Source organism: Nocardia sp. NPDC005746, from assembly GCF_040630785.1.
Taxonomy (GTDB): Bacteria; Actinomycetota; Actinomycetes; order Mycobacteriales; family Mycobacteriaceae; genus Nocardia.
Window position 1 is genome coordinate 56,842 of the sequence record NZ_JBEXYE010000004.1, and the last position, 57,671, is coordinate 114,512.

A 57,671-nucleotide genomic window follows, 5' to 3' on the forward strand; every position below is an offset into this window, starting at 1 on the left:
CAGCCCGGAGCCGTCGGCGTCGAAGACCTCGAACACCCGGACTTCGGGGTGATAGCCGATCAGATCCGGGCGCTCCTGGAAGGTGACGCCGTACACCTCACCGGCCGCGAAGAAGACGCCGTCCCACAGCACACGTTCGAGCTCGAAATAGGGACGCAGCGCCTCGGCGTCGACCGAGAATTGTTCCGCGCGAATCCTTTCCGACCAGAACTGCCAATCCCAGGAGCGAAGCTCCTCGTCGTCGCCCGCCGCGCGCATGGCCGCGGTGAGTTCGCCCTGTTCCCGCTCGGCATTGGCCACCGCGGGCGGAACGAGCTGCGCCAGCATCTCTTCCACCGCGTCCACCGTCTTCGCGGTCTGATCCTCGACCACGTACGCCGCATGATCGGAGTACCCCAGTAGCGCTGCCCGCTCGGCCCGCAACGCCGCCATCCGCACCGCCAGCTCGGCATTACCCCCGTCGCCGAAACCGCGCCCCAGTGACGCCGCCATCATGCGTTCCCGCACGTCGCGGTCTGCCAGCTCGGCCAGCACCGGCTGGTTCGACACGTTCTGCAAACTCAACGCCCACGCCCCCGCGTGCCCGAGCGCCGCCGCGTTCTCGGCCGCGGCCGCCACCGCCGCGTCCGCGAGCCCCTCCACCTGTTCCGCGCGATCCAGAATCAGCGCCGCGGCGTTGGTGTTGGCCAGATTGTTCTTCTTGAACAGCGTCGACGCCGACGCGAGTTCGGCATTCAACTCCCGCAACCGGGCCTGCTGCCCCGCGTCCAGCCGCGCCCCCGCCCGCACGAACCGCAGCCGATATCGCTCCAGCAGCCGCACCTGCTCCGCATCCAGACCGAGCTCCTCCCGCCGCTCGTACAGTCCCTCGATCCGCTGGAAGAGCTTCCCGTCCAGCAGAATCGAGTCCTCGTGCGCCGCCAGCCGAGGCGACACCTCGGCCTCGATCGACTCGGTCCGCTCCGTCGAATCCGACGACGCCACATTGAAGAACACCCGCGACACCCGCCCCAGCAACTGCCCCGAGAGCTCCAGCGCCTCAACGGTATTCGCGAAGGTCACCGCCCCCTCCCCCGCCGTGATCCCCGCGACCTCGGCCAGCTGCTCCGCCATTCCCCGCTCGAACGCGGGCAGATAATGCTCGTCCCCGATCTCCGCGAACTCCGGAAGCTCATACGGCAGCACACTGCGCTCAAAGAAGGGATTCCTCGACATACGCGCCACCCTACGTACTCCCCACCCCCACCGCCCATCCGTAAGTAGTCGACCAGCAGAAATACCGGAAACTACGGATTCCTCCCCGGCCCCGACACCCCACTATCGATATCAGCAAGTACTTGGCAACACCGTCACCCCCATTCGGCGGAATCGCCCGACAGATCTCGCCGACGACGTCGAGATCAGGCTCGACGAAGCGCCGCAGTCGTCCGACCAACCGAATGGGGTTGTCACATCCTCAGCTCACCCTCCGTGGTCAGGCTTCCAGTCTGGCTCGGATGGTGGCGAGGCGTTCCTGGAGTTCGGATTCGTCGATGACGCCGCGGACCACCAGCGAGTGCGCCAAGGCGACGAGCTGGTTTTCCGGGTAGGGCAGGTCGGCGTAGATGGTCGACGACAAGGAGTCCTCTTCGTCGCGGCGCTCCTTGAAATCAGGGATATTCGCCGCGCAGGCGGCATTGTCCAGGGCGTCGCATATACCGTCCAGGCTGGTCTTCCAGGGCGGCACCGGGTTGCTGACCCCGTATTTCGCGGACATCCGCGGCCAGACCTGGTTTCGTTCCACAATGCTCCGCAGCGACGAGATTTCTTCCGTGCTCACGATTGCCCGCTCCCTCAGTCGACCGGATGGATGGCCGGACGCGTGTCGGTGATGACGTTGCTCGTCACGCCCACCTTCGGCAGCGCGACACCGATCAAGCAGTCGCGCGTGACGATGTCGGCGAGCTGGTCTTCGTCCCAGCCGTTGGTTCCCTCCGGCCGCATGGGCATTACCATGAACCGGTGCTTCTGGTTGGAGTCCTGCACTCGCACCGAAACACCCTCGGGCAGTTCGAGACCGAATTCCGACAGCACTTGGCGCGGCCAGCGGACCAGGCGCCGCCGGTAGTTGGGCGTGCGATACCACTCGGGGGAATTGCCGAGGATCGGCCGCGGATAGCACGAGCACAAGGCGCAGACGATCACGTTGTGCAGGGTCGGCGTGTCCTCGAGGATCTCGAATGCGGTGAAATCGCTGGGTGTTCCGAAGCCGGTGGGTTCCAGCCAGTCGACGCCGACTTCCCGGCTGGCGGTCATGGGTTCGGCGAGAGCGAGCGCTTTGAATTCGGGGTCGAGCCACGCCCGGGCCACCAGGTGCGCGGCCGGGGTGGGCCCGATCTGCTCGGCGAATTCGGTGAAGCGGCGGTGCTCCTCGGCCGTGAAGATGCCTTTCTCGATGCACAGTTCGCGTAGTGCGATCTCCAGGACTTCGAAGTCGGTTATCTCGTCGACCATCGGCGCGACCGTGCGCGCATGGTCATGGTCATGGTCGTGATCATGGCCGGTCATTCGATCCCTTTCAGCCAACGCTCGGGCAGCTCGGTTTGCAGGGTGTCGGTGCTCGTTCCGGTGTAGCCGTACCACAATTCGGAGAGATTGAACCGAACGACGTAGAACCACTCCGGTTTCGCGTCGGGCCGGTCCCAGGTTTCATCCTCGGCGGCCGGGCTTTCATAAGCGACAGAGGCGATTTCACCTGTGGCGCCGCGGACGTACTCCGGTGTCCGGGTGTAGAACAGCGCCGGCAGTTCGCGCACCATCACGGTATCGCCGACGCGGAACTTCGGTTCACCGGCACGCCCGGCGAACACCTGCGGATCACCCTTGCCAACCGCCTCGATGTGATGCCGGTTCCGTTCGACCCCTGAACCGTCCCCTTCGAACTTGGGGCGAGCCTCGATGGGCCTGCCGTTGAGACCACCCGCATAGCGGTCCTGGACCTCGACCATCCGCTCGCTCAACTCGGTGAGGCCGATGTGGTGCTTCTCGACCAGGACGCGCGCCACGGCCAGCAGCCAGCGAGCGTAATACGGAATCCCCAAGTAGATCGCGCGACCGACGTCGACATTGCCCATCCGGCGCCGCTCCTCCGACAGCCAGATCCCGCGCCAAGCGAGCACCTCGCACATCACATAGGTGTTGTGCTCCCACACCTCGTACTGCTTGTTCTCGTATTTCATCGGCGCATCCGGCTCACCGCCGACGTCATGCACCGTCTTCATATAGGCCGCCAAGTGCTCGTGATCCAGGAGATCGGGAGTCGGCGCGTCCGGAATTTCGGAATACGAAGATTTGAGTCGAGCGACCAAATCCAGCTGGGCTGCCCGTTCCGCTGCAGTGCTCATCACGGCTCCCTTCCTCGGCGGATAGCAAACCAAGGCAGATCCGGGCCGCACCACATCAGGTGTAGAAGGAGGTCAGAGCTGAGACACGAAGACCCAGGTGCGCTTCCGACCTGGACCTAGGGACATCATCCTACGCGGCTCGCTCCCCGCATACCGCGCTCGCTGCGGCCCCCAGGTCTCACGGACCTCCGCCGGCACCGGCCGCGCTTCGGGTCGGAGACACTGTCGGCCGCACCGATTACTTTCTTCGTGCGGCCCCGTCTGCACCCACGACCCCCGGTTACCGCGAGGAAGAAGGACAGCCATGACCACCGGAAAAGATCTCGTACTCACCCACGTCGCCGTACTGGTCGGCGATCAGCAGCAAGCCCTGGAGTTCTACCGCGACGTGATCGGCCTCGAGGTACGCCAGGACATGCCGTTCTTCGGCGACGTCCGCTGGCTCACCGTCGGCCCGGCCACCCAGCCCGGCATCGAGTTCCTGCTCGAAACCCCCACCATGAACCCGAACGAGGCTGCCGTCCAAGCCAATCGCGCCCGCCTGGAAAGCCGCGCCATGGGCACCCTGATCTTCGTCACCGAGGACGTGGACGCGACCTTCAAGCGACTCGAAGCCGCGGGCGTCCCGGTCGAGCAGCCGCTGATCGACCAGCCGTACGGCATGCGCGACTGCGGTTTCGCCGACCCCTGGGGCAACCACCTGCGCTTCTCCCAGCCGCAGGGCTGATCCGTTCGAGGACAACGGGACCCGCGCATTCCCTCCGCCCGGGTCCCGCTGCCGTCCGCTGCCGACTGGCATCGGCTGCGAGGGTCTGGGATTCACATGCTGATCAGGGCTGCGGATACAGCCCTGATCAGGTCATCTATCGGACTTCGTTGGCTTCCCGGCTAATTCGACCGAGCACCCTGATGCCCGTGACTAACCGCTGCCCGAGGCGGAGCCGCTGGGCAGGCGCGGGAATCGCATCGGGGAGTCGGGGATTCCGGCGGCGTTGGTGCCCGCGCCGTCCTTGGCGTACCTGCTCTGGCCCGGTGGGGCGGTCAGGGTGTTGAGGTAGTCCAATCCGCTCGACCAGCCTCCGGCCAGTCCGGCCAGGACCGTGCCCGCGAGTCCGCCGGCACCGGCGAATACACCGATGATCGGCAATCCGGTTACCAGGCAGCCCACCGCGAGAACGGCGCACGTCGCCACCGCGAGTACCGCGCCGACGATGGCTCCGGCCGCCGCGCCCGCGAGCGGGCCCAGTGCCAGTGCCACACCGAAATTGCCCAGACTCTCGTTGGCGGCGAGCTGATTCTCCAGCGGAGACGCGATCGGCTGCGCGCTGGCCAGATCCGGGGCGAGATCCAGGGTTCGACCGCCCGCGGCGATGTCGTGCCGGATGTCGTATCGGATTCCGTTGAGGGCGAAGGCAAGTGGCAGCTGGGTGACGATCTGTCCGGCATCGTCGGAGACGATGATGGATCCGCCATCGGCAGCCGGTGTGAAGGTGCCCGCGTCGATCGTGGTGACGACCTGCTTGTCGGACACCTCGCTCCGGTACCCGACGGCTGGGTTCGCGGGGTCGGCCGATGCCGGTTGCATGGCCGCCGTTGACGCCGTGAGCAACGATCCAGCCGTCACAGTGACGATGGCAGCCTTGCGGATCATCACTGTCCGGCCTCCGGCTGCTCGGGGGTCGGCTTTGCCAGCCCGGGTAGCTGAGACGCGTACTGACTCTGTCCGGGAGCGGCCTGCATGGTGGTGTAGTAGTTCCACATGCCCTGGAGCAGTCCGGGAGCGCCGCCCAACGCCAGACCGACGACCCCGCCCGCCGCGCCCATCATCGTCATCAGCGGCGCCACCGTCAGCACGCAGCCGATGCTGAGGACCAGGCACGATGCCCCGGCAATGGCGAGTCCGGCACCGACACCGATCACAGCGCCGACGATCGTCCCGACCAGCGTGCCGGCGGACAAACCGAAGCCGACCGAGTTGATCAGGTCGTTCATCGCCAGCTGGTTTTCCAAGGGCGAGGCGACCGGGCGCACCGCCGACCCACCGGTATTCGCCGGCAGCTGCGGAGTCAGCCGCACCGTGTGGCCGTCGGCCGAGATCTGCGTGGCGATCGGGTACCGCTGTCCGTCGAGAACGTAGGCCGTGGGCGTCGAATCGACCGTTGCCCCCGACGAGTTGTGCAGCGAGACGGTCCCGGTGTCCGTGTCCCGCACGAACTTTCCGTCCTCGGCGGTCGCGACAACGCTGTCGCCGACGATCGCCCCCTGGTAATGCGTCGAATCCGCGGGGGCAGCGGGCCCCGGCGACGCGGAGGCGTCACCGGACGCGGCGACGCCGGCCGTTGCCATCATGGCAGCGATCACCACCGGGCTCATTCGCCTGTAGAGATTCATCTTGGTCCTCATAATTCCGATTTGATTAGGCGGTTGAGAAAAGGGCGCGACCGCAGACAGAAGAAACTGGGGATGCACAGCGCCTAATCGACTGAACGTTCAGAGTCGCGCCGATGACCTAGATTACATAATGGTCGACGAATTGGGGAGAGTTCGGAAAGATCTGGAGAATCGTTATTATGCGAGAATTCATAGGAACACGAATAGGCGCCGACTGACACATCCGCCAGCCGACACCAATTCAGGAACACGTAATTAAAAGAAGACGCATTTACCTCCCGGAAGAGAGCAGGGATTTCGAGGCCGAGTTCAGTTACCGAGGTGCGACAGGAGCACCTTGCGCACCGCCTGCCAGTCAGCGAGTCGTTCTTCGAGTGACACGCCCCGAAGTGCTTGGGCCCGTGAGCCTTCGAGGATCAGCCGCACGACCCTGAACAAGTCGTCCGAATCGCCGGACTCGTCCGCTACATACGGTCGAACAGATTCGACCATTCGGTCGAATCGTTCGGCGAAATACGCGTGCGCGGGATGGAAAGGATCCTGAGCCTCCGCCTCGAGTGCGTCGAAGTTCTTCGATTCCTGAGCGCGCGAGCTGTAGTAGTCGACGCCCGCGTCAAGGATTGCGAGCAGCCCCTTGCCGTCGACCTGGTCGAACACAGCGGCCGAATCTGCTTTGTCGCGCTCATCGAGCACCGCGACCAGCAAGGTCTGCATGTCGGGGAAGTAGTGCATCAGCCCGGGCGCGGACATGCCGCAGCGGCGCGCGAGCTCGCGGATCGACAAGGCCCGAATCCCGTGTTCGGCGATGGTTTGACGGGCAACGGCCAGAATTTCCAGACGCCGAGCTTCCGGCGTCATCCGTTTGGCCACAATTGCCCTCCTCGTTGCGATGCGGATCTCGTCACCCTTATGCTCACACTATCTTACACGTGTTAGATAGCGGAAGGGAACGGCTTTGATCATTCCGAAGACGTACGAGCACCGGCCGGGCACCGGCTGGTTCGTGCTGGAGGACGGCATGACCGTGGCGGTGGATTCGCCCGAACTCCGCGATGTCGCCGAGGGATTCGCGAACGAGCTGCGGACCGACACCGGCATCCGACTGCTCGTCACGATGGATCCCGCACCCTCGGCGGCGCTCCGAGTGCGGCTCGACGACCTCGGCCTCGACGATCTGCCCCGGTCCCGGGGAGGCCGCGCCGACGGCGCGGTCTCGGCGGACGAGAGACACGGGCTTCGAGTCGACGAGGACGGCGTGGTGGTCTGGGGCCCCGGCCCAGAAGCCGTGTACCGGGGGTTGACGTCCTTTCGCCAACTGGCCGCGGCGACATCGGCCGCTGGGGCGGCCCGCATCCCGACGCTGTCGATCCGCGATGTCCCCGATTACTCGTGGCGGGGGCTGACCCTCGACGTGGCCCGGACATTCCATGACGTGGACACGGTGAAACGGGTCATCGACATGCTCGCGCTCTACAAGTTCAACGTGCTGCACCTGCATTTGACCGACGACCAGGGCTGGAGGTTCGACGTCCCCGGGTGGCCCCGACTACTCACGGTCGGTGCCGCCGGAGCTGCCGAAGACCGTCCGGGGGGCTTCTACTCGCGCGCGGACATCGCCGAGCTCGTCGAATACGCCGCGGACCGCTTCGTGACCGTGGTGCCCGAGGTCGATATGCCGGGCCACAGCGCAGCCGCGATTCGCTCGTATCCTGAGTTGGCGCCAGAGAATCACGGCGGCGCGGTCTATCTCGACCCGGCGGCTGATCGAACATGGTCGTTCGTCGAGGACGTGGTCGCGGTGCTGGCCGACCAGTTCACGACCTCGGCCTTCATTCACATCGGTGGCGACGAGGCGTTCGGCATGCCGGCCGACGATCACATCGCGTTTCTCGAGCGGGCCGCAGCGATTGTCCGAGAGCAGGGCAAGGACGTCATCGGCTGGCAGGAGATGGCTCGCACCGAAGTCTCCGCCAGAGAAACCGTGCAATATTGGATGAGCCTGACCGAAGTGGACGCCATGCTCGGGTCGCAACGGCTGGAAGAACTCATCCCCCCGGAATTCGTCGAGGTGGTGCGAGAGAACTTGGAGCGCGGCCGGACCGATCTCCAGCGAGCACTCGCGTTGGGCGCGAATATCATTGCGTCGCCGACATCCCGCTACTACCTCGACCGCCCGTTCGCGGATTCAGCCCTCGACCCGAGTCACGAACAGGCTCGAAGCCGCCTCGGGATGGCCGCCTATACGCCGACCTCGGTGGAGGATGGGGTGAACTGGGAAATCGAAGACGAGCTCCCCGGCGTCGATCTGGACACCCGGCTGGTCGGGTTCGAGGCTGCCGCATGGTGCGAAACGGTCACTGGACGTGAGGATTTGGAGCTACTGCTCCTTCCGCGATTGGCCGGTGTGGGTGAACGATCCTGGCGCGCCCGCACCAGGCCGGACTGGCTCGATTACAGGCAGCGTCTCGCCGCTCATTCGAGAGTGTGGAATGCCCGGGGATGGAACTGGTTCACCGCGTCATCGGTCCCCTGGATCGACGCTCCGGGCAATAGCTGAGAGGCGATTGTCGAGAAAATCTCGAATTCACCGCCGCCAAACCCCTCTTGTGCAATAATTCACTCACTCAACTCATTTGGTAGTTGAGTTCGTCGAGACGACATGAGCGCGTTCGATTTCGCCCTTTCCGGCGCAACCATTCTGATCGCTGCTCCCGTTGCGTGATGTCACGCGTTTGTCGTCAGTTGTATTCCCGAAAGGGGTTGGTATGTCCACAACTCCCACTGTCGAGCCCCGTGCCCGAGTGTTCATCGCGGTGGTGTTGATCGTGCTGTTCAGCGAGATCGCACCGATCCAGACACTGATGGCCGCAGCCGCTCTGGACAAGATCGCGGCCGCCTTCCCGGGCAGTGGCGCGAATTCCGCGTGGACCATCATCGTGTCCGGTCTCATCGGAGCCGCCGCCGCACCGCTGATCGGCAGGATCGGCGATAGTTGGGGCCGCAAGCGAACGTTCGTGGCATGCGGCGTGCTGTTCGCGGCGGGGTCTCTGGTCTGCGCGCTGGCGGGCGGCTGGGCGGTCTTCCTGTTCGGCCGGTGCCTGCAGTCCTTCGCCGTCGCGGGTGCGGTCGTCGCCTACGGACTGGTCCGGGATCTGCTGCCGCACAACGACCCCGCGCTCGGGTTCGGCGCGATCGCCGCCGGATCCGGGTTCGCCACGGCCGTCGCGCCGCTGGCTGTCTGGCTCAACGGAGCGCACGGCTGGAGCGCGGCATTCTGGCTGTCGCTGGCGTTCACGCTGGTGCTGATCCCGTTGATCGCGCTGGCCGTACCGGGTTCGAAACCCGTTGCGCGCCAGCGCCTCGGTCTTACCGGCGCGGCCCTGGTCACAGTCGGCGCCGCACTGGTGATGGTTTATGTCGACCGGGGGCAGGACTGGGGCTGGACCAGGTCCACGAGCCTGGCCTGGCTGGTCGGCGGGCTGGCGATACTGGCCGTGTTCGTCCTCGTGCAGCCGCGCCTGCACGTGCCGCTGATCGATCCGCTCGTGTTGCGCCGGCCTCGCTTCGGCCTGCTGCTCGCGGTGGGACTGCTCGCCTCGTGCACGATCGGTGTCCAGACCTACGCGATCACCTACATGGCCCGCACGCCCAGCCCGGCCGAGATCGAAAACAGCGTCGTCGCAGGCACACTCGCGAAGATCACACAGGCCACCGGAACGCTCCTGCCGCCCGAGGCGATCGAGGTGAGTTTGGTCCCGGGCTTCAGCTACGGCAGTGGCTTCACCACCCACGAGTACGGCCTGCGTATCGCGCTGCTGCAGGGCATGATCACGATTGCCTTCGGCGTGATCGGCGCGGTCGTGGCGCGTCGGCTCGGCGCCCGGCTCCCGCTGTTGTCGGCCGCGGCGCTGTTCGCCGCGATCGCTCTGGTCGAGGCCGCCGGATCGCACACCTGGGACATTCTCACCCTCACCAACGCGGCCTTCGGGTTGGCGCTCGGCTTCTTCTACACGGCCGCAACGGTTCTCGTCGCCGAGACGGTGCCGCGCGAGCACACCGGTGCGGGCTTCGGCATCTTCGCCCTGGTCCAGGGTGTGGGTACGGCGGTCGGTGTCGCTGTCGTCATCGCCTCCGCGGCAGCGCACCCGATAGCGGCCAGTGTGCGTGTCCCCGGAATGCCACCCCAGCTCAATCCGATTCCCGGGGTGTTCGCCGACCGGGGCTTCGAGTCGGGATTCTGGTTCGCCACGGCGACCGCGTTCGCCGCACTGGTCCTGTCGTTGCTCGTACGCCCCGCCCGAGCCCCACTCGGCACCGGCAGGACCTCCGATTCCGAAAACCGCGACCTCACACCGGAGAAGAAATGAATCACCCCTTGCCCGCCGACTCGCCCGATCTGGAAGCGCATCTGACCGCGCTGCTGGACAAGCTGACGACGCAACAGAAGGTTCGGCTCCTGAGCGGCGAATCGGCCTGGTCGCTGCCCGCCGAGCCCGCCATCGGCTTGCGGTCGATCGTCATGTCGGACGGTCCCTCCGGTGTCCGCGGTGTGTCGATGGACGACCGGGACCCTTCGGCCGGCCTGCCTTCGGCCACCGCGGTCGCCTCGACCTGGGACCTGGAACTCGTGGACCGGCTCGGTGCGCTGATCGCGGCCGAGGCTCGGGCGAAGAAGGTCGATATCGTGCTGGGGCCGACGGTGAATCTGCACCGATCTCCGCGTGGTGGAAGGCATTTCGAGGCGCTCAGTGAGGATCCGTGGCTCTCAGGCCGGATCGGCGCCGCCTATGTCGCGGCGGTGCAGGCGCACGGTGTGGGCGCCACAGCCAAGCACTATGTCGCCAACGACAGTGAAACCGAGCGGCTCACCGTGGACGCACGAGTGGACGAGCGCACCTTGCGCGAGGTGTACCTGGCGCCGTTCGAGCGAATGGTCGTCGAGGCCGGAGCGTGGCTGGTCATGTCCTCGTACAACCAGGTCAACGGCGCCACCATGAGCGCGAATCCGCTGCTGCGCACGCCGCTCAAGGACGAGTGGTGTTTCGACGGCGCGGTCGTCTCGGACTGGACCGCGGTCCGTGACACCGTCGAATCGGCCGCCTCCGGTCAGGATCTGGTCATGCCCGGCCCCGACACCCTGTGGGGTGACGCGCTGGTCGAGGCCATCCGAGCCGGAACGGTCGACCAGGCCGCCGTCGACGACAAGGCGCTGCGGTTGCTGCGGCTGGCCGCCCGGGTCGGGGCGCTGGATTCCGTCGCGCCGGTGGTCGCTCCGCCCGCGCCGTGGCATCGCGATGACATCCGGTCGCTGCTGCGGCGGGTCGCCGCGGATGCCATGGTGCTGGTGCGCAACGACGGAGTCCTGCCGATCGCCGCGGACACCGCACCTCGGCTCGCGGTCATCGGCCACCATGCGCGCCGGGGCCGCAGTCAGGGCGGCGGCTCGGCCATGGTGTTCCCGGAGACGGTGGTCTCGCCGCTGGAAGGCCTGCGCGAGCACTACGGCGCCGACCGCGTCGCCTACACCCCCGGACTGGTGCCCAGCGCTGAACTGGCCCCTTTCGAACGGGGTACCGTTACCGACCCGGTCACCGGAGGACCGGGCATCCGGGTGCGCTATCTGGACCCGCAAGGCACACCGTTCGCCGAGGAGATCTTCCCGACCGGCCGATTCGGCTGGTTCGGCGACGAACGGCTCGCCCGAACCGCGACCCTGCAGATCACCGCCCACTACACCCCGGACCGCACCGGCCATCACCGGCTCGGCGTCGCGGGCATCGGCCGCCACACGTTCCGGATCGACGACCGCGTGCTCAGTGCCGGCCCGATCGTGGCGGACAGCGACGATGTGCTGCAGGCGATTCTGAATCCGCCGTCGCGGGCCTTCGATGTCGAACTCGACGCCGGGCGGACGGTCGAGATCATCCTCGAATTCCAGCCCGATCTGCCCGGCGGCTTCCCGCTCGCGCGGCTCGCACTCGGCACCGAGGACGTATTCGGCACGCCCGCCGAGGAATTGGCGCGGGCCGAAGCCTTGGCCGCGGCCGCCGATATCGCGATCGTGGTCGTCGGCACCACCGAGACCATCGAATCCGAGGGCTTCGACCGGCCCACCCTCGCCCTGCCCGAGGGCCAGGACGAGCTGGTGCGCCGGGTGCTCGCCGCCAACCCCCGCACGGTCGTGGTGGTCAATTCCGGTGGCCCGGTACTGATGCCGTGGCTGTGTGACGTTCCGGCAACCCTGCTCGCCTGGTTCCCGGGCCAGGAATTCGGCGCGGCGCTGGCCGATGTCCTCAGCGGCGACAGCGAACCCGGCGGCCGCATCCCCACCACCTGGCCGGCGGCCGAGGCCGACGTGCCGGTCTGGCAGGTGGAGCCGGTCGACGGGCGACTCGACTACACCGAGGGCGTCCACGTCGGCTACCGGGAGTGGTTGCGCCGCACCGCCGTCGGCGGTCCCGCACCGGCCATCCCGTTCGGGCACGGGCTGGGCTACACCACCTGGGAGATCGCGAAACCGGCTGTCACGACGGCGGACGACGGCCGGGTCACCCTCACCGTCGACGTCACCAACACTGGATCGCGACGTGGAAAACATGTTGTACAGGCGTATCTTTCGCGTACCGCACCGTCGGCGATCGATCGTCCCGCGTGCTGGCTCGCCGGCTATGCGCTGGTGCACGCGGAACCGGGCGCGACGGTCACCGCCCGGATCGGTATCGAACCCCGCTCCCTCGAGCACTGGTCGACCGACGAGCACGCCTGGGTCCGGGAACCCGGCTTGTTCAGCGTCCGAGTCGGCGCCGGGGTGGCCGACCTCGGGGCAGCGGTCGAACTCCCCGCGCCGCGCGTCTGATCCGACCTCGAAGGCAGGCAGACACCGCCGACCACTGGGCAGAATGAATTTCAGTTTTGCCTTCCCGCGAGGTCAGGGCGCTGCTAACCTGGAACCCGTCACTAGAATTCATTTCAGTTCGTTCCCGGAGGTCGTGTGACTGCCTCACTCGAAGCTTCACATCCCCAGAGTTCACAGCTCCCGCCCTCGATGATCGAGAGGATGAGCCTGATCCTCGACACGTTTCCCTACCGCACCAGCCGCCTGACACTCGACGATGTCGCCCGGGCTACCCGGCTGCCTCGCTCCACCGCCCACCGGATCATCGAACAGATGGTCCGGGTCCGGTGGCTCGATCGCACCAGCTCGGGCTACAGCCTGGGACCACGGGCGCTGCGGGTCGGCAGCAACGACGACACCCACGCCCTCAGATCGGCGGCCGCGCCGTTGCTGCACACATTGATGCTGCGCACGGGTATGACAGTGCACCTGGCAACCCTCGACAGAGGGCAGGTGTGTTTCCTCGACAAGATGGGCGGACACTCCGCCAGCAGCGTGCCGTCACGCGTCGGTGCGGCAGCACCCGCGCACGCGACGGCGCTGGGCAAAGCAATGCTGGCCTGGCTCATGCCCGAAGAAGTGGACCGCCGCGTCGCCGGCACGATGACCCGGTCGACCGCGAGCACCATCACCGATATCAACCTGCTGCACAAGCAACTCGGCGCCGTACGCGTCCGAAACGGCATCGCGTTCGAGCGTGGAGAATGCTTCGACGACATCGCCTGCACCGCAGTCGCCATCCGCACCCCGCTCAACAGCACAATCGGTGCAATCTCGTTGACCGGCAAGAGCGACGCGCAGCTCGAGCGAGTCGCGCCACTGGTGCTCGACGCTGCGCGACAGGTGACCACCGCGATCTTTCACTGATGCCCAGTCCGTTCGGCCGGCGATTGAACGCCCTGTTCGACCAGTGGGCGCAACAACACCAGCAGCGTTTGACCAATCACCGGTTGGTTACCGAGCTCGACCGTCGCGGCTTCTCGGTATCCGAACCGTATGTGTCCCAACTCCGGCGCGGTCGCCGCTCCCATCCTTCATCGGCGCTGGCAGCCGCTCTGGCCGACTTCTTCGACGTCGACCCGGACTACTTCGGCGACGGCGCCACGCACTGCGACGCGACCGACAACAACCGCGTCATCGCCGATATCCACGACGACACGCTGCGGCAACTGTTGAGCACGGCCACCGAGCTGTCGTCCGAGTCCCTCGACCACCTGAGCATGCTCGCCGTCCGGTTGCGCCGCGCCGAGAACCTTCCCTGAGCCGCCGGACGGCGGGGTCATCGGGTTTTGACCGGAAGGATCGCGAGGGCGCCGAGTCCGGCGACAAGTGCCACCACCGGGTACAGCGTGCCGTAGCCGTGCGAGGCTGTGACGATCGCCGCGGCCGCCATCGGCGCGAAGGTGCTCGGCAGGGTGGACGCGATATTGATGATGCCGAGATCCTTTGCGGCACTGTCGGCGTCGGGGAGTACCTGGGTGACCAATGCTTGATCGACGGCGAGGAAGGTGCCGAATCCGATCGTCAGCACCACGGTGGATCCGATCAACCCACCCACGGTCGGAGACCAGATCGGGAGCAGCGCCGAGGCGGCGATGATGATGCCGCCGGCGAGCACGATGGGTTTGCGTCGACCGATTCTGTCCGACAGCGGTCCTGCGATGCCGAGGGCCAGCAGGAATCCCGGCAAGCTGACCAGACTCAGAATCGGGGTGAGGTGCGTGGCTTCCGTGAGTGTCAGGCCTATGTAGTCCTGGGCGATATAGAGCTGGTAGGTCAGCACCATGTAGTAGCCGCCGCAGATCAGAAACCGGCCGAGGAACACCCAGAAGAAGTCGGGATGGCGTCTGGGATCGACCCAGAACATGTGCAGCACAGTGGAAACCGAAAACGGGGGTCGGCTGCTGTTTCGATTGTCGGCATCCGGGTTCGCTAACAGGAATCCGAGCGCGAAGACGAGGGTGATGGTGGCGACGACGGTGTATCCCAACGGGATTCGGTCGGCGAAGATCGCCCCGATCACCGGACCGAGGATCGCCGCGATCACCGTTCCCAGACCGGCCAGGGTCGAATAGCGGCCGCGGTGATCCACCGGCACCCGGTCCGGCTGAATCGCGGTGAGGGGGCCACCGAATGTGTTGAAGCCCAGATAGGCGATGCTCGCGGTCATCAGCAGCGTCGCGACCGACGTGGACAACCCGGCCGCGATCAGGCCCAGGAATCCGAGCACCGCGCCCGCCAGCATCCACGGCGTTCGCGCTCCGAACCGCGTCCGCGTGCGGTCGGACCAGACGCCCACCACCGGCTGAGTGAGCACCGAGACGGTCGCGACGACCGCGTTGACCAGTGCGAGCTGCTGCACTTTGTGCTCGGGGTCCATCGACTGCACCTGCAGCGCGGCGAAATACGCGACGGACCCGAAGCACAATTGCGGGCAGACGTGCGCGAACGGCGCGCTGAGGAACAGACGCCGCAGCGCACGGTCGGCGGTCGGGCGCCCCGCGGCCGAGGGAACCTGGGACGGCGGAGGGCTGGCGTCGGTCGAGGTGGCTGGGGCCATCGGGTGTCCTTGGGGCGCTTGACGATAGCGGGCGGGAGGTCCAGGCGATGCGGCCGTTACGCCATGAAGGCGGCGCCGCCGTCCACGCTGATCGTGGTCCCGGTGACGTAGCTCGCGTCCGGTCCGGCCAGGTAGACCACGGCCCGGCCGATGTCGTTCTCGGCATGGCCGAGGCGGGGAATCGACAGGTTGGCGAGGATGCTGTCGAGCTGTCCCGGGTGCTTCTCGAATTCGGCTGCCGCGGCGTCGGATAGGACGAACGGGCAGATGGCGTTCACGGTGATGCCGGATCGGCCCCACTCGCGCGCGGCGGCGCGCGTGATTCCCGCGATCGCGGATTTGGCCGCGATGTAGGTGACGAAGTTGGGAATCGCGGTCACTTCGGAGCCGGAACGAAGGTTGATGATCCTGCCTCCGTCGACGAGGTGCGGATAGCAGGCGCGCATGAAGTACAGGGTGGCCATCGGACCGGTACTCATCGCCAATTCGATGTCCTTGTCGCTGGTTTCGGTCAGCGGCAGCAGTGCGGATGCCATGGCGTTGTTGACAAGAATGTCGACGGTCCCGAACCTGGCGACAACCTCGTCGACGAAGGCGTTGACCTGGGAACTGTCGCGAATGTCGCAGATCTTGGCGAGTGCGGTGTCGTCGCCGAGTTCGGCGACGAGATCGTCGGCCGCTTTGATGTCGGGTATCGCCACGCGGGCTCCCGCATGTGCGAGGGCGAGTGCGATACCCCGGCCCACTCCCCCGGCTGCGCCGGTGACGATGGCGACTTTGCCATTCAATGTCTGCATGCCTGTTTTCTCATTTCTTGTCGAAGCCGGGTATTGCCGGATTTGCGGGGTGGATCAGGGGCGGATATTGCCGAGGACGAGGCCGCTGGTCGGCACGCCTGTGCCCGCGGTGACCAGGACGCTGGTGAGGTCGGGCGGCTGGTTCACCGCCGTTCCCCTGACCAGTCGCACCGCCTCCGCGATGCCGTTCATGCCATGCAGGTACGCCTCGCCCAGCTGGCCGCCGTGAGTGTTCAAGGGCTGTGGGCCGCCGGGGTCGAGGTGGCCGTCGGCGAGCAGATGGCGTGCTTCACCGCGGACGCAGAAGCCGAGTTCCTCGAGCTGCGGCAGCACCAGGGGCGTGAAGTGGTCGTAGAGAATGACCGCTCCCATATCGCGCGGCCCGAGCCCGCTCTGGTTCCACAGCTGCCGCCCGACCACTCCCATCTCGGGAATGCCCGAGATCGAGGGCCGGTAGTAGGAGGTCATCATGAGCTGGTCGTCGCCGGCGCCTTGGGCCGCACCGAGCACGTAGGCCGGTGGATGCCGCAGGTCACGCGCCCGTTCCGCGGACACGACCACCACCGCCTGGGCGCCGTCGGTTTCCTGACAGCAGTCCAGCAAGTGCAACGGTTCGGCGATCCACCGGGACTTCTGGTGGTCCTCGAGGGTGATCGGGCGACCGTGAAACCAGGCCCGCGGGTTCGTTGCCGCGTGTGCGCGATCGATGACCGCGACGCGACCGAAATCCTCACTCGTCGCGCCGTACTCGTGCATATAGCGGCGAGCGAACATCGCCACCCACTGCGCCGGGGTGGACAGCCCATAGGGTGTCATCCACGAGTAACTCGCGCGGTCGGCGCTGGTGTCCATCGGCCTGTCCGCCTGGCCCAAACCGTAACGCTCACCGGAGCGTTCGTTGAACGCACGCCAGCACACGACGACCTCGGCCAGCCCGGCGACGATCGCCGCGACCGCATGGGCGACGGTGCCGCAGGCCGCGCCACCGCCGTGCCCGACTCGGGAAAAGAACGACAGTTCGCCGATACCGACATTGCGCGCGACGTGATTCTCGGACGACGACTCGGCGGTGAATGTCACCATGCCGTCGACATCACCCGGGGTCAGTCCCGCGTCGGCGATGGCGGCCGTGACCGCCTCGCAGGCCAGCCGCAGCTCACTTCGCCCGGACGCCTTGGAGAATTCGGTGGCCCCGATGCCGGCGATCGCCGCCGCACCGGTGATGGATGGGCTCATCATTCGCTCCTTCCGAGCTCGTCACCGAGTTCCTGGAGGACGGCTTCGGGTCCGCCGAAGGTGGCGGCGAGTTGTTTGCCCCAGAGGAAGTGGCGGTGGACGGGGTAGTCGGTGTCGACGCCGATGCCGCCGTGGACGTGCTGGACGCGGTGCACGACGTCGAGTCCGGCCTGCCCGCACCACCATGCGGCGACCAAAGCCGCTCTGTCCGCGTGGTTTTCGTCGGCATCACAGGTGAGGGCCTGCCACAGGGTCAGGCGCATGGCGTCGACGTCGGTCCAGCAGTCGGCCAGCTGGTGCTGCACCGATTGGAACGAGCCGATGGCGCGGCCGAACTGGCGGCGGTCGCGGACATAGTCGGCGGCCAGGCGCAGCGCGCCGTCGGCAACGCCCACCTGCAGTGCGGCCACCGCCAGCCGCGACCAGCGCACCACCTCGGTCACTGTCTGCCTACCGCCGACCCGCAGCGCCGGGGTCGACTCGAGCACCAGATCCTGTGCGCGGTCGAGATCGGTGGTCGGCGCGGGTTCCCAGGTCAGATCGTGGTTCGTCACCAGGTACAGGCCCGGCCCGTCGTCGGCGACGGCGGAGACGAGCACGAAATCGACGCCCTCGGGTGTCGGGACCGCGGCCTTGACACCCGACAATCGCCATGTGCCCGAGCCGCTTCCGCTCTCGGCGGGGATGGCTCGGCACGTCGGTGCGGCTGCGGCGGCGCTCCCGTATTCCTCGAGCGCTACCGTCAGCCGGACGGCGCCGTCGGCCACGCCGGTGAGCACGTCGGCGCAGGCGTGGCGGGCCAGCGCCGAGGCGGCGACGACATGTGGCCAGACCGGAGCGGCCGAGACGGTCCGGCCCTGTTCTTCGAGCAGCACGCAGGCGGCGTCCATGCCCAGTCCGGCTCCGCCGTGCTCGTCGGGAAGGGCCAGCCCCAGCAGTCCGGTACGGCCGAGTTCGGTCCAGACGGCGTCGGAATCGCCGAGCGCCGAGAACACACGGGCGGCCAGCGCCTGAACCTCGAGCAGTTCATCGGTGAGTCGGAAGTCCATCAGCGTTCCTCGATAGTGGCCGGAGAGAAGACCGGCAGGCTCAGTTCGGAGTCGGCGTCGAACCAGCCGAGGGTCAGTGGCATGCCGATGTCGAGGTCGGCGACGGCGACATCGGTGAGATTGGTGATCAGCCGGGTTCCTTCTTCGAGCTCGACGAGCCCCACGATCAGCGGGTAGTCGAAGGCGGGATGACGGGGATGGTGGGCCACGACCCAGGAGTAGAGGGTGGCCCGGCCGGTTGCCTGCACGGCGTCCCAGTCGAAGGACTGGCACCGCGGGCATTGGGGACCGGGTGGGTGCCGAAGTGTTCGGCACACCGCACAGCGTTGCACCAGAAGCTGATGCCGGCGTGCGGCTTCGAACCAGAACCGGTTGTCGAGGTTGATCGCCGGCCGCGGGCGGAGCTCGCGGGATTCTGCCCCAGTGCCGTCAGAGGATTCGTGGTTCATCGCGCACCTCGGGGCAGACCCAGGGCGCCGGTGGCGACCATGTCGCGCAGGACATCGTTGACTCCGCCGCCGAAGGTGTTGACGATGCCCTGCCGGGACAGCTGCTCGACCTGTCCGTGCAACGCGGCCCGGGCCGCCCCCGGGCGGAGCCGTCCACCGGCGCCGAGCACGAAACTCATCGACCGCTGCAGGTCGATATGGGTTTCGGTGCCGTAAACCTTTGCGGCGGCTGCCTTCTCGGGGCTCAGCGTGCCGTCGCCGACCTCGGCGGCGAGCCGGTGGTTCATCAGCCGCATCGCTTCCAGCCGCGCGTGGGTGCGCGCGAATTCGCGTCGTACCCAAGGTTGTTCGGCGGCGCCGCTGTCCTGGGCCCAGGCGAGGGTCTCCTCCCACAGCTGGATCATTCGGCCGCCGAGTGCGGCCAGCGCCACCCGTTCGTGGTTGAGCTGGGTGGTGATCAGCCGCCAGCCGCCATTGACCGCGCCGACGACGTCGGTCGCGGGGACACGGATGCCGGAGTAATAGGTAGCGGTCACGGTCATGCCGCCGACGGTGGTGATCGGGGTCCACGAGTAGCCGGGGTCGGCGCAGGGCACGATCAGGATCGAAATACCCTGATGCTTCGGGGCTTCGGGGTCGGTGCGGCAGGCCAGCCACACGTAGTCGGCGGTGTTGCCGCCGGTGGTGAAGATCTTGGCCCCATCGACCACGAACCCGTCACCGTCGGCTACCGCGCGAGTGCGCAGGGATGCGAGGTCGGTTCCCGCCTCGGATTCGGTGTAGCCGATCGCGAACACGATCTCGCCGCTGAGCATGCCCGGAAGGAACCTGGCCTTCTGCTCCTCGGTGCCGTACTGCATGAGTGCCGGGCCCACGGTATTGATGGTGACCAGGGGGAACGGCACTCCCGCCCGCTGGATTTCGTCATAGAAGATGAATTGCTCCTCGGCGGTCAACCCGCGGCCTCCGTACTCGGGCGGCCACCCGACGCCGAGCCATCCATCCCGGCCGAGCATGCGGGTCACCTCACGGAATCGCGGCCCGCCGGCGCCGGCCTCGGCGACCTCTCGACGTTGCGCCGGGGGCAGGAGTCGGGCGAAATACTCGCGCAGCTCTCTGCGCAGGGCCCGTTGCTGGGTAGTCTCTCGCAGATCCATGGGTCGTCATTCTGCTGTCGAGGCGAGAACGTGCAACCGGCCCTTCTGCTCACCGGGACAACGCATTTGGGGCCGTTCCCCGGCGAGAATCGCGCTATGGATGGGCGTTCGCGGACCATCGGCGAACGCCGGATGGGGCGGCGTCGTCGATGGTCGATCGACGGCGCCGCCCAAGGCGGTGTGTTGTGAAGTTTGCCGGCGGGGGAACCTACCGTCGCGTCTACGAGGTCAAGGATCTGGCGACGCGGGGGGCGCTGATCAAAGTCCCCAGGAGTGGGTCGGTCTCGGCGTGCGGCGCCGAGGCCAGCCATGCGATCACTCGCCCCGACGCGTCCGCGGGCGCCCCGGTGAAGCCGCTCGCCTTGATGTCGGCGGTGCCTCCCCGGGCGGCGCCCGATTCGGTGATCACGAATCCGGGCTCGATATTGAACGCGCGGATCCCGTCGCCGCGGTGCTCGGCGTTGATGGCGCCGGCCAGCCGACCGAAAGCCGCCTTCGCCGCCGAATAGCCCAGCCCCCAACCGCCTTCGCCGGGCGGGGCGGGGGGATCGACGACGGCTGAGCCCGAACACAGGTTGACGATCGTGCCGCCGCCGGAGTCGATCATCGCGGGCAGCAGCGCCTGGGTCAGGCGGATCTGCTCGATGAGGTTGGCTTCCAATGATTCACGCAGGTCATCGAGATCCAATTCGAGGAACCGCGCATGCGGCTTGTGCAGAATGGCGTTGTTGACCACCAGGTTCGGGGCTCCCCAGCAGTCCAGCAGCTCCGCTGCCGCCGCGGTCACCGAGGCCGGATCCGCCAGGTCCATCCGCAGTGGCAACGCACGCGCTTCCAGTGCTTCGATCTCCGCGCGGGTGGTGGCCAGACTGCCCGGCACCCCGAAGCTGATTTCCCCTTCCCGCGTAGTGCGGGCCGGCACGGTCCCTTCGCCCTCCACCACGGTGCGCGCGGTGAAGGCGACATCGAATCCGGAACCTGCCAGCACCAGCGCCGTGGCGCGGCCGATACCTCGGCTGGCGCCGGTCACGAGTGCTGTGGGACGAGACGAAGACATGGTGTGAAGCTCCTCGAGACAAGTGGAGACGAACGTCGTTGGGCGGCAGCTGATCACCGGCTCCGCGGCGGTGCGGGTTCGGCGACGCCTACCCCGTCGGGCCCGGTGCCCGCATCGCCGCCACCGGGCGGGATTCGATGAATGCCACATGCAGGCGGCGTCGCGCGAGCAACCAGCCGGCGGGGGTACTGCGGTAGAGGTCGCGGTAGATGATGTGCCAGACCAAATCGACGTCGCGGCCGTGGCGCCGGGTGAGGTGATGGGCGGTGCACGTGACCCTCCCGACAGCCGTTGCCGGTGTGGGCCCGGGATCGAAGACCGCGCCCACGATCGCATGGAATGTCACCGGCACGGCGGCCACGGCGACCAGTGCCGCGGTCACCGCGTCGATCCCGGCGTGGGCGACGACCGGGTCGAGCGCGGCCGGCGGATTCGGCAGCTCCAGCACCCCGTCACCGGTGAAAAGCGCTGCGGCCCTGGGAATATCGCGCTCGTCGATCGCATCCGCGTAGCGGTGGACGAGGTCCTGCAGGGCGTTTCGGTCGTGCGTGGTCAGCCCGGTCACGACAGACCCAGCCGTTGCGCGCAGGCCGACAGCTCGTCCATCGCCTGGTGCAGATCCGCTGTCGGGGTCGGTGCCAGCAGGAGCCGATCGGCGCCCTGTTCGGCCAGGCGGCCGGAACGGTCGAGATCGATACGGGAGACCAGGTGACCCAGCGACAATTCCAGCTCCGCGGGATCGCGACCGGCCTGGGTCGCTTCGTCGCGCATCAGCTCGACCAGCGCGGCCAACTGGTCACCGGCGACTCCCAGCGGTTGCAGCCCGGCGCCGTAGCGTCCCGCGCGGCGCGCCGCGGCCTTGGTGTGACCGCCCACGTGAATCGGCACACCGCCGGCCCGGACCGGCTTCGGATAGCACATCGCGGACTGGAAGCTGAAGAATTCACCCTTGTGGTCGACGCCGGTCGCGCCGGAATCGGCCCACAGTTTGGCGAGCACTTCCAGTTGCTCGTCGGCCCGTCGCCCGCGGGCCTCGAAGGGGGCTCCGCAGGCCTCGATCTCCTCCTTCATCCACCCCATACCGATACCGACCCGCAGCCGCCCGTTCGACAACCGATCGAGGGTGGCCAGCCGCTTGGCCAGCACCACGGGATGGTGATTGGGCAGCACGAGAACGCCGGTCGCCAAGCCGAGCGTCGTGGTCTGGCCCGCCAGAAATGCCAGAAGTTCCAGGGGATCGGGAATATCGCAGTCATCGGGGAGCTCCATTCTTCCCGACGACGCATACGGATAAACGCTGGAGTAATGGCTCATCACCACGGCGTGCTCGATGGCGACCAGAGATTCGAAGCCACACGCTTCCACATGCTTGGCGAAGCCGGACATCCAAGCAGGATCGGCGCTGGTGCCCGCGGCAGCCGGGGCGATGATCGCGTATTTCATGGACGGCGATGCTACGGAGCTGCGCGGCAACGCAAGTGGGAGCTTTTCGGTGAGCGAGACATCGCCGGCAGGGCCACGATCGACACCGGAGCCGCCCGCGGCACGATCACATCACGCCAGTTCCTCGATACCGCTCAGCAGCTTCCGGCACGCGACGCGCGTGTCCTCCTCGGCCTGCTCGGCGGTGATGTGATGGTTCAGCGCCGCATTGAGCACCCCGTACCAGGCCGCCTCGGTGATGCGCACCAGACGCGCTTGGGCGTCACTGGGGTGTTCGACCCCCAGCAGCTGCGTGATCAAGCCGCTGAACCGGTTGGTCACCACGCCACCGGCCTGGGCGACGGCAGCCAGATTCGACTGCAACATCGCGTGCGCGAGCAACGGTCGCGACAACAACTCCCGGCCGCCCTCGACCAGCAGATCACTGACCGCCTGCACCCGGTCGACGCCGGGCCGAGGCAGCGGGGTCGACTCGGCGAGATGCTTCACCCGGTCCGACAACAGCGCGTTGAACAGGTGCGTCTTGGACGGGAAATACCGATACAACGTGGCAATCGCCACCCCGGCATCCTTCGCCACATCATGCATCTGAACCCGCTCCAGCCCCTTCTCGGCCCCATGATGCGCCGCGGCACGCAGGATCGCCTGACGCCGCGACTCCTGCTCGGGCGAACTCGGCTGAGCCGGAAGCCGATCCTCCGCGATGCGTGGCACAGCGTCCCTCCCTCTGTGATGTCCTGCCGACGTTGTCGTCTCAGCCAAATTTACCCGCCGAGCACAACCGACCGTGCCATCGTGACCCCACCGTCCCCCCTGCCCAGGTCGAGATTCCGGTCAGCGGAAGCGCACGCGAATTCAGAGCACGCGCGGCGCGGTCCGATGAGGAGGAGTCGAAAGATGTTGGCGCGCTACGGAAGTGACCCCCACCGGCGCAAACAAGATCGCAGCTGATACACAGGTCCGCAGCATGACCTGGGTTTAGAAGGTGGGCGCAGAGGGTTTCGAACCCCCGACCGCTGGTGTGTAAAACCAGTTCTGGCGCGGTTGGGGCGAGCTTGAAGCCAGCAGCGAGGATCCGGCCGAGAATCGACACTGGCCAGCGCGATCAAATGATCAGCGCTGTGAACATCCGGGCGTCACCGCCGACAGCTTCAACTACCCGTCCGGTAACCGGCGAGGAAGCCGCCGACTGGCCCAGCGCTTCGGGCCAGACGATTGTTACGGTCTCGCGTGGACTCTATCGCACCTATCGAGACCGGCCCCAAACTGGGCCGGCATCAGGCCATCCCGACAAACGGGGGGCAGATGCTCTCCTCAAGCGGGTGTGCAGGTTCGAATCCTGCCGAGGGCACATTTATCCAGGTCAGAGCGTCGAGCTCGGCCGATCGCCCCGCCGGGGCGGGAAGCCGGAGCCGCCCGATCCCGTCTGCTCGGCCCGGTCCGGGCGACCTGCCAGGCCGCCCGGACCATGTGAGAACGCCGGCCGTGAAGTCACGGCAACCCGTCAACAGTTACTGGGTGCCGGCTCGCCGCGAACCCGGCCGTTGAGCCACGCCAGGACCTCAGGGGCACCCATCACCGCTCCCGACAGATGCTCGGGCGCGGGAACGTGCAGCGTCTGCACCGGAACGCCGGCCGCACACCACCGGTGGTTGGTGTTATCGATCGCTTGGACCGGAATCAGCGGGTCGCCCGGTGAATGCCATTCGAACACCGGTGTTTGCGGCACTTCGCCGAAGAGTTCCAAGCTGTTCTCCCTCAGCACCTCCCGGCCTTCACGGACGTTGAAGCTCGAGGCATCGGTCATCAATGCCCCCGCGCCCTCGCCGACGCCCTCGGCGAGGATCTGATTGGTGCAGTCATTGGCCATGGCATCGCGGATCGCCAAGCCACGCTGGTTGAGGTAGGAGCTGATCGGCAGTTGGCTCGGATATTCGCGCTCGAGTCCGATCGCCGCCGCCATGGCCAGCCCGAAGGCCGGGTGCGGGTCGTAGCCCAACGCCTCGACCATCGTCTCCAGGTTCATCGGGGCACCGCCGATGGCCGCGCCCGCGAGTTTCAGCTCCGGCGCGTACGACGGTTGGAGCGCCGCCGCCGCCCCGGTGGCCATGCCGCCGCCGGAGTAGCCGGCCAACGTAATCGGACTCTGCGGGGAAGCGAGTTCCGGGACCTGTTTCACCGCTCGGACGCCGTCCAGAACGATCCGGCCGCCCAGACGCGACGCGCCGAATGCGAAGTACGGACCGAGATGATCCGGCAGCGCGATGCTCCAGCCCTGCGCCAGTACCGCATTCAGAATCGACGCCGTCACCAAGAGATTCGGATCGTTGGAGTACAACATATGCGACACCGCGCAACGGGTGCCGAGCGCATTGATAAAGTGCTGATACGACATCAACGGCGCGTCGGGCTGGTGACCGATCGGAGTGAGGACCGTGGTGGTAGCCGCGATCGGCTCATCCTGGGAGTTGGTGGATCGGAATTGCACCAGAGTAACGGTGGCGCCGGGAAATACGGCCACCGGCGGCAGTTTCTGCGTGCGGAGCACATCACCGGGCCGATGTGCCGCCAGATCCGCCGGCGCGGCGTAGAACGGATCCGGATCGGGGATCGGATATATCGGATCCGCCGCAGCCGTCGTCGTCATCGACAATCCGAGAACCACACCACCCAGCGCAGCCACAACTTTCGCCGACCCGCTGCGGAGGAAAAAAGGAAACCGAGCAAGCACGTGTCTGACCTCCATGAATAGTTCACGTCGTTCGACAAGCCAGTCCGAGTTCTGACGCGACTATATAGGCCAACTTCCAGCAACACATCAAAATACGCGTTTGTGTCATTGATCAGCCAACAGTTCTGCCCGAGACCGGGATTCACCTGCTCGCCTGCCCGACGCCGGCCACCCGATCAACGAGCCCTCGCGCCTGCGCAACCCGAGGACCCCTAATCTCGTAGGGCGCACAGGTCATTCATAGACATCCCCGAATTGGCAATGCCGACACGAGGGGCAATCCCATAACGACACGCGGTGGGCCGACGTGAGTTCGGCGTTTCATCCACTGATTCACAAAAGCCGTTAACCCTGCGTATAGCCTGGACACCCGATTCGAGATGCCCTGGGTCCCTCACAATCACAGGAAGGATCGGAAAAGGACTGCTTGGATTGGCCGCAGCCTTGACTGGAACCCTCATCATGGTCGGCGGAGACGCCACGAACTCGGTGCTGGGCGCAGAGGGGATCGAACCCCCGACCGCTGGTGTGTAAAACCAGTGCGGCGGGCGTCCGCCCACAGTGCCGCCAGGGCTGGCCCTGGCGGGACTGTCGCGCGACCACCCCGCACCGCCCGGGGCGCAGATGCCGGCCACGCCGAAGAATGTCACCGCGGTCAGGTCGACGACGGTCGTTTCTCCGATGGCGATGCTGTCGAACAGCGCCTTCCGCAACATCGAGGCGGCCCGGACATCGATCTCGCCGCTGACGGTGCAGACGTGGATGTCGTCGGGGGTGGTCATGATCGAGGTGGTCAGCAGAGCAGGGTTGGGGTCTTACCGGGTCCCGAGTCAACGGTGGCCGGCATACCAGAGCGCAGGGAGTGGGAAGCGGCGTGCGGCTTCTGGTTTGGTGTTCATGAGGGACTGGTCGCCGCCGTAGTGCTCGAGGACGCGGTGGTCCATGACTGCGCGCCAGAGTGGAGGAACGACGGCGAGCAGGATCATGGTGGCGTATCCGGCCGGGAGTTGTGGTGCCTGTTCGGAGCTGCGCAGGGTTTGGTAGCGGCGGCCTGGGTTGGCGTGATGGTCGCTGTGGCGTTGGAGGTGGAACAGCAAGATGTTCGTGACGAGGCGATCACTGTTCCAGCTGTCGCGGGGGGAGCACCGTTCGTACTTGCCGTTGGCGCGGCGCGGGCGCAGCAGTCCGTAGTGCTCGATGTAGTTGACGGTTTCCAACAGGCCGGCGCCCAGCATTGCCTGCACTACGAGATACGGAATCAAGCCGGGGCCGAACATGAGGATCAGAGTGCCCCACAGGGCAACGGACATCATCCAGGCCTGCAAGAGCTGATTGTCTAGGCTGAGCCAACGTTTTCGTTTGCGGTGCAGTCGTTCCCGCTCCAGGTTCAGGGCGGAGCGGAAGCCACCCATCGCGCTGCGTGGTAGGAATCCCCACAGGGACTCGCCGAAGCGGGCACTGGCCGGATCTTCGGGCGTCGCCACGCGCACGTGATGGCCGCGATTGTGTTCGACGAAGAAGTGCCCATAACACGATTGTGCCAGTGCAACTTTCGCGAGCCAGCGCTCCAGGTGTTCGGCCCGGTGCCCCAGTTCATGGGCGGCATTGATGCCGATCCCCGACACGAACCCGAGCGTCACAGCCAATCCGAGCTTGTCGGCTACGCTTAGCTCGGGACTTGCCCACAAATATCCTGCCACGAACAGCCCGGTGAACTGCAGCGGCAGAAAAAGAAACGTACACCACCGGTAATACCGGTCCTCGGACAACGACTGGTAGTCCTCGTCGCGTGGATTGCTCCCGTCATCGCCGACCGAGAGATCCAGCAGTGGGATCAGGCCCAGCACGAAAACCGGACCGATCCACCAGAATATGGGGAGCCCGGTGCGGGCTACCAATTGCGACGGAACCACAGCGCACGACGGAGCGATCAGCCCCAGAATCCATAGGTACCGCTTGGGGTCGCGCGCCCTCGAATCCTGAAAAATTGACATGTGTGTGCCTTCTTGATCCAACGGAACAACACTTGGGTCGAAAGTGTGTGCGGTCGAAATCGTTTGGGCCCAAACCTTGATCCAGGCTAGCGGTTTCCACCGCGAATTCTGCTGGAACTGCCAAAAATACGGACTGACCGGGCAAATCAACCTTGTGCTCGAACGCGTGATGCCCGGTAGCCGGATCGGCAAGAGCACCGAATCGCAGCTACCGGGCATCGTGGCCCGAACGTCACAGGTTCAGGGCAGCGCCCAGCAGTTGTTCGGGGCGGGCACGCCGGCGAGCCGATCGGTCACCCACTGCTGTGAGACTGCCAGCGCCGGGAAAAAGGCCATCACATGCGTTCCCACCATGCCGGAGACGGAGGGGATCTCGGCGTTGGCGTCGAGCTGGACAGGCACTCCGTTACCACACCACGCCGCCGCCATCGCCCGCACCGGCGCGTACGGCGCCCCTTCGTCGTTCAAGGCCGAGGCGGTGAGGACCGGTACCGACGGGGAAAGCGTGCCGAGGCGCTGTTCGGCGAAGGCCGATTGCAGCGCGGGGTTCCGATCGATGACCACGGTGATCGGATCGCCGCTGGTAGTCCATTCGGAGGTGCTCGGATGTGCCTGGGCCAAGCCGATCGGGACAGCGCATTTGCCCAGAGATTCGTACAGGATCGCCTTACCGGTGTCATTCAGCTCGGCGTCGAGGATCGGGCGGGTTTCGGGATAGTCGGCGGCAATGCCGTTGAGGATCCACGCGGTGGCAGGTGCCATCAAGGATCGTCCGTCGTTGTACCCGATGAAGTACTCGTCATCGACCACCGGACCGCCTACGTAGGCACCGCGGACATTCAGCTCCGGCGCGTAGCTCGACTGGAGCTCGGCCGCTCCCGCAGAGGCCATCCCGCCCTGGGAGTATCCGTAGAGAGCGACCGGCGTACCGGGGTTGAGGCCGCTGCCGGGTAATTGCACCGCGGCGCGCGCCGCATCCAGCAGGGCGTAGGCCTGTGCCTTGCGATTGAGGTAGTCGTGCACGTCAGGGGTACCGAGCCCGTGATAGTCGGTGACCACCACCGCCATTCCGCGGATGAGCAGGGACGTGATCGCCAGCAGGTCGTATTCGAATGTGATGTCGGCCGGAGGCTGGTATTGCACGATCTGCGTCATCAGTTTCGACGGCGCGCATTGGTCGCCCTGGCCCTTCGTACCTCCCGCATACGCGATCAACGGGCGCTCGCCTGGGCCGGTCCACGGCACAGTCGGCTGCAGGTAGGTGCCCACGACCGCCGTCGGCGCATCGTGGGTATCGCTGCTGACGTACATCAGCCGCGTCGCAGCGGCCGGAACGACGCCCGGCATTCCCGGCGCGGAGAGAGCCACCTGCGCCGGTTCCGCGCGCACGATGGCTCCCGGTACGGGCGGCAGCGGTGGCGGCAGGTAGAAGTCGTCCCCTGCTGCGACGGGTTCTGCCCTGGCGAGTAGCGCCGTGTTCGCGGCACCCCCTCCGATCATGATGAGAGTTCCTGTCAAAGCTGCTGCCAGTCCAAACAGTCGGCTCCGCAATTTCTCTTCCGATCCTTCCTGCGATGTGAGGGACCAGGGCATCGAATCGGGTGTTGAGGCTATAAAGGCTATACGCCGGTTTATCGAATCCTTGTGAACTAGCGGAAGAAACGCCGAATTCTCAACCATCTACGGCGATTCGACGGCGTATCGCTGCGTGGCCGCCGGCGGTGCAGGTGTCGGACGATGTCCCCGAAAGACCACGATGTCGGCAGGCGCCGAGCGCTCGGTGTCGAGTGGGCATGGGACAAGGCCGACCGACGGCCGAAGCCTCCCAAGGACTTCGAGCGGCGAGTCATCCCTATCGGTGAATCGATGACGACCGAGGCCGTGACCTGCTTCTCCAAGAGTGGGCGCAGAGGGTTTCGAACCCCCGACCGCTGGTGTGTAAAACCAGAGCTCTACCACTGAGCTATACGCCCTGATCGCCCGAACATGCCGGGCGACGGGTTATGAATCTAATGTGGCGAGGGCTTTTTCCCAAGCCTGCTGGTCACGGGGCTCGCCGGGGCCGTTCATTTCGGCGAAGCGGATGATGCCGTCCTTGTCGACGACGAAGGTGCCGCGGTTGGGGTAGCCGGATTTGGCGTTGAAGACGCCGTAGGCCTGGGCTACCTCGCCGTGGGGCCAGAAGTCGGAGAGCAGGGGGAAGGTGTAGCCCTGTTCGGCTGCCCAGATCTTGTGGGTGGGCGGAGGGCCTACGGAGATGGCGAGGATTTCCGCGTTGTCGTTCTGGAACTTGGGGAGTTCGTCGCGGACCTTGCACAGTTCGCCCTGGCAGATGCCGGTGAAGGCGAGGGGGTAGAAGACGATGAGGACGTTCTTCTCACCGCGGAAGCTCGACAGGGTGACTTCCTGGTTGTTCTGGTCCTTCAACGTGAAGTCCGGTGCGAGCGTACCGATCTCGAGCGGCATGCGTTCCCCTCCATCCTGATGTGGCGACGCAGCGTGCGACGCGGCGCCGCGTGCGACCCGGCGGATCGGACGAGCCGATCCACCGGGTGCACCCGGTTCACCGAAAACCTTAGTGGAAGGCCTCAGCGCTGCTTGGAGGGTGTCTTGGGCTGGGTGAGCTTGGTGCCCGTCCAGGTGCCCAGGGAGACCGGAGTGGTCGAGGTGAGGCCGGCGGGGGTGGCCGACTCGGCGATCTCACTCGGATCGACATGGCCGGATTGACCGGTCTTGGGTGTGAGCACCCACACGACGCCGTCGTCGGCGAGCGGGGTGATCACATTGAGCAGTTCATCGACCAGGTCGCCGTCACCGTCCCGCCACCAGAGCAGCACGACGTCGACTACCTCATCGGTGTCCTCGTCGAGCAGCTCGGATCCGGTGGCCTCTTCGATGTCGGAGCGAAGCGCGTCGTCGGCGTCTTCGTCCCAGCCCAGTTCCTGAACCACCATGTCGTGTGAAATGCCAAGCTTCTGAGCGTAGTTCTGCGCGTCCGCCGCGGCGACCACGGTGGTGTCCTCCTCAATTCCCGACAATAGGTAGTTGCAAGCGAACATGGTAAAAGCCCCCAGCGCAAGCCGATCGGCCGAAATCGCACCCTAAATGTCGTATGTGAGACCGCCGGGGCTCAGCGGACAGCCCGCTCACACCCCCTCCGACCTGGTCGATCGATCGGGCTCGAGCGGGACCGGCGTTCAGACCGGACAGGCGTTGCGAACCGCGGTCAACGTGTCGTTGACCTTCCGGCTCGCGTCGTTCAACGGCGCAACGGAGGAATTGGCGGTCAGCTTCCGCACCGACGCCGCCAGATCCCGGGCCGCGGACACGTAGTCGGTGAACTTCTGCGCCACCTCCGGCGCCAGGTCCGGCCCCGACGCGGTCACCTGAGCCTCGACCGTCTTGGCCGCGTCCTCGAGCGCCTGGGCCGCGGTGTCGCGCTTGGCGTTCTTGTCGGCCGCGCTCACGTCGTTCGCGTCGTGCGCGTCCACGAACTCGTTGTAACGGTCGACCTGGGTGCCGGTGGTCTTGCGGAACGGACCGCAGTTGTCCGCGGTCGCCTTCACCTTCGCCGCGGCCGCCTTCGAGGAGCTGGCCGCCGCCGCCGAGGTGGCCGCGTCGGCCTTGTACGACGACACCTGAACCTGATTCGCCGTCGGGGTACCCTCGACCGTGTTCGTGCACCCGGCCAGCGCCAGTCCGGCCGCCACCGCCGCGGACGCGCACAGCAATCCGAACCCCCTCGGGTTCAGCAGCTTCACTCGGTTCCTCCCCGATCCAGCCCGGAAGTGATGGAACCAATCGCGAGCGGCGCGGTTCCCAGCGCCACCGTACTGGATTTCCGGCTGACATGATGACCTGGGCCGCATCATCGGCAAGGATGTGAGATGCGCCCCAACCAATCGTTAACGGGTACGCCGCGCACCAACGGCTACCCGGGGTATTGACGCCACACCAGATGTCCCACCCCATGTGTACGAGGAGCAATCGTCTTGACCGACTTGATGCACCCTACGTCGTCGAACTCCACCAACGGGTCACAGGAACCCCAGGGCGGATCGGCACGCAAAAGCCCGGCGGGGGGCCGGGTTCGAGTGATTCGCGAGGGGGTGGCGTCATACCTGCCGGACATCGACCCGGAGGAGACCAGCGAATGGCTCGACTCCTTCGACGAAATGCTGACCCGCGAGGGCCCCGGCCGCGCCCGCTACCTCATGCTGCGCCTGCTGGAGCGCGCCGGTGAACGCCACGTCGCGATCCCCGCGCTGACCTCCACCGACTACGTCAACACCATTCCCACCGAGAACGAGCCGTGGTTCCCCGGCGACGAGGAAGTGGAGCGCCGCTTCCGCGCCTACATCCGCTGGAACGCCGCCATCATGGTGCACCGCGCCCAGCGCCCGGGAATCGGTGTGGGCGGCCACATTTCGACCTACGCGTCCTCGGCGGCGCTCTACGAGGTCGGCTTCAACCACTTCTTCCGCGGCAAGGACCACGCCGGCGGCGGCGACCAGGTGTTCATCCAGGGCCACGCCTCCCCCGGCATCTACGCCCGCGCGTTCCTCGAGGGCCGGTTGTCCGAGGATCAGATGGACGGCTTCCGCCAGGAGTACAGCCACGGCGGGCCCGGCGCGGGCCTCTCGTCGTACCCGCACCCGCGCCTGATGCCGGACTTCTGGGAATTCCCCACGGTCTCCATGGGTCTGGGCCCGATGAACGCCATCTATCAGGCCCGCTTCAATCACTACCTGCACGACCGCGGCCTCAAGGACACCTCCGATCAGCACGTGTGGGCGTTCCTCGGCGACGGCGAGATGGACGAGCCGGAGTCGCGCGGCCTGATCCAGGTGGCCGCCAACGAGGGCCTCGACAACCTGACCTTCGTCATCAACTGCAACCTGCAGCGCCTCGACGGCCCGGTCCGCGGCAACGGCAAGATCATTCAGGAGCTGGAGTCGTTCTTCCGCGGCGCCGGCTGGAACGTCATCAAGGTGGTGTGGGGCCGCGAGTGGGACTCGCTGCTGCAGGCCGACCGCGACGGCGCGCTGGTCAACCTGATGAACACCACCCCCGACGGCGACTACCAGACCTACAAGGCCAATGACGGCGCCTACGTGCGCGAGCACTTCTTCGGCCGCGACCCGCGCACCAAGGAACTGGTGAAGGGCCTGTCGGACTCCGAGGTCTGGAACCTCAAGCGCGGCGGTCACGACTACCGCAAGATCTACGCCGCCTACGCGGCGGCCATGGCGCACAAGGGCCAGCCGACGGTCATCCTCGCCAAGACCATCAAGGGGTACGGCCTGGGCAAGCACTTCGAGGCCCGCAACGCCACCCATCAGATGAAGAAGATGACCCTCGACGATCTGAAGGCGTTCCGCGACGTGCAGCGCATTCCGATCACCGACGCCGAGCTCGAGGCGAATCCGTACCTGCCGCCGTACTACCACCCCGGCATGGACGCCCCCGAGATCCAGTACATGATGGCCCGCCGCGGCCAGCTCGGCGGTTTCGTCCCCGAGCGCCGCACCATGTCCAAGCCCCTGCAACTTCCGGGCGACGAGGCCTACCGTTCGGTCCGCAAGGGTTCGGGCAAGCAGAGCGTGGCCACCACCATGGCCTTCGTGCGCCTGATGAAGGAGCTGTTGCGCGACAAGGAGATCGGCAAGCGCATCGTCCCGATCATCCCCGACGAGGCCCGCACCTTCGGTATGGACTCGTGGTTCCCTTCGTTGAAGATCTACAACCGCAACGGCCAGTTGTACACATCGGTCGACGCGGAATTGATGCTCGCCTACAAAGAGTCGAGCGTCGGCCAGATCCTGCACGAGGGCATCAACGAGGCCGGTTCGACCGCCAGCTTCACCGCGGTCGGCACCTCGTACTCGACGCACGGCGAGCCGATGATCCCGCTCTACATCTTCTATTCGATGTTCGGCTTCCAGCGCACCGGCGACGGCCTGTGGGCGGCCGCGGATCAGATGGCCCGCGGTTTCGTGCTCGGAGCAACCGCCGGGCGAACCACACTGACCGGTGAGGGCCTGCAGCACAACGACGGTCATTCGCTGCTGCTGGCGTCCACCAACCCCGCCTGCGTCGCCTACGACCCGGCCTTCTCCTTCGAGATCGCCCACATCGTGCGCGACGGCATGCGCCGCATGTACGGCGGCGGCGTGGCCACCGGGTACCAGGAGGCGCTGCCGGGCACCGATCCCGAATCGCACTCGGTGCACCACGAGTTCGGCGGCGAGGACATCTTCTACTACATCACCCTCTACAACGAGCCGTATGTACAGCCGGCCGAGCCGGAGAGCATCGACGTCGAGGGCCTGCTGAAGGGCATCTACCTCTATCAGCCCGGTTCGGCGGGAATCCTGCGCGCGAACATCCTGGTCGCGGGCGTCACCATGCCCGACGGCCTGCGCGCCCAGGAGATGCTGGCCCAGGACTGGAACGTGCAGGCCGATGTCTACTCGGTGACCTCGTGGGGCGAGCTCCGCAAGGAGGCGCTGTCCAAGGAGATCGCGAAACTGCGCCACCCCGACCAGGATCAGGGCCTGCCGTACATCACCGAGGTGCTGTCCAAGGCGCAGGGACCGTTCGTGGCGGCCTCGGACTGGATGCGCGCGGTGCCCGATCAGATCCGCCAGTGGGTGCCGGGCGAGTACATCACCCTGGGCACGGACGGTTTCGGTTTCTCCGACACCCGCCCGGCCGCGCGCCGCGTCTTCAATGTGGATGCCGCGTCCATCGTGGTGGCCGCGCTGCAGGGACTGGCCAATCAGGGCCGGATCGCGCAGGCGACGGTGGCCGAGGCGGCCCGCCGGTACGGCGTCGACGACGTGAACGCCGCGCCGAAGGCGGCACCCGGTACCGAAGGCGGCGACGCATAGCCGAACATAAGAACTGTGGAACGTAAACCGCCGAGGCCGCGCCGGATAAACGAAGAGGGCACCTCCTCCCACGAGGTCTATCTTCCGACCGGCGCGCTCTCCCCGAATCGGCAGACGCGCGACCCGCTTCCGGACACCCTCCTGAAACGGGTCAAGCAGTTCTCCGGTCGCCTGTCGACCGAGGCCGTGGCCTCGATGCAGGATCGGTTGCCGTTCTTCGCCAATCTGGACGCCGCCCAGCGGGCCGGGGTGCAGATGCTGGTGCAGACGGCGGTGGTGAACTTCCTGGAATGGCTACAGGACCCGGAGTCCGACATCCGGTTCAGTCTCGATGCCTTCCAGGTGATTCCGGACGATCTGGCGCGGCGGCTGACGCTGCGCCAGACCGTCGACATGGTCCGCGTGGCCATGGAGTTCTTCGAACAGTGGCTGCCGGCGCTGGCCCGCAATGACCGGCAGCTGGTGGCGTTGACCGAGGCGGTGCTGCGCTACGGGCGTGAGCTCGGGTTCGCCGCCGCCTCGGTGTACGCCTCGGCCGCGGAGTCGCGCGGCGCGTGGGACACCCGATTGGAAGCCTTGGTCGTCGACGCCGTGGTGCGCGGCGACAACGGCCCGGAGATGCTCTCCCGCGCGTCCACCCTCAATTGGGATGCGACGGCACCGGCCACGGTCCTCGTCGGCACTCCGCCCAAGGATCAGGTGGCCGTTGTCAGTTCCGTACATGCGGTGGCCGCCCGGCACGGCCGTAACGCGCTCGCCGTGGTGCAGGGTTCGCGGCTGGTAATGGTAGTCAGCGGACATCTCGGGGACCCGATGTATCCGTCGCAGTTCCTGGCGGATCTGCTGGCGGATGCCTTCAGTGAGGGCCCGGTGGTGATCGGCCCGACCATGCGCGCACTGTCCGCGGCGCACGTGAGTTCGGTGGAGGCGATGGCCGGGATGGAGGCCGTGGTGGGCTGGCGGGGAGCCCCCCGACCAGTGCACGCGTCCGAATTGTTGCCCGAACGTGCCCTGCTCGGGGACCGCGCCGCCATCGACGCCCTGAACGAGCTTCTCGTGCTACCGTTGGCCGCCGCCAGCGCCGATTTGTCGGACACGCTGGACGCGTATCTGGATTGCGGTGGAGCCGTCGAAACCTGCGCCCGCCAGCTGTTCGTTCATCCAAACACGGTGCGCTATCGCCTCAAGCGGATCGGCGACATCACAGGTCGGGACCCGATGAATCCGCGCGATGCCTATGTGTTACGTATCGCGGCCACAGTAGGCCGGCTGACACGAACCCGTAACGAATCACCCACTCCTGCCACTGATATGACTCCCGTCACAGAGCCCAAGGATGGGGTGTAACGAGATTCGGGGATCGGGCGATCCGGGCAACCCACATGGTCTTTTGTGGACTCCTCACAAAACTGCCAACGAAGCTTCATTCGCGCCGACATCTCGTGAGAGCCGCCTCACAGTGTTTTCTTAAACCCGTGATCGCATTGCTCACGCCCGGACAGGGCTCACAGACACCCGGCATGCTCACCTCATGGCTGGAGCTTCCCGGCGCCGCGGACCGCGTCGCGCTGTGGGGCAAGGCCGCGGGGCTGGACCTGCTGCGGTTGGGCACGACTGCGACCGCCGAGGAAATCGTCGACACGGCTGTCACCCAGCCGCTCGTCGTCGCGGCCGCCCTGCTGGCTTTCGCCGAAATCCCGCAGGATTCACTGCCCGCCGATACAGTCGTCGCCGGACACTCGGTCGGTGAGTTCGCCGCCGCCGTCGTCGCCGGAGTCATCTCCGCCGACGACGCGGTCACCCTGGCCGCCATCCGCGGTGCGGAGATGGCCAAGGCGTGTGCGCTCGAGCCGACCGGAATGTCCGCGGTGCTCGGCGGTGACGAAGCGGAGGTTCTCGCTCGCCTCGAGGAACTCGGCCTGGTTCCGGCCAACCGCAATGCGGTGGGTCAGATCGTGGCCGCGGGTAAGCTCGAGGCGCTCGAAGCCCTGGCCGCGAACCCGCCCGAAAAGGCCCGCGTCCGTGCTCTGCCGGTCGCCGGCGCCTTCCATACCGCGTTCATGGCACCCGCCCAGGACGCGGTGGCGGAGGCCATCGCCCAGATCGTCCCGAACGAGCCGGTCCGGACCCTGCTGTCGAACTTCGACGGACAGCCGGTCAGCTCGGGCAAGGATGCGATCGACAAGCTCGCTGCTCAGGTCACGCGCCCCGTGCGTTGGGACCTGTGCACCGAAACGATCCGTGCGGCAGGGGTTTCCGCGGTGGCAGAGTTGCCGCCGGCGGGCACCCTGGTCGGCATCGCCAAGCGGGAGCTCAAGGGCACCCCGAACCTGGCGCTGAAGACCCCCGCGGATCTCCCCGCGCTCGCCGAGCTGACTTCAGCAAGCTAGCTTGGCTGGCGGCCCGCTCCCATCAACGGCGATGGAGCAAACCGGGTCGCAAACAATGAATCCCCACCCCTCTACAGAAGATAAGGAGCCACCACAGTGGCCGCTCTGACCCAGGAACAGATCGTCGAAGAGCTCGGTAAGATCATCGAAGAGGTGACCGGTATCGAGCCCTCCGAGGTCACCATCGAGAAGTCCTTCGTCGACGACCTGGACATCGACTCGCTGTCGATGGTCGAGATCGCCGTCCAGACCGAGGACAAGTACGGCGTCAAGATCCCGGACGAGGACCTGGCGAGCCTGAAGACCGTCGGCGACGCGGTGGCGTACATCCAGAAGCTCGAGGCCGAGAACTCCGAGGCTGCCGAGGCCCTCAAGGCCAAGCACCAGGGCGAGTAGGACCGACACCGTGACCACTCCTTCCACCTTGAACGGGAACTTTCCCAACGTCGTCGTAACGAGCATGGCGGCGACCACGTCGATCGCCGGTGACGTCGATGCGACGTGGAAGGGCCTCCTCAATGGCGAGAGCGGCATCGAGACGCTCGAGGACGACTTCATTGCGGAGTACGACCTTCCGGTTCGTATCGGCGGCCACCTGAAGGTGTCGCCGGACACCCTGCTCGAGCGGGTCGAGATCCGCCGCATGGCGTATGTCGAGCGACTGGCCACCGTGCTCGGTCGTGAGGTCTGGAAGAACGCCGGCACCCCCGAGGTCGACCCGCTGCGGCTGGGTGTGGCCATCGGTACCGGTCTCGGCGGCGGCGACGCGCTGATCGATTCGGTGGACAAGCTGAAGAACGGTGGCTACCGCAAGGTTTCGCCGCTGGCCGTTCAGATGGTCATGCCGAACGGTCCGTCCGCCGTGGTCGGCCTCGAGCTCAAGGCCCGCGCGGGAGTGGTCACTCCGGTCTCGGCCTGCTCGTCGGGTTCGGAGGCCATCGCCAACGCCTGGCGGATGATCGTCATGGGTGACGCCGACATGGTGGTCACCGGCGGTGTCGAGGGCTTCATCGACTCGATTCCGATCGCCGCGTTCTCCATGATGCGGGCCATGTCGACTCGCAACGACGATCCGAAGGGCGCCTCGCGTCCCTTCGACAAGGATCGCGACGGCTTCGTCTTCGGCGAAGCGGGCGCGCTCATGGTCCTCGAGACCGAGGAGCACGCCAAGGCTCGTGGCGCCACCATCCACGCCCGCCTCATGGGCGCGGGTATCACCTCCGACGGGTTCCACCTCGTGGCTCCCGATCCGGAGGGCAGCGGTGCGGCTCGCGCCATGCAGCGCGCGATGCAGACCGCGGGTCTGTCCGCTTCGGACATCACCCACGTGAACGCTCACGCGACCGCCACCCCCGTGGGTGACACCGCGGAGGCCAACGCGATTCACAAGGCCGGCGTCAAGCACGCCTCGGTCTACGCACCCAAGTCGGCCCTGGGCCACTCGATCGGCGCCGTCGGCGCACTCGAGTCGATTCTCACGGTGCTCAGCATCCGGGACGGTGTCGTCCCTCCGACGCTGAACCTCGAGAACCAGGATCCGGCGATCGATCTGGACGTCGTGCACGGCACAGCGCGCCATCAGGACATCCAGTACGCGATCAACAACTCCTTCGGTTTCGGTGGGCACAATGTCGCGCTCGCCTTCGGCCGGTACTGACGCGCAGTTTTCACGATCAACCGTCTAGACGAACCGCGCACTTCTAGAACCGGTCAGTAAGACAAGCGGTCCCGGCAGGGGATTTTCGGATCGAGATCCCAACCTTGATCCCCTGCCGGGATTTCGACATTTCGCAGCCGCTCTCAGCGACCGCATTTTCCTCATGAGGAGAGTTTGCGATGACCATCATGGCCCCCGCACACGCGGACACCACGACCGATCCCCGTGACCCGCTGGGTCGGTTGCAGCGCTTCTTCGATCCCGGAACCGTTCTCCCGCTCCACCCCCGCGACAAGTCCGGCGTGCTCGCCGCCATCGGTGAGATCGACGGTGTCCGCACCGTCGCCTACTGCTCCGATGCGACCGTGATGGGCGGCGCCATGGGCGTCGAGGGGTGCAAGCACATCGTCGATGCGATCGATACCGCCATCGACTCCAAGATTCCCGTTGTGGGCCTGTGGCATTCGGGCGGGGCGCGACTGGCGGAGGGCGTCGAGGCCCTGCACGCCGTCGGCCTGGTCTTCGAGGCCATGGTCCGCGCGTCCGGTCAGGTCCCGCAGATCTCCGTGGTGCTCGGCTTCGCCGCCGGTGGCGCGGCCTACGGCCCGGCGCTGACCGACATCGTCATCATGGCTCCGGAAGGCCGGGTCTTCGTGACCGGTCCGGACATCGTGAAGACGGTGACCGGTGAGAGCGTCGACATGGAGACCCTGGGCGGCCCGGTCACCCACGGCAAGAAGTCCGGCGTCTGCCACATCGTCGCCGATGACGAGCAGGACGCGATGCACCGTGCGCGCCGCCTGGTCTCGATGTTCGCCGAGCAGGGCGAATTCGACCTGGCCGCCGCCGCGCACGGCGATGTCGACCTCAAGGCCATGATGCCGGAGTCGGCCAAGCGCGCCTACGACGTCAAGCCGATCATCAACGAGCTGCTCGACAATGTCGACGGCGAAAGCACTTTCGAGGAACTGCAGGGCGGGTACGCCCGGTCCATGGTGGTCGGTCTGGGCCGCCTCGGCGGCCGCACCGTCGGCGTGCTGGCCAACAACCCGATCCGTCTGGGCGGCTGCCTCAACTCCGAAAGCGCCGAGAAGGCTTCGCGTTTCGTGCGCCTGTGCAACGCGTTCGGCATCCCGCTGATCGTCCTCACCGACGTGCCGGGCTACCTGCCGGGCGTCTCGCAGGAGTTCGAGGGCGTGGTGCGCCGCGGCGCGAAGCTGCTGCACGCGTTCGCCGAGGCCCGCGTCCCGCGCGTCACCCTGGTGACCCGCAAGATCTACGGCGGCGCCTACATCGCCATGAACGCCCGCTCGCTGGGTGCGACGGCCGTGTACGCGTGGCCGGGTTCCGAAGTCGCGGTCATGGGCGCCAAGGCCGCCGTCGGCATCCTGCACAAGAAGGCTCTCGCGGCCGCCCCCGAGGAGGAGCGCGAGGCCATGCTGGAGCGGCTCACCGAGGAGCACGAGCGGATCGCGGGCGGCGTCGAGCGCGCCATGGCGATCGGGGTCGTGGACGAGGTCGTCGACCCGGCCAAGACCCGCTCCACCATTGCCGCCGCGCTGGCCGCCGCGCCGTCGCGGCCGCAGCACAACAAGAACATTCCGCTGTAATTCGTTACGCGGCAACGCAAAGCGGGCGGTCTCCTCGGAGACCGCCCGCTTTGCGTTGCGAGGGAACCGATCCGGGTCAGACCGGAGGAATGTTCGCGTTGTGGTGGAAGACGTTGTCCGGATCCCACTCGGCCTTCAGGGCGGTGAGGCGGGAGTACTTCTCGCCGTAGGATTCCTGGAGACGGGCGGGGTCGTCGTCCACGAGGAAGTTGACGTAGCTCGCCGAGGAATTGGCGTACGGGCGCAAGGCATCCCAGAAATCGCGGGTCCACTGCCGTTCCGACGCGAAATCGGCCGGGTCCGGGGTGATGGCGCTGATGTTGATGGCCCAGCAGGGGTTGCGGGAACCGCTGAATGCCGTTGTGTCCTCGTGGGTTTCGCTGTAGCGGCCGCGTAGCGGGAAGATCGGGACCAGGGTCAGCGGGGAGCGGCGCCGCGGGAAGGTGCTGATCAATGTAGCCAGGCAGGCATCCGACAGATCGTCGACGTAGAGGGACTTCTCGTACGCGTGCAGTCCGGGCGGGGCGGACTCGTCGAACATCTGCTGCAGCGCGGTGTACGGGAGCGGGGTGACCAGCTCCCAGGCCGGGGGCGGGGCGGCATCACGCAGCGGCTTGACGATGGCCTCGAGCTCCTCCGGATCAGCGAAACCGGCCACCGCCACCACGAATCCCGGCTGCCCCTGATAGTGCTCGGGCACGAACGGGGCGGGCGGCGCGCTGACCGCCATGATCACACCGCCGTACCCCTTGGGCAGGCCGGCGATGAGTTCACGCCCGGCGGCCAGACCCTCGGCGGCGTGCTCGGGAGTCCAGCACAACATGGCTAGCTGGGCCAGCGCCGGGACGTCGTGCAGGGCGAAGGTGAGGGTGGTGACGATGCCGAAATTGCCTCCGCCGCCACGCAATCCCCACAGCAGTTCGGCGTTCTCACGCGGTGAGGCGACCACGACGCGGCCGTCGGCGGTGACGACCTCGGCGGCGACCAGGTTGTCGCAGGTCAGGCCGCAGCGCATGGTGAGCCAGCCCATGCCGCCGCCCAGGGTCAGGCCGCCGACACCCGTGGTGGAGATGAAGCCGCCGGTGACGCCCAAGCCGTGCGCGGAGGTCGCGGCGTCGGCCTGCGCCCAGGTCGCGCCGCCGCCGATGTGCGCGAGTTCGGCGTCGGTGTCGACGGTGACCGAATCGAGGGCTCGCAGGTCGATCATCATGGCGTTGTCGGCGACCGCGTGGCCCGCGTAGTTGTGGCCGCCGCCGCGCACGGTGATCTCGAGGTTGTACTGCCGCGCGGCCAGCACGGCGGCCGCGACACCCGCCGCGGAGGCGGGGCGGACGATGACGGCGGGGCGGCGGTCGATGCCGCCGTTCCAGACTTGACGGGCCGTGTCGTAGTCGGGGTCGGCGGGCGTGATCACCACCCCGTCGACGGCCGAGCGCAGTCCCTCGATATCGATTTCCGCAGTGGTCATGGTCCGCTCCTCAAAGGTGTCGGTCTGCCTCCGTGGCGAAATTCAGGCTGCGCTGTACGGGTTCCACAGCACATCGGTCATTCGCCCTATTGAACGCCGCCGCTCGGGTGTCCGGAAGTACGCAGGAGACGCGGAACGGGTTCATGGGCCGGAGCGCGCCGAAATGGTCGGCGAGTCGTCCATGGCGCGTGTCCCGCTGGTGCGGCGGGCCGGGTGGCCAATCGCCGGGCGGGGGGCCGATGGCCGGGCGTATGGTGACCTGGCTGGCATTGGGGTGACTGGCGGAGGCGGCGGTATGCGGCTCGATCCGGGGGCGGAATTCTCGGGGTTCACGATCGAGCGAACGCTCGGCACGGGCGGCATGGGGGTCGTGTATCTGGCCCGCAATCCGCCGCTGAACCGGCTGGTCGCGCTGAAGGTGCTCGGTGAGCTGATCGCCGCGGACACCCGCGGGCGGGCCCGTTTCGAACGGGAGGCGGCGCTCGCGGCCCGCCTGGAGCACCCCAACATCGTGGCCGTCTACGACCACGCGGCCTCCGACGCCGACCTGCCGTGGATCAGCATGAAATACGTCGGCGGCGGCGATGTGGCGCAGCGGATGACCGAGCGCGGCGGCCCCCTCTCCGACGACCACGCGGTCCGCATCCTCACCGACGCCGCCCGCGCGCTGGACTACGCCCACCGCCACGGCATCCTGCACCGCGACGTGAAGCCCGGCAACATCCTCCTCGACGACGACCCCGCCCACCCCGGCACGGACCGAAAGCGCGCCGTGCTCACCGATTTCGGCATCGCCCGCGCCCTCGATGACACTCTCACCCTGACCGGCACCGCCGCGACCTTCGCCTACGCCGCCCCCGAACGCTTCCACGGCGCCACCGCCGACCACCGCGCCGACATCTACTCCCTCGGCTGCACCTTCTACGAACTCCTCACCGCCCGTCAGCCGTTCCCGCACACCGACCAGGCCGCCGTCATCGCCGCCCACCTCAACACTCTCCCGCCCCGCCCCACCGACATCCGCCCCGAACTTCCCTCCGGCATCAACGACGTCATAGCCATAGCCCTCGCCAAGAACCCCGCCGACCGCTACCCCACCTGCGCCGCCCTGGCCGAAGCCGCCACCCAGATCCTCACCCGATCCCGCCCCGCAAACCCCCGCACCGCCCCAACCCTCGCCACCGCACCCCACCCCGAACTCGTCGACACCCTCCCCGCCGCCTCCGCCTCGACCCCCGAGCCCGATCTCCGCACGGCGAGAAGCGCCGAATCCACCGGCACTCCATCCGGTTCCGCCGATCCCGATGCGTTGACCGGCATCCCCGAATCGATCCGAGCAGCCCTCGACAGCCCCCACCCGGAGATCCGTCGCGGCGCAGTACATGCCCTGAGCAGCCGCCTCTCATCGATCGACCGGCCTCAAGCCGATGCCGCCCGAAAAGCCCTGCACTACATAGCACTCCACGACAACCCCGCCGTCGCTTCCTACGCCCGCGAGGTCCTGGGCGGAGCCTCGACCATGGACAGCCCGCGCATGCCCGGCAGCGGCCCGAGGCGCGACCATCCGCAGCCCGCGACGCTCGCCGAAATGTCCGGAGCCACACCGGCCGTTCGGGGCACGGACCACCCGGATCCATTGTCGAGCAGGCAATTCGGCGGAGCGCCGGGATCGCACGGCGAACCCGACCCTCTCCGCGATCGCGAAGGCCCAGCGGGAGCGGGAGACGTAGCCCGGCACAGCCGGCTTCGGCGGGCTGACTCCGGTCGCGCGAACCATGGCGACGCGGGGCGAAATCCGATTCCTGGCGAGCAGAACAGCATCCGAACCGGACCGCGGGCCGAAGCGATCCCGAAGGGTGAGGACACGGTCGCGGCGGCAGGGTCTCCCCAGAGGGCGCGACGACGCGAGGCGAAGCAGCGTGCGCGACCGGACCGTGGGCTCGCGGGTCGGCGGGGCATGGTCGCCGGTGTCACCACCGCGCTGTCCGGAGTTGCGGCGCTGGTCGCGGGTGGCGTGTTGCTGGACAGTCGGCATATGCCCTTCGCCGATTCCTCCGAGTACGACGCGGCGTACCGGTTCGATGACGTTCTCGCGCACGGTTCCTGGTATCTGGCGGCCGTGACCTGGCTGTCGGTCATCGCAGGGCTGTTCACGTTCTTCCCACGGCCCCATCGGACCACGCGGCAGGCACTGGTGGCGGGGTTCGCCTCGACCAGTCCGTGGGGCGCCATCGTCATCGCCCGGCTGGAGGGTTGGATCGCCTCGGATCGCCCGGGGTTCGCGACGTCCACCGGCGCTCACTTCGCGTTGAACGCGCACCTGCTCCTGGGTCTGGCGGGGCTGCTGGCCGCGGCGACAGTGCTCCTCGGCGCGCCTCGATTCGAATTCCGGTGGCCGAGTGGCAGATGCGCGATCGCGACGGCGGCTCTGGCGGTGTCGGGTTGTGTGCTGCTGAGTGCCGTCCTCGTGTTGTCCACCATCACCCCGCCGATCCTGCGCACGGATTTCCTCTGGCAGTTCGCTTCGGCGGCAGTCCTCGCTCTGGCTCCGGCCGCACTGTCGGCTCTCCATCCGCGACGGCTCGCCATCCTGCTCACCCTCGGTTGCGTGGCAGGTGAAGCGGTGGTCAGCGTTCTGCTCATCACTCAGTCGGTGTCGATCGGCGACAGCACTGCCGAGCATTGGATTCTCGCCCTACCCGTGCTGTTCTCGACGACGCTGCTCGCCTTGGGCGTGGTCAATGCGGCCGAGCTGGTCCGCACCGGCGATAACCAGCGATCGGCGTGATCCGTCCGGTCGAAACAGTGCGGTCGCACCGGCGAGTGGTGCGCGAATCCGTTGACCGGGTTCAGGACTGGAGTCGGACCCTGTCGGCGGATTCGTTCTGGCTGGCGCATTCCTGGTACGGGTTGGGGTTGCCCGCGCGTTCGCCGCAGACCCAGCGGATGGTGGCGACGGTGACGGCGATGTCGCCGCTGGATTGTTTGGCGCGTTGGTCGGCGTAGGCGCCCGCCACGGAGAGGGCGGTGGGGCAGAAGTCGTTGCCCTTGGCGGTGGAGGCGACGACGGCGAGTCCCCAGGGGCCGGTGCCGCACTGGACGGCGTCGTGGCCGGCGGCCGGGAAGGCGGCGGCGGAGGTGGCGGGTTTGACGGCGCTGCTGGTGGCGTCCGAAGAACTGTTGCTGGTGGCGTCGTTGCAGGCGGTCAGGGTGAGGGCCGTGGTGATGACGGCCAGTGCCGTGCCCGCGATCTGCGCTGTGGTCCGCACGAATCCTCCTCGTCGGCTGCCCCTCCCCTGGGCATTCTGCCCGTTTCGGGGCGTTTGCGACGGCAGGCTCGCATGGTTCGGCGGTCCGCGCGGTGTGTCCTGTGGTGCGAGTCTAGCCGACGTCGCGGCGCAGCCAGGTGACGTCCGCGCCGTCGCCGCCGAGGCGATAGGGCTCGAGGATGTCGTCCCAGGCGGTGCCGAGGGCGCGATCGATTTCGGCGGTGATCTCGGCGGCCGAGCCGCGGCCGTGGGCGCGGGCCTCGGCGACGATGGCGCGCAGCCGCATCTCCCCGACCATGACGTCGCCGCTGGCGCCGGTGGCACCGCTCCACATGCCGAGGCCGGGGACGAAGCTGAAGCGTTCGCCGTCGACGCCCTCGCTGGGTTCCTCGGTGACTTCGAAATGCAGAACGGGCCAATCGCGCAATGCTCTGGCTAATCGACCTCCGGTACCGACTGGCCCGAACCAATCGGTGGTGGCGCGCAGGTGTCCGGGATCGGCGGGCTGGACGGTCCAGCGGAGTTTGGCGGGGGCCTTGAGGGTCGAGGTGAGCGCCCATTCGATATGCGGGCACAGCGCGGCCGGCGACGAATGGACATAGACAACCCCAGACGTCGCCTCCGCGAACTGACTAGACGCACGCACCACTGACACCTCCGGCTCGACGAGGTACGTCTTCCCCAACGACCCCTGGTCCGAGCGCGGTGTGGCCCGAGCTTACTGGAGTGCCCGATGATGCGTGTGTTACTCCGCGACCGTGTCGCCGTCTACGCAAACTCCGCGATCGCGGCATCGCTGAGGGGTGGCCACGCGGCCCGGGCCCAGTCCCCGAAATTCTCGTCCGCGAGCGCGAGACACGCCATACCGACGTCCGGATCCACCCAGAGGAACGTTCCGGATTGCCCGAAATGCCCGAAAGTGCGCGGCGAGTTCGCACCCCCGGTCCAGTGCGGCGCCTTGTGGTCGCGGATCTCGAATCCCAGTCCCCAGTCGTTGGGCCGCTGCGAACCGTAGCCGGGCAGTACGCCATTGCGTCCCGGGAATTGCACTTCGCTTGCCTCGGAAGCCAATTCGGCACTTAGAATCTCCGGTGCCAGCAATTCCTCAGCGAAGCGCAGCAGATCTGCGACCGACGAACGGCCCGCGTGCCCGGCCGGACCCGTCAACACCGAGGAAGTCATACCCAGCGGTTCGAACACCGCCTCGTGCAGATACCGGTCGAACGCGATACCGGTCTGCGCCGCAACGAAATCCGCGAGCACCTCGAAGCCGGCGCTGGAGTAGATCCGCTTCGCGCCCGGCGCGGCCAGCACCGCGTCGGTGTCGAAGGCCAGCCCGGAGGTGTGGGCGAGCAGGTGCCGCACGGTGGATCCGGGCGGCCCGGCGGGCTGGTCGAGCTCGATCGCCCCCTCCTCGACCGCCACCAGGACCGCGTACGCCACAAGGGGTTTGGTCACCGAGGCGAGCGGAAACACTCGCGCGGCATCCCCCTCGGTGTCGACCACACCCTTGCCCCGGACGACGACACCCGCCGCCGCGTTCCGGACCGGCCACTGTCGAATCTGCTCGAGCGCTCGCATACGTCGAGCCTAGGCGGCCCGGTTCAGCGCCGATCGCCGCCTGCCGTAGCCGAAGTACACGAGCAGCCCGACCGCCGACCACACGGTGAACGCCAGCCAGGTCACCCCGGGCAGATGGACGAGCAGCCAGACGCACATGCCCACGCCGATCACCGGCACCACCGGCACCAGGGTCCGGAAGGAGCGCGGCAGGTCGGGCTTGGTGCGCCGCAGCACCAGCACCCCGATGTTCACCAGCCCGAAGGACACCAGCGTGCCGATATTGGTGGCGTTCACCAGTTCTCCCAGCGGCACCAGCGCCGACAGCACCGCCACCACGCCGCCCACGATGAGCGTGTTGGTCGTCGGCACCCGCTTCTGCCCGACCCGCGACAGCACGCTCGGCATGAGCCCGTCGCGGGACATGGCGACCAGGATGCGGGTCTGCCCGTACAGCACGGTCAGCACCACCGAGGCGATGGCGATGACCGCGCCGGCCGCGAGGATGGTGGCGGGCCAGCCGCGCCCGGTGACCTGGTCGAGCACGGTGGCCAGGGAGGCGCCGGAGCTGCTCACGTCGTCCACCCCGACCGCGCCGACGGCGGTCAGCGCCACCAGCACGTACATCAGCGTCACGATGCCGAGCGAGATGATGATGGCGCGCGGCAGATCCCGCTGCGGGTTCTTGGCCTCCTCGCCCGCTGTCGAGGCGGCGTCGAAGCCGATGAAGGAGAAGAACACCATCGACGCGGCCGCCCCGATCCCGGACATACCCTCCGGCGCGAAGGGGTGCAGGTTCGCGGAGTCGAACGCGGTGACCGCCACGGCCACGAAGAACACCAGCACCGCGACCTTGATCACGGTGGTGACGGTGGTGACCCGCGCGCTCTCCCGGATGCCGCCCAGCAGCACCGCGACGGCCAGCAGCACGACGACGGCGGCGGGCAGGTTGATCACCCCGCCCTCGCCCGGCGGCTGCGCGAGCATGTCCGGGATCCGCCAGCCGACGGTGGATCCGAGGAATTCGTTGAGGTACGCGCCCCACCCGACCGCGACGGCCGCCACCGAGACGCCGTACTCGAGCAGCAGGCACCAGCCGCACACCCAGGCCACGACCTCGCCCAGCGTCGCATAGGTATACGAGTAGGCCGACCCGGATACCGGCACGGCGCCGGCGAGTTCGGCGTACGACAGCGCCGAGAACAGCGCGGCCAGCGCGGCGATGACGAAGGAGATGACGACGGCGGGCCCGGCCAGCGGCGCGGCCTCGCCGAGGACGACGAAGATTCCGGTGCCCAGCGTCGCGCCGACCGACAGGGCGATCAGCGGGATCAGGCCCATGCTGCGGCGCAATGCGGTGTGCTCGCCCTCGGAGGTGAGTTCTTCCACCGGCTTGGTGCGCAGCAATGATGCGGTAATCCGCGGGATTCCGGGCATGTCCGGCCACGATACCGGTTCGGACCGGCAGGAATGCCTCGCGCCCACCAGGTCCGGGAAGGGCACGACCAAACAGCAGCTATGCCTTGGCTTCGCGAGGTGTGCGTGGCGTCTACCGCCTGACCGATGCGCCGGCTGTGCGCAGCAGCGCGGTGGTGACACCTCGCCTGCGCGGGCGGTCTCGGCGTGGACCCCCGTGCCGGCGGACGGCGAGGTCACCGCCCTGGCGCTCCGCGGGAACCCGGTTACGATCGTCCCCATCATGAGTGAGCAGGTCACGGTCCACGGCGAGGTGGACGCGGGTTTCGGTCCGGTCGCCGACGCGTTCCGCCGCAATTTCTCCCGGCACGGCGAGATCGGTGCGGCGGTCGCCGTCTTCGACGGGGATCGGCCGGTGGTGGATCTGTGGGCGGGGTACCGCGATCGCAAGCGCACGGTGGCGTGGGGGCGCGACACCATGGCCCCGGTGTGGTCCTCGACCAAGGGCATGACGGCGTTCGCGGTCGCGTCGGCGGTGTCGAAGGGCCTGCTCGACTACGAGGATCCGGTGGCGTTGCACTGGCCCGAGTTCGCCGCGCACGGTAAGGAATCGATCACCGTGCGCCAGCTGCTCGACCATCAGGGTGGCCTGGCGGCCCTGGATCGCCCGTTCCGGCTCACGGACATGGCGGATCTGGACGGCATGGCGGTGGTGCTGGCCGAGCAGAAACCGTTGTGGCGGCCGGGAACCCGGCACGGCTATCACCCGATCACGGCCGGCCTGTACCAGGGTGAGCTGCTGCGACGGGTGGATCCCGCGCATCGCACGCTGGGCCGCATCTTCGCCGAGGACATCGCCGCCCCGGTGGGCGCGGAGTTCTATATCGGTCTGCCGGAGGAGATCTCGCTCGATCGGGTGGCGACCCTGTCGGCGACCGAGGGCCTGGACATCCTCCGCTACGAGCGGGATCTCCCGGTGCGCATCGGAATCCAGCTCTACAGCAAGCGCGGCCTGTCCTACCGTGCTTTGAACAGCCCGCAGGTCGGCGCGCCCGCCCGGGCCGCCCGCCGCGAGTTCCTCTCGGTGGAGAGCCCGGCGACCAGTGGCGTCGGCACGGCCCGCGCCCTGGCCCGGGTCTACGGCGCGGCGGCCGGGCAGACCGATGAGCTGCCCATCGACCGGGCCCTGCTGGACCGCCTGGCCACCGCCGACACCGCCGACGACGTCCCGGCCGAGGACCTGGTGCTGCTCACCCCGAGCCGCTATCACCTGGGTTTCCGCAAGTCCCGCGGAAGTTTCCGATTCCGCTCCGACAAGCGCGCCTACGGCACCACCGGCTACGGCGGCTCGTTCGGTTTCGCCGATCCGGCAACGGGTCTCGGCTTCGGCTACGTGATGAACCGGCTGGGCATGGCGGTGCTCGACGATGTCCGTTCGCGCAATCTGCGCGACGCCCTGCTGCGCTGCCGCTGATCCTCAGCCGCGTTCGACGTCGTGCGCGTGGTGCACGAGGTCGTGCAGGAAATACCGTGCCATGGAGTCGATGGTGAACGCGGAGCCGTTGCTGCGCAGTGCGGCCCGGTCGTGTTCGTCGTCCGGCACGGCCGCGAAGGCGCCGGCGACCACGTCGACCGCGGCCGCGAGTTCGGCTGCCACGGTGGCGGTCTCGGACGCTCCGTAGTTCTCGGCGAGCGCGGTGGCGTCCTGATCCCAGTTGGCGAACATGGGAATCCCTTTGTCCCCCACGGTGACCGCGGTGTCGTAGGCGGCGATCACCGGCCCCGGCCGGGGCCCGCCGGTGCGCGCGATGTCGAGCCGATGGGTGAAGATCCGGCACACGTCGCGTACATGGGCCGCGTATTCGAGCGCGGACCAGGTGGAGTCGTCGGGGCGGACCCGCGCGTCCGGCCGTTCCAGCGCAGCCAGCAGCCGGGTGACACTGTCGCGAGCCGACCCCGGCACCGCCGTGAAGGCGATGGCGTCGGGGTCGAACCCGCAGTCGGCGCAGGTGCGTTCGAGCACCCAGGTCCAGTCTTTGGCGTCGGGAACGAACGGCATGGCCCCAACTTACGGTGGCATTTGTTTGTCGGCCACCAATATTCAGCCAGTCGCCGTCGAGATGGCGACAGGTTTGCCGTCACTCCATCAGCTTGTGCGCCTTGTCGAACAGTTCGAGGGTGATGGCGTGCAGGAAGTCGCCGACCTGCTTGGGCGCCTTGCCCGCGAAGGCGCGCGCGTGGGTGCCCTCGAGGACGATGCCGAGCTTGAAGCAGGCCAGCACGGTGTACCAGGTGACGTGGCTCAGGTCGCGGTCGGAGAACCGCCCGTAGTGGGCGATCATCTCCTCGGCGGTGGGCAGGCCGCCGATCGCGCCCAGGGTGCCGATCAGGGCCGCACCGGTGGTGCCGGGCTCGGGGCGGGTGGCGATCTGCCAGCCGAGGTCGAGCAGCGGGTCGCCGATGGTGGACATCTCCCAGTCGACCATGGCCACCACGTCGGGGCCGTCGAAGGAGAACATCATGTTGGCGAGGTGGCAGTCGCCGTGCAGGATGCCCGCGGTGGGCTGGACCGGCCGGTTGCGGTCGAGCCAGTCGCCGACCTGCTGGACGCCGGGGATCTCGGGGCCGGGGTAGCCCTCGTTGACGCGGTAGGAGTCGAGTTCCTTGAGCCAGCGCGGTACCTGGCGTTCCAGGAAGCCCTCGGGCTTGCCGTAGTCGGCCAGGCCGAGCGCCTCGTGGTCGAGGGAGCCGAGCCGGGCGATGGCCTCGACCGCGGACAGGCCCATCTTCCGCCGCACCTCGGGGTCACCGGCATGCAGTTCGGGCAGTTCGTTCTGCGGGTTGAAGCCGGTGATGGGTTCCATCAGGTAGAACGACGCGCCGAGCACGGATTCGTCGGGGCAGGCGGCGATCACCTTGGGGGCGCGGATCTCGGTGTCGCCGAGGGCGCCGAGGATGCGGGATTCGCGCTGGATGACGGTGTTGCTGGCGGTGCGCAGATGCTTGGGCCCGCGCCGCAGCACGTAGTCGCGGCCGCCGCGCCGGAAGCGCAGCATGATGTTCTGGGTGCCGCCGCCGAGCGGCTTGACCTCCTCGAACTCGCCGCCGGGCAAGCCCTGCTCCTCCATCCACTTTCCGACGATGGCGAAATCGACGACGTCACGATCCACTTCGGACGGCTGCGCAACAGACATGCCGACCATTGTGCCGTAACGATCGGCGCCAACTGAAGGCAGTCGCCCGCAGAAGGAGAACCGTCGGTTCGCGGCCATCTCGATTCTGGACCGACGGAGCGGGGGAGCGAAGCGGAGGAGGGAAGAATCGAGACCTCGGGGCCGCGAACCCGCCCGGAGCGAAGCGGAGGGCAAAAAGGATACAGCGTAATGTGCGTGGTCAAATGCGCACGCTGTTGATCGATAACTACGACTCGTTCACCTACAACCTGTATCAGCTGATCAGCCGGGTGAACGGGGTCGAACCCGTGGTCATGCGCAATGACGAGGCGGGGTCGATCGAGGAGCTCGGGCTCGAACGATTCGACAATATCGTCATCTCCCCCGGGCCCGGACGCCCCGACATTCCCCGCGATTTCGGCATCTCGGCGGCGCTCATCGCCGAGTCCGACCTCCCGTTGCTGGGTGTATGCCTGGGTCATCAGGGCATCGTGATCGCGGCGGGCGGCGAGGTGGTCACCGCACCGCGAGCCCGGCACGGGTATCCGGATCTGATCAGCCATGACGGGCTCGGCCTGTTCGCCGATGTGCCGCAGGGGTTCTCGGCGGTGCGCTATCACTCGCTGTGTGCCGCCCAGCCGGCCCCGGCGGCCCTGGAGGTCACGGCCACCACCCCCGATGGCGTGATCATGGGCGTGCGCCACCGCACCCGCCCGCAGTGGGGTGTGCAGTTCCATCCGGAGTCCGTCTCCAGCGAGCATGGTGAACAGCTGCTGCGCAACTTCGCCGAGCTGACCGCCGAATACCATCGCGGACAGGGCGTCTCCCTGCCGTCCGCGCGAACGCCCTTGGCGCACAGTCCGATCCAGGCCGCTGCCCCGGGCCCGGACGACGCACCCGTCCACTACCTCGTCGAGCGGACCGTCGTGGAGCGCGCGGTCGACGCCGAGGCCGTCTTCGACGCCCTCTACGCCGATTCCCCCCACGCCTTCTGGCTCGACAGCGAACACGTGGAGCCGGGCCTGGACCGCTTCTCGTTCCTGGGCGACGCGTCGGGCCCGCTGGCCGAGGTGGTCGGCTATCGGGTGGGCAGCGGCCATGTGGAAGTCGAGTCCGCGACCGGGCGACGCACGGTCCCCGGCAGCGTGCTCGACTACCTGTCCGCCGAGCTGCGCCGCCGCCGGATCGACTTCCCTGACGTCCCTTTCGATTTCGCGGGCGGCTACGTCGGCTACCTCGGTTACGAGATGAAGGCCGACTGCGGAGCCGCCGCACCGCACCGCTCCTCCACCCCCGACGCCCAGTGGATCTTCGCCGACCGCCTGATCGTGGTGGACCACGAGGCGGGCCGCACCCACCTGCTGGCCCTCACCGAACCGGAGGCCACCGCCGCCGCCCGGGACTGGCTCGCCACCACCCGCGCCGTCGTGGAAACCCTTCCTACGTGGGAGAATCCGCCGCTACTGGAGCTGCGCGCCGACGAGGCGACGGTCGCGCCGCTGCTGACCCGGGGCCGCGCCCGCTATCTGGCCGATGTCGCCGCCTGCCAAGAGCAGTTGCACGCGGGCGAGTCGTACGAAATCTGCATCACCGACAGCGCGTATCCGCCGGGCGACGCCGACGGTCTGACCGTGTATCGCACGCTGCGCCGCTGCAATCCGGCCCCCTACGCGGCCTTCCTGCGCTTCGCGGACCTGGAAGTCGCCTGCTCCTCCCCCGAGCGCTTCCTCAAGCTGGACCGGGCCCGGACCGTGGAGAGCAAGCCGATCAAGGGCACCGCGAAGCGCGGCCACACACCCGCCGCGGACGCGGAGATCGCCGCGGACCTGGCCCGCGACCCGAAGACCCGCGCCGAGAACCTGATGATCGTGGATCTGCTCCGCAATGATCTGGGCCGGGTCTGCGAAGTCGACTCGGTGCACGTGCCCGAGCTGATGGCCGTCGAGACGTACACGACGCTGCACCAACTGGTCTCGACCGTCCGCGGCAGGCTGCGCCCGGAGCTGGATGTCGTCGATTGCCTGCGCGCCTGTTTTCCGGGCGGCTCGATGACCGGCGCGCCGAAGCTGCGCACCCTGGAGATCATCGACGCTCTCGAAACCGAGGCCCGCGGCGTCTATTCGGGCACGATCGGCTTCCTCGGCCTGGGTGGCACGGCCGATCTGAACATCGTCATCCGCAGCGCGGTCCGCTACGACGGCCGATGGCGGATCGGCGCGGGCGGCGCGGTGGTCCTGGATTCCGATCCCGAGGGCGAGTACCACGAGATGGTGTGGAAGGCCGCGGCCGCGCTGCGCGCCCTGCCCGGTCTGGGCGTCCCGGCGCGCGCTCCGCTCCCCCTACCCTGACCGCCTCCCCTACCCTGACCACCGCGGTCACCTCACTTGCGGCGGCGGGACTTCTCCTGCGGCGGTTCGGGTTCCGGATTGTCACGGCTGCCGGTGAGACGGCCCAGCAGGGAGACGCCGGGGAGCTTGTCGAGTCGCTCGAGAATGTCCTCGCCGAGGGCCGTGACCGATTCCAGCCGGGTCAGGATGCGGTCGTAGGCGACGAAAGCCGGTTCGGCCAGCGCGAGGGTCCGGTCGAGCCGGTCGATGGTCGAGTTGAGGCGCTCGACCGCGATGGTGAGGCTCTGGATGAGGTCGGGCAGCTGCGCCGCGAGCTGGATGGAGGCGGGCGGCAGCCGGACCGCGGTGTCGAACGCGGTCGAGGCGGTGACCTGCGCCGAGTCCAGGGCCAGCCCGGCGGCGTTCTGGGCGGCCTCGACGGCGGCCTGCGCGGCGGCCAGGATGTCGCCGGCGGTGGGCACCCGCGAGCCGGCGCCCTTCCCGCGCGGGGCTTTCTGCTGATCGCTCCCCTTGGGGTTGGTCATCCTTCTACTGTGCCGCACGATTTCCGGATCGGCCGTGAGGGCGGGCGCGCGGTTTCATCGGTGGCTGGTGGCCGTTTGTGTCGGTGGCTCGTGGCATAGTGCCACCACGATGAAACTGACCAAGGGTGAGCGAACGACGGTTCCGACATCGCTTCTGACGGTTGTGCTTTCGTGGCGGTCGTCGCATGCGGTGCGGGCGCAGGCCGTCCTGGTGGCGGAGCACGGCCGGGCCCGGTCCGACCGCGATTTCGTCTGGTTCGACGCACCCCGCCACGTCTCACAGGCGGTGACGCTGGATCGCGAGCCCGCGGCGGGGACCGCCCGGCTGTCGGTGTCGCTGCCGCGGACCGGGCCGGACATCGCCGGGATCATCGTCATCGGATCGGTGGACGAGGGGCCGGCCATCGAGCCCGAGGACACCGCTCGGCCCTCCCCGGGCGCGGCGGCTCCGGGCCGAGGATCCGCCGGGTCCGGCCGAGGTTTCGCCGGGGTCGACGGGCTGACGCTCACGGTGTTCGACCATGACAGCCCCGTGGTCTCCTACCCGGTGGCCGTGGCGGATGCCGCTGCCGCCCTGGTGCTGGGTGAATTCGCACGCGCCGAGGGCCGGTGGGAGTTCCGGAGCCTGGCCGATGCCGGGGTGAGCCTGGCCGGGCTGGTGCGCGAATTCGGGGTGCGGATCGATCCCGCGCACACGTTCCGGGCCGAGCCGCGCCGCACCCCGCCGCCGCCGGATCCCGAACGGGCCGACTGGCATCCGGACCCGCGCGATCCGGCGCGCCTGCGCTGGTGGGACGGCACAACCTGGACCGCCTCGACCCGGCCCGTCGTCGTCCGCGACGCCCGCCACTGCCCGCGCTGCGGCGCGCCGCGTAAGGGGCTGCTCGGCGCGGCGGCCGGACTGCTGGGGTCCGCGTCGCTGTGCCGCGAATGCGCCACCGAGACAGCGGAATATCTGCGCGGATGGCGGCAGCGCGCCGAGCGGGTGCTGCGCGTCCCGGGCCCGCGCGAGGATCGGGTCGCCCCGGCCGGCGCTGCCGACGGCGGTTGGGAAGCGCTGTGGGCCGAGCTGCGATTCCAGCGCATCGAGCGTGCGGTCGCCGTCGATCCGCTGCGCCCGGTCGCCGGTGCGCACCTGGAACGCGTGGTCGCCTTCACCCTCGCCGACGGTGTGGTCGAGCAGTCCGATCTGGACTCCTTCGAGGACATCGCCGGGGAACTGTCGCTGTCGGACCCGCGCATCGAGGAGCTGCGCCGCCGCCTGCACCGCGGCCGTCTGCTCACCCGCCTGCGTTCGGGTGAACTCCCGCACCAGCCCGCCACCGGCCTGCACCTGGACCCCGACGAGCGCGTCCACCTGAACCTGCCCGCCGTCCATGTCCGCCAGCTGGCCCGCGGCCCCAAACGCACCGAGGGCCGTCTCATCGTCAGCAACCGCAAACTCCGCTTCACCGGCCCCGATACCGGCATCGAGATGCCCTGGGCCCGAGTGGTTTCGGTGACTCCCGCCGCCGGGCGGATCGAGATCTCGGCCACCTCCGCGCGCGGCGGCGCGATCCTCGAGCTCGCCGATCCGGACTACGCGGCCGCCGCCATGGAGGGCGCGCTACGGGTGGCCAAACGCCTGGCCCTCACCCCCGGCCGCCGCGATACCCGCTCGGTCCCACCGGATGTCAAGGCCGTGGTGTGGCAGCGCGACGGCGGCAGGTGCGTCGAATGCGGCGACACCCACTACCTGGAGTTCGACCACATCATCCCGATCAGCCGCGGCGGCGCGACCAGCCCCGCCAACCTGCAGATCCTGTGCCGCGCCTGCAATCGCACCAAGGGCGCGCACATCTGAGTCCGGCATCCCACCGCACCACCCCGCGACAGCGCATCGAATGTGGGTAATCGAACGCTGTGGGCAATCGAACACCATGCGATGAATCATGTTGAGCGCCATCTCTTGTGGTTTTAGCGTCCGAGACGAGCAGGTCGAGAAAGGGGAGTCGAAATGCAGGTAGCAGTGGTGGGCGGTACCGGAACCCTGGGCGCGCCGGTGGTCCGCGAGCTGGCGGCCCGGGGCCACACCGTGCGGGTGCTGAGCCGGTCCGCACCGGCGGACCCGGTGCCGGGGACCGAGCATCACGCGGTCGATCTGGTGACCGGCGCGGGCCTGGACGCGGCGCTCGAGGGCGTCTACGCGGTGGTCGACGCCGGTAATCACCGCGGCCCGCGCAGCGCCCGCACCACGGTGGAGGGCGTGCGCGCCCTGCTGGCCGCCGAGCAGCGCGCCAAGGTCGGCCACCACGTGGAGATCTCCATCGTCGGCTGCGAGCGGGTCCCGTTCGGCTACTACCGGACGAAGGTCGCCCAGGAACGCGCCGTCACCCAGGGCCCGATCCCGTGGACCCTGCTGCGCGCCACCCAGTTCCACGAGCTCATCGACGAACTGCTGGGCGGCGGCGCGAAGTTCCGGATCGCGCCGCACAGCGCCATGCGTTTCCAGCCGGTCGACGTGACCGCGGTGGCGGGCCGGCTCGCCGACGCGGTGGCGGCCGGACCGTCGGGCCGGGTCCGCGATGTCGGCGGACCGGCCGTGCAGACCCTCGCCGAACTCGCCGAACTCCGCCGCCGAACCCTCGGCCAGGCCCTGCTGCCCTTCCCGGTGCCGCCCATCGGCCGGGCCATCCGGCGGGTGCGCGACGCTGCGCTGTGTCTCGGCTCCGATGGCGAGACAGTGTCTTTCGACTATGCCGAGTGGCTGCGCCGGCGGTACGCGAAGCCGGTGAGCTGACCTGCTTCCATGGTGGCGACGCCGGGGCGGATTGGGCATCCGGAATCGCCCGGAGAATCCCCTGATCCGGGCCTACAACCCCCGGATGCTCAGCGCTTGACTCGCAGAACCGTTGGTTCGGCGCAGAATTGGGCCGCGGCCTGGTCCGGGTCGAGGCCCGTGCGGGCCAGCCCGCCGGTGTCGACGACCTTGCATTCGCTGCCGCCGACGTGACCGGTGCCGTCGTCGAGGAAGTGCACCTCCACGGTGACGAGCGGGTGCAGGACGGCGGCGTCGAAGATCCAGAACTGGATGTTCCACAGTTCGTAGGAGTCGCGGGCGGTGATGACGGTGTAGCCCGCGGCGGAGGTGTCGATGCCGATTCCGGCGAGTTCGCCGGAGCGCTGGAGCTTGCCATCGGGCGCCGCGTGGTAGATGACGTACCGGATATTGGCGGTGGCGGCCATGACCGGGATGATCAGCTCGTCGCGGCCGTCGTTGTCGACGTCGCGCAGGCGCGGTTCGGTCGTTCCGACGGCCGGTTCGGTCAGGGTCTGGAGGGTGACGCCCTCGGGGTCCAGGGTGGTGACGGTGACGGCGCTCTGCTGTCCGTGGCCGTGGCGGCGGACCTCGAAGGTGAGTCCGGCGCTGTCGTGTGACTGCAGGTAGCAGTCGGGAGGCATTGCGGCGGAACCGATATCGCCGCACGGCTCCAGGCCGGAGACGGGGGCGGGCGGGTCGGTGGCCGCGATGTCGCGGGGCGCGCTGGGTTGCGGGTCGAGGTTGCCCGCCAGGGGTGCGCTGGGGCGGGCACAGGCGGCCAGTGCCAGTGTCGCGGCGGCGACCAGGACACCGGCCGCGAGATTCCTCCCCATGACAGTGAGGATAGCGACGAATCGCCCAGTCAACCGGACGGCGGCGGGGCGTACGCGACATCATGTGCACACCTGCGCACTTATTGGCTTATAGTGGCGGCATGCTCGTCGTGCTGCGCCATCCCCAGTTCCGCAAGCTGTTCACCGCCCAGGTCGTCGCCCTGGTCGGCACCGGCCTGCTGACCGTCGCGCTGGGCCTGCTCGCCTACGAGGTGGCGGGCGGCCAGGCGGGGGCGGTGCTGGGAACCGCGCTGGCCATCAAGATGGTGGCGTATGTCGCTGTGGCGCCGGTGATCTCGGCGCTGACCGCGCGGCTGCCGCGCCGCCTGGTGCTGGTGTCGGCGGACGCGGTGCGGGCGGGAATCGCGCTCATGCTGCCGTTCGTCACCCACACCTGGCAGATCTACGTGCTGATCGCGCTGCTGCAGTCGGCCTCGGCGACCTTCACCCCGGCGTTCCAGTCGCTGATCCCGTCGATCCTGGTCGACGAGGAGGACTACACGCACGGCCTGTCCCTGTCACGCCTGGCCTACGACCTGGAGTCGCTGCTCAGCCCGATGCTGGCCGCCGCCCTGCTGACGGTGATCA

51 protein-coding genes, 1 tRNA gene and 1 pseudogene (2 of these 53 only partly in view) are annotated in these 57,671 nt (G+C 67.7%); 18 read left to right on the forward strand and 35 right to left on the reverse strand.

The genetic code is table 11. From position 1 onward, the window contains the following. The 4 genes from ABZ412_RS09130 to ABZ412_RS09145 form a co-directional block, all read right to left on the reverse strand. A protein-coding gene (locus ABZ412_RS09130) for a M3 family metallopeptidase (protein WP_357278300.1) crosses the window boundary here: on the reverse strand, positions 1–1,215 show its 5' portion. The gene continues 825 nt to the left of window position 1, outside the view; the window shows 1,215 of its 2,040 coding nt (coding positions 1–1,215); the start codon lies at positions 1,213–1,215; its stop codon lies off the left edge, out of view. A 259-nt stretch (positions 1,216–1,474) separates the two neighbouring features. Beyond that, entirely contained in the window at positions 1,475–1,822 is a 348-nt protein-coding gene (locus ABZ412_RS09135) for a thiocyanate hydrolase (RefSeq protein ID WP_357279005.1), read from the reverse strand. Between the two features lie 11 nt (positions 1,823–1,833). Continuing rightward, positions 1,834–2,547: a thiocyanate hydrolase subunit gamma gene (gene scnC, locus ABZ412_RS09140; protein ID WP_357278302.1), complete on the reverse strand. Its 714-nt coding sequence runs from the start codon at positions 2,545–2,547 to the stop codon at positions 1,834–1,836. Then, the gene (locus ABZ412_RS09145; RefSeq protein ID WP_357278305.1) at positions 2,544–3,383 is read right to left on the reverse strand and encodes an SH3-like domain-containing protein; all 840 of its coding nucleotides are present in this window, start codon (positions 3,381–3,383) and stop codon (positions 2,544–2,546) included. Before ABZ412_RS09145 ends, scnC begins: the two co-directional genes overlap by 4 nt. 304 nt (positions 3,384–3,687) lie before the next feature. Between ABZ412_RS09145 and ABZ412_RS09150 the strand changes: the two genes are divergently transcribed. Beyond that, a complete protein-coding gene (locus tag ABZ412_RS09150; protein ID WP_357278307.1) occupies positions 3,688–4,110 on the forward strand; it encodes a VOC family protein in 423 nt (140 codons plus the stop codon). Between the two features lie 192 nt (positions 4,111–4,302). Here ABZ412_RS09150 and ABZ412_RS09155 read toward each other — a convergent pair whose 3' ends face one another. The 3 genes from ABZ412_RS09155 to ABZ412_RS09165 form a co-directional block, all read right to left on the reverse strand. After that, positions 4,303–4,914, reverse strand: a complete 612-nt coding sequence (locus ABZ412_RS09155) for a hypothetical protein (protein ID WP_357278309.1) — start codon at positions 4,912–4,914, stop codon at positions 4,303–4,305. Between the two features lie 119 nt (positions 4,915–5,033). Further along, entirely contained in the window at positions 5,034–5,774 is a 741-nt protein-coding gene (locus tag ABZ412_RS09160; protein ID WP_357278312.1) for a hypothetical protein, read from the reverse strand. Positions 5,775–6,083: 309 nt separating this feature from the next. Further along, positions 6,084–6,644 (reverse strand): helix-turn-helix domain-containing protein, encoded by a 561-nt coding sequence (locus ABZ412_RS09165; protein ID WP_357278314.1) that lies wholly within the window; start codon positions 6,642–6,644, stop codon positions 6,084–6,086. Between the two features lie 85 nt (positions 6,645–6,729). Here ABZ412_RS09165 and ABZ412_RS09170 point away from each other — a divergent pair, with 85 nt between their 5' ends. From ABZ412_RS09170 to ABZ412_RS09190, 5 genes are all read left to right on the forward strand, one after another. Continuing rightward, positions 6,730–8,331 carry a family 20 glycosylhydrolase gene (locus ABZ412_RS09170; protein ID WP_357278316.1) on the forward strand — a complete coding sequence of 534 codons (1,602 nt, stop codon included), beginning with the start codon at positions 6,730–6,732 and terminating at the stop codon, positions 8,329–8,331. 208 nt (positions 8,332–8,539) lie between these two features. Then, complete coding sequence (locus ABZ412_RS09175; RefSeq protein WP_357278318.1) at positions 8,540–10,141, forward strand: MFS transporter; 1,602 nt, start codon at positions 8,540–8,542, stop codon at positions 10,139–10,141. Then, positions 10,138–12,630: a glycoside hydrolase family 3 C-terminal domain-containing protein gene (locus ABZ412_RS09180; RefSeq protein ID WP_357278321.1), complete on the forward strand. Its 2,493-nt coding sequence runs from the start codon at positions 10,138–10,140 to the stop codon at positions 12,628–12,630. The genes ABZ412_RS09175 and ABZ412_RS09180 overlap by 4 nt, the downstream gene beginning before the upstream one ends. A 201-nt stretch (positions 12,631–12,831) precedes the next feature. After that, positions 12,832–13,536: an IclR family transcriptional regulator gene (locus ABZ412_RS09185; RefSeq protein WP_357278323.1), complete on the forward strand. Its 705-nt coding sequence runs from the start codon at positions 12,832–12,834 to the stop codon at positions 13,534–13,536. Next, positions 13,536–13,931, forward strand: a complete 396-nt coding sequence (locus tag ABZ412_RS09190) for a transcriptional regulator (RefSeq protein WP_357278325.1) — start codon at positions 13,536–13,538, stop codon at positions 13,929–13,931. Before ABZ412_RS09185 ends, ABZ412_RS09190 begins: the two co-directional genes overlap by 1 nt. A 17-nt stretch (positions 13,932–13,948) precedes the next feature. On the opposite strand, the gene ABZ412_RS09195 is transcribed toward ABZ412_RS09190, so the two are convergent. The 19 genes and pseudogenes from ABZ412_RS09195 to ABZ412_RS09285 all read right to left on the reverse strand — a co-directional run bounded on the left by ABZ412_RS09195 (position 13,949) and on the right by ABZ412_RS09285 (position 30,903). Then, positions 13,949–15,229: an MFS transporter gene (locus ABZ412_RS09195; RefSeq protein ID WP_357278328.1), complete on the reverse strand. Its 1,281-nt coding sequence runs from the start codon at positions 15,227–15,229 to the stop codon at positions 13,949–13,951. A gap of 56 nt (positions 15,230–15,285) precedes the next feature. After that, a complete protein-coding gene (locus ABZ412_RS09200; protein ID WP_357278330.1) occupies positions 15,286–16,026 on the reverse strand; it encodes an SDR family oxidoreductase in 741 nt (246 codons plus the stop codon). A gap of 54 nt (positions 16,027–16,080) precedes the next feature. Further along, positions 16,081–17,262, reverse strand: coding sequence for a lipid-transfer protein (locus ABZ412_RS09205; RefSeq protein WP_357278332.1), 1,182 nt, complete (start codon positions 17,260–17,262; stop codon positions 16,081–16,083). Further along, positions 17,262–18,311 (reverse strand): acyl-CoA dehydrogenase family protein, encoded by a 1,050-nt coding sequence (locus tag ABZ412_RS09210; RefSeq protein ID WP_357278334.1) that lies wholly within the window; start codon positions 18,309–18,311, stop codon positions 17,262–17,264. Before ABZ412_RS09210 ends, ABZ412_RS09205 begins: the two co-directional genes overlap by 1 nt. Further along, positions 18,311–18,559 carry an OB-fold domain-containing protein gene (locus ABZ412_RS09215; RefSeq protein WP_357279007.1) on the reverse strand — a complete coding sequence of 83 codons (249 nt, stop codon included), beginning with the start codon at positions 18,557–18,559 and terminating at the stop codon, positions 18,311–18,313. Before ABZ412_RS09215 ends, ABZ412_RS09210 begins: the two co-directional genes overlap by 1 nt. Positions 18,560–18,574: 15 nt before the next feature. Beyond that, positions 18,575–18,760 (reverse strand): annotated as a pseudogene (locus tag ABZ412_RS09220) (zinc ribbon domain-containing protein); the annotation flags it as partial. Next, positions 18,757–19,917 (reverse strand): acyl-CoA dehydrogenase family protein, encoded by a 1,161-nt coding sequence (locus ABZ412_RS09225; protein ID WP_357278336.1) that lies wholly within the window; start codon positions 19,915–19,917, stop codon positions 18,757–18,759. The gene ABZ412_RS09225 and the pseudogene ABZ412_RS09220, both read right to left, overlap by 4 nt. A gap of 220 nt (positions 19,918–20,137) precedes the next feature. Further along, entirely contained in the window at positions 20,138–21,031 is an 894-nt protein-coding gene (locus tag ABZ412_RS09230; protein WP_357278339.1) for an SDR family oxidoreductase, read from the reverse strand. A gap of 31 nt (positions 21,032–21,062) precedes the next feature. Continuing rightward, positions 21,063–21,539: a nuclear transport factor 2 family protein gene (locus ABZ412_RS09235; RefSeq protein WP_357278341.1), complete on the reverse strand. Its 477-nt coding sequence runs from the start codon at positions 21,537–21,539 to the stop codon at positions 21,063–21,065. Further along, a complete protein-coding gene (locus ABZ412_RS09240; RefSeq protein ID WP_357279009.1) occupies positions 21,536–22,417 on the reverse strand; it encodes an LLM class F420-dependent oxidoreductase in 882 nt (293 codons plus the stop codon). Before ABZ412_RS09240 ends, ABZ412_RS09235 begins: the two co-directional genes overlap by 4 nt. Before the next feature lie 111 nt (positions 22,418–22,528). Next, entirely contained in the window at positions 22,529–23,131 is a 603-nt protein-coding gene (locus ABZ412_RS09245) for a TetR family transcriptional regulator (protein WP_357278344.1), read from the reverse strand. 790 nt (positions 23,132–23,921) lie between these two features. Continuing rightward, on the reverse strand, positions 23,922–25,163 hold the full coding sequence (locus tag ABZ412_RS09250) for a lipase family protein (RefSeq protein WP_357278346.1): 1,242 nt from the start codon (positions 25,161–25,163) through the stop codon (positions 23,922–23,924). 197 nt (positions 25,164–25,360) lie between these two features. Next, positions 25,361–25,930 carry an STAS domain-containing protein gene (locus tag ABZ412_RS09255; protein WP_357278348.1) on the reverse strand — a complete coding sequence of 190 codons (570 nt, stop codon included), beginning with the start codon at positions 25,928–25,930 and terminating at the stop codon, positions 25,361–25,363. 48 nt (positions 25,931–25,978) lie between these two features. Further along, complete coding sequence (locus ABZ412_RS09260; protein WP_357278350.1) at positions 25,979–27,142, reverse strand: alkane 1-monooxygenase; 1,164 nt, start codon at positions 27,140–27,142, stop codon at positions 25,979–25,981. Between the two features lie 240 nt (positions 27,143–27,382). Beyond that, complete coding sequence (locus ABZ412_RS09265; RefSeq protein ID WP_357278351.1) at positions 27,383–28,642, reverse strand: lipase family protein; 1,260 nt, start codon at positions 28,640–28,642, stop codon at positions 27,383–27,385. A gap of 401 nt (positions 28,643–29,043) precedes the next feature. Continuing rightward, a tRNA-Val gene (locus ABZ412_RS09270) sits at positions 29,044–29,115 on the reverse strand. A 28-nt stretch (positions 29,116–29,143) separates the two neighbouring features. Then, positions 29,144–29,608, reverse strand: a complete 465-nt coding sequence (locus tag ABZ412_RS09275; protein ID WP_357278354.1) for a peroxiredoxin — start codon at positions 29,606–29,608, stop codon at positions 29,144–29,146. A 122-nt stretch (positions 29,609–29,730) separates the two neighbouring features. Then, the gene (locus tag ABZ412_RS09280) at positions 29,731–30,153 is read right to left on the reverse strand and encodes a DUF3052 domain-containing protein (RefSeq protein ID WP_357098200.1); all 423 of its coding nucleotides are present in this window, start codon (positions 30,151–30,153) and stop codon (positions 29,731–29,733) included. Positions 30,154–30,339: 186 nt separating this feature from the next. After that, a complete protein-coding gene (locus tag ABZ412_RS09285) occupies positions 30,340–30,903 on the reverse strand; it encodes a hypothetical protein (protein WP_357278356.1) in 564 nt (187 codons plus the stop codon). 231 nt (positions 30,904–31,134) lie between these two features. On the opposite strand from ABZ412_RS09285, the gene aceE reads away from it, so the two are divergent. The 6 genes from aceE (at position 31,135) to ABZ412_RS09315 (ending at position 39,692) form a co-directional block, all read left to right on the forward strand. Next, positions 31,135–34,035, forward strand: a complete 2,901-nt coding sequence (gene aceE / locus ABZ412_RS09290; RefSeq protein WP_357278358.1) for a pyruvate dehydrogenase (acetyl-transferring), homodimeric type — start codon at positions 31,135–31,137, stop codon at positions 34,033–34,035. A 15-nt stretch (positions 34,036–34,050) separates the two neighbouring features. Continuing rightward, on the forward strand, positions 34,051–35,382 hold the full coding sequence (locus ABZ412_RS09295) for a helix-turn-helix domain-containing protein (RefSeq protein ID WP_357278361.1): 1,332 nt from the start codon (positions 34,051–34,053) through the stop codon (positions 35,380–35,382). 128 nt (positions 35,383–35,510) lie between these two features. Continuing rightward, positions 35,511–36,425, forward strand: a complete 915-nt coding sequence (locus ABZ412_RS09300; protein WP_357278363.1) for an ACP S-malonyltransferase — start codon at positions 35,511–35,513, stop codon at positions 36,423–36,425. A 96-nt stretch (positions 36,426–36,521) separates the two neighbouring features. Then, a complete protein-coding gene (gene acpM / locus ABZ412_RS09305; RefSeq protein WP_357098105.1) occupies positions 36,522–36,821 on the forward strand; it encodes a meromycolate extension acyl carrier protein AcpM in 300 nt (99 codons plus the stop codon). A 10-nt stretch (positions 36,822–36,831) separates the two neighbouring features. Beyond that, a complete protein-coding gene (locus ABZ412_RS09310) occupies positions 36,832–38,082 on the forward strand; it encodes a KasA/KasB family beta-ketoacyl-ACP synthase (RefSeq protein WP_357278365.1) in 1,251 nt (416 codons plus the stop codon). A gap of 179 nt (positions 38,083–38,261) precedes the next feature. Further along, positions 38,262–39,692 (forward strand): carboxyl transferase domain-containing protein, encoded by a 1,431-nt coding sequence (locus tag ABZ412_RS09315; protein WP_357278368.1) that lies wholly within the window; start codon positions 38,262–38,264, stop codon positions 39,690–39,692. 76 nt (positions 39,693–39,768) lie between these two features. Here the strand turns inward: ABZ412_RS09315 and ABZ412_RS09320 are convergent, their stop codons facing one another. Next, complete coding sequence (locus ABZ412_RS09320) at positions 39,769–41,160, reverse strand: FAD-binding oxidoreductase (RefSeq protein ID WP_357278370.1); 1,392 nt, start codon at positions 41,158–41,160, stop codon at positions 39,769–39,771. Positions 41,161–41,455: 295 nt separating this feature from the next. Between ABZ412_RS09320 and ABZ412_RS09325 the strand changes: the two genes are divergently transcribed. Beyond that, on the forward strand, positions 41,456–43,948 hold the full coding sequence (locus tag ABZ412_RS09325; RefSeq protein ID WP_357278372.1) for a protein kinase: 2,493 nt from the start codon (positions 41,456–41,458) through the stop codon (positions 43,946–43,948). Between the two features lie 61 nt (positions 43,949–44,009). Here the strand turns inward: ABZ412_RS09325 and ABZ412_RS09330 are convergent, their stop codons facing one another. The 4 genes from ABZ412_RS09330 to ABZ412_RS09345 form a co-directional block, all read right to left on the reverse strand. After that, complete coding sequence (locus tag ABZ412_RS09330) at positions 44,010–44,429, reverse strand: hypothetical protein (RefSeq protein ID WP_357278374.1); 420 nt, start codon at positions 44,427–44,429, stop codon at positions 44,010–44,012. 112 nt (positions 44,430–44,541) lie between these two features. Beyond that, entirely contained in the window at positions 44,542–45,075 is a 534-nt protein-coding gene (locus tag ABZ412_RS09335) for a DUF3145 domain-containing protein (protein WP_357278377.1), read from the reverse strand. 122 nt (positions 45,076–45,197) lie between these two features. Next, the gene (locus tag ABZ412_RS09340) at positions 45,198–46,010 is read right to left on the reverse strand and encodes a serine hydrolase domain-containing protein (RefSeq protein WP_357278379.1); all 813 of its coding nucleotides are present in this window, start codon (positions 46,008–46,010) and stop codon (positions 45,198–45,200) included. Positions 46,011–46,019: 9 nt separating this feature from the next. Then, complete coding sequence (locus tag ABZ412_RS09345; protein WP_357278381.1) at positions 46,020–47,426, reverse strand: amino acid permease; 1,407 nt, start codon at positions 47,424–47,426, stop codon at positions 46,020–46,022. A gap of 262 nt (positions 47,427–47,688) precedes the next feature. Between ABZ412_RS09345 and ABZ412_RS09350 the strand changes: the two genes are divergently transcribed. Further along, entirely contained in the window at positions 47,689–48,879 is a 1,191-nt protein-coding gene (locus ABZ412_RS09350) for a serine hydrolase domain-containing protein (protein ID WP_357278383.1), read from the forward strand. Between the two features lie 3 nt (positions 48,880–48,882). On the opposite strand, the gene ABZ412_RS09355 is transcribed toward ABZ412_RS09350, so the two are convergent. Both ABZ412_RS09355 and ABZ412_RS09360 read right to left on the reverse strand, forming a co-directional pair. Then, the gene (locus ABZ412_RS09355; protein ID WP_357278385.1) at positions 48,883–49,464 is read right to left on the reverse strand and encodes a DinB family protein; all 582 of its coding nucleotides are present in this window, start codon (positions 49,462–49,464) and stop codon (positions 48,883–48,885) included. 79 nt (positions 49,465–49,543) lie between these two features. After that, positions 49,544–50,608 (reverse strand): phosphotransferase family protein, encoded by a 1,065-nt coding sequence (locus ABZ412_RS09360; protein ID WP_357278387.1) that lies wholly within the window; start codon positions 50,606–50,608, stop codon positions 49,544–49,546. A 194-nt stretch (positions 50,609–50,802) separates the two neighbouring features. Between ABZ412_RS09360 and pabB the strand changes: the two genes are divergently transcribed. Further along, positions 50,803–52,926, forward strand: coding sequence for an aminodeoxychorismate synthase (pabB, locus tag ABZ412_RS09365; protein ID WP_357278390.1), 2,124 nt, complete (start codon positions 50,803–50,805; stop codon positions 52,924–52,926). A gap of 32 nt (positions 52,927–52,958) precedes the next feature. Here pabB and ABZ412_RS09370 read toward each other — a convergent pair whose 3' ends face one another. Continuing rightward, positions 52,959–53,450 carry a hypothetical protein gene (locus tag ABZ412_RS09370; RefSeq protein WP_357278392.1) on the reverse strand — a complete coding sequence of 164 codons (492 nt, stop codon included), beginning with the start codon at positions 53,448–53,450 and terminating at the stop codon, positions 52,959–52,961. A gap of 109 nt (positions 53,451–53,559) precedes the next feature. Between ABZ412_RS09370 and ABZ412_RS09375 the strand changes: the two genes are divergently transcribed. Further along, on the forward strand, positions 53,560–55,293 hold the full coding sequence (locus tag ABZ412_RS09375; protein ID WP_357278395.1) for an HNH endonuclease: 1,734 nt from the start codon (positions 53,560–53,562) through the stop codon (positions 55,291–55,293). Positions 55,294–55,446: 153 nt separating this feature from the next. Beyond that, positions 55,447–56,229, forward strand: a complete 783-nt coding sequence (locus ABZ412_RS09380) for an NAD(P)H-binding protein (protein ID WP_357278398.1) — start codon at positions 55,447–55,449, stop codon at positions 56,227–56,229. An 89-nt stretch (positions 56,230–56,318) separates the two neighbouring features. Here the strand turns inward: ABZ412_RS09380 and ABZ412_RS09385 are convergent, their stop codons facing one another. After that, a complete protein-coding gene (locus ABZ412_RS09385) occupies positions 56,319–57,083 on the reverse strand; it encodes a hypothetical protein (RefSeq protein ID WP_357278400.1) in 765 nt (254 codons plus the stop codon). A 101-nt stretch (positions 57,084–57,184) separates the two neighbouring features. Here ABZ412_RS09385 and ABZ412_RS09390 point away from each other — a divergent pair, with 101 nt between their 5' ends. Continuing rightward, positions 57,185–57,671 carry the start of an MFS transporter gene (locus ABZ412_RS09390; protein WP_357278402.1) on the forward strand. 752 nt of this gene lie beyond the right edge of the window, so 487 of the gene's 1,239 nt are visible here — the first part of the coding sequence; it begins with the start codon at positions 57,185–57,187; its stop codon lies beyond the right edge, outside the window.

Excerpts from the sequence above, each read along its gene's own strand:
- scnC (WP_357278302.1), bottom strand. The coding sequence starts at position 2,547 with ATGACCGGCCATGATCACGACCATGACCATGACCATGCGCGCACGGTC.
- ABZ412_RS09145 (WP_357278305.1), bottom strand. The coding sequence starts at position 3,383 with ATGAGCACTGCAGCGGAACGGGCAGCCCAGCTGGATTTGGTCGCTCGA.
- ABZ412_RS09150 (WP_357278307.1), top strand. The coding sequence starts at position 3,688 with ATGACCACCGGAAAAGATCTCGTACTCACCCACGTCGCCGTACTGGTC.
- ABZ412_RS09160 (WP_357278312.1), bottom strand. The coding sequence starts at position 5,774 with ATGAATCTCTACAGGCGAATGAGCCCGGTGGTGATCGCTGCCATGATG.
- ABZ412_RS09175 (WP_357278318.1), top strand. The coding sequence starts at position 8,540 with ATGTCCACAACTCCCACTGTCGAGCCCCGTGCCCGAGTGTTCATCGCG.
- ABZ412_RS09180 (WP_357278321.1), top strand. The coding sequence starts at position 10,138 with ATGAATCACCCCTTGCCCGCCGACTCGCCCGATCTGGAAGCGCATCTG.
- ABZ412_RS09185 (WP_357278323.1), top strand. The coding sequence starts at position 12,832 with ATGAGCCTGATCCTCGACACGTTTCCCTACCGCACCAGCCGCCTGACA.
- ABZ412_RS09190 (WP_357278325.1), top strand. The coding sequence starts at position 13,536 with ATGCCCAGTCCGTTCGGCCGGCGATTGAACGCCCTGTTCGACCAGTGG.
- ABZ412_RS09195 (WP_357278328.1), bottom strand. The coding sequence starts at position 15,229 with ATGGCCCCAGCCACCTCGACCGACGCCAGCCCTCCGCCGTCCCAGGTT.
- ABZ412_RS09200 (WP_357278330.1), bottom strand. The coding sequence starts at position 16,026 with ATGCAGACATTGAATGGCAAAGTCGCCATCGTCACCGGCGCAGCCGGG.
- ABZ412_RS09205 (WP_357278332.1), bottom strand. The coding sequence starts at position 17,262 with ATGAGCCCATCCATCACCGGTGCGGCGGCGATCGCCGGCATCGGGGCC.
- ABZ412_RS09210 (WP_357278334.1), bottom strand. The coding sequence starts at position 18,311 with ATGGACTTCCGACTCACCGATGAACTGCTCGAGGTTCAGGCGCTGGCC.
- ABZ412_RS09225 (WP_357278336.1), bottom strand. The coding sequence starts at position 19,917 with ATGGATCTGCGAGAGACTACCCAGCAACGGGCCCTGCGCAGAGAGCTG.
- ABZ412_RS09240 (WP_357279009.1), bottom strand. The coding sequence starts at position 22,417 with ATGAAATACGCGATCATCGCCCCGGCTGCCGCGGGCACCAGCGCCGAT.
- ABZ412_RS09250 (WP_357278346.1), bottom strand. The coding sequence starts at position 25,163 with ATGGAGGTCAGACACGTGCTTGCTCGGTTTCCTTTTTTCCTCCGCAGC.
- ABZ412_RS09255 (WP_357278348.1), bottom strand. The coding sequence starts at position 25,930 with ATGACCACCCCCGACGACATCCACGTCTGCACCGTCAGCGGCGAGATC.
- ABZ412_RS09260 (WP_357278350.1), bottom strand. The coding sequence starts at position 27,142 with ATGTCAATTTTTCAGGATTCGAGGGCGCGCGACCCCAAGCGGTACCTA.
- ABZ412_RS09265 (WP_357278351.1), bottom strand. The coding sequence starts at position 28,642 with ATGATCGGAGGGGGTGCCGCGAACACGGCGCTACTCGCCAGGGCAGAA.
- ABZ412_RS09275 (WP_357278354.1), bottom strand. The coding sequence starts at position 29,608 with ATGCCGCTCGAGATCGGTACGCTCGCACCGGACTTCACGTTGAAGGAC.
- ABZ412_RS09315 (WP_357278368.1), top strand. The coding sequence starts at position 38,262 with ATGACCATCATGGCCCCCGCACACGCGGACACCACGACCGATCCCCGT.
- ABZ412_RS09320 (WP_357278370.1), bottom strand. The coding sequence starts at position 41,160 with ATGACCACTGCGGAAATCGATATCGAGGGACTGCGCTCGGCCGTCGAC.
- ABZ412_RS09325 (WP_357278372.1), top strand. The coding sequence starts at position 41,456 with ATGCGGCTCGATCCGGGGGCGGAATTCTCGGGGTTCACGATCGAGCGA.
- ABZ412_RS09340 (WP_357278379.1), bottom strand. The coding sequence starts at position 46,010 with ATGCGAGCGCTCGAGCAGATTCGACAGTGGCCGGTCCGGAACGCGGCG.
- ABZ412_RS09345 (WP_357278381.1), bottom strand. The coding sequence starts at position 47,426 with ATGCCCGGAATCCCGCGGATTACCGCATCATTGCTGCGCACCAAGCCG.
- ABZ412_RS09350 (WP_357278383.1), top strand. The coding sequence starts at position 47,689 with ATGAGTGAGCAGGTCACGGTCCACGGCGAGGTGGACGCGGGTTTCGGT.
- ABZ412_RS09355 (WP_357278385.1), bottom strand. The coding sequence starts at position 49,464 with ATGCCGTTCGTTCCCGACGCCAAAGACTGGACCTGGGTGCTCGAACGC.
- ABZ412_RS09360 (WP_357278387.1), bottom strand. The coding sequence starts at position 50,608 with ATGGTCGGCATGTCTGTTGCGCAGCCGTCCGAAGTGGATCGTGACGTC.
- pabB (WP_357278390.1), top strand. The coding sequence starts at position 50,803 with ATGCGCACGCTGTTGATCGATAACTACGACTCGTTCACCTACAACCTG.
- ABZ412_RS09370 (WP_357278392.1), bottom strand. The coding sequence starts at position 53,450 with ATGACCAACCCCAAGGGGAGCGATCAGCAGAAAGCCCCGCGCGGGAAG.
- ABZ412_RS09375 (WP_357278395.1), top strand. The coding sequence starts at position 53,560 with ATGAAACTGACCAAGGGTGAGCGAACGACGGTTCCGACATCGCTTCTG.
- ABZ412_RS09380 (WP_357278398.1), top strand. The coding sequence starts at position 55,447 with ATGCAGGTAGCAGTGGTGGGCGGTACCGGAACCCTGGGCGCGCCGGTG.
- ABZ412_RS09385 (WP_357278400.1), bottom strand. The coding sequence starts at position 57,083 with ATGGGGAGGAATCTCGCGGCCGGTGTCCTGGTCGCCGCCGCGACACTG.